This is a genomic window from Rhizobium sp. C4, assembly GCF_021026315.1.
Classification (GTDB): Bacteria; Pseudomonadota; Alphaproteobacteria; order Rhizobiales; family Rhizobiaceae; genus Ensifer_A.
In genome coordinates this window covers 108,944-165,526 of sequence record NZ_JAJNCX010000006.1, presented here as the reverse complement: position 1 = coordinate 165,526, position 56,583 = coordinate 108,944, and the positions used below count along the sequence as shown (strand labels likewise).

Annotated in this window: 53 protein-coding genes (1 of these 53 running past the window's edge); 32 read left to right on the top strand and 21 right to left on the bottom strand. The window is 62.3% G+C overall.

The genetic code is table 11. The features are described 5' to 3' along the window. Positions 1–113 precede the first annotated feature (113 nt). The 5 genes from LQK84_RS12800 to LQK84_RS12780 all read left to right on the top strand — a co-directional run bounded on the left by LQK84_RS12800 (position 114) and on the right by LQK84_RS12780 (position 6,055). Positions 114–365: an acyl carrier protein gene (locus LQK84_RS12800; RefSeq protein ID WP_230829116.1), complete on the top strand. Its 252-nt coding sequence runs from the start codon at positions 114–116 to the stop codon at positions 363–365. Beyond that, the gene (locus tag LQK84_RS12795) at positions 365–1,546 is read left to right on the top strand and encodes an acyl-CoA dehydrogenase family protein (RefSeq protein ID WP_230829115.1); all 1,182 of its coding nucleotides are present in this window, start codon (positions 365–367) and stop codon (positions 1,544–1,546) included. The genes LQK84_RS12800 and LQK84_RS12795 overlap by 1 nt, the downstream gene beginning before the upstream one ends. A 4-nt stretch (positions 1,547–1,550) precedes the next feature. Continuing rightward, complete coding sequence (locus LQK84_RS12790; protein ID WP_230829114.1) at positions 1,551–2,459, top strand: amino acid--[acyl-carrier-protein] ligase; 909 nt, start codon at positions 1,551–1,553, stop codon at positions 2,457–2,459. A gap of 4 nt (positions 2,460–2,463) precedes the next feature. Further along, complete coding sequence (locus tag LQK84_RS12785) at positions 2,464–3,423, top strand: DUF1839 family protein (protein ID WP_230829113.1); 960 nt, start codon at positions 2,464–2,466, stop codon at positions 3,421–3,423. Between the two features lie 199 nt (positions 3,424–3,622). After that, positions 3,623–6,055, top strand: a complete 2,433-nt coding sequence (locus LQK84_RS12780) for a beta-mannosidase (RefSeq protein ID WP_230829112.1) — start codon at positions 3,623–3,625, stop codon at positions 6,053–6,055. A 52-nt stretch (positions 6,056–6,107) separates the two neighbouring features. On the opposite strand, the gene LQK84_RS12775 is transcribed toward LQK84_RS12780, so the two are convergent. Genes LQK84_RS12775 through LQK84_RS12765 form a run of 3 tightly spaced genes read right to left on the bottom strand, consistent with a single transcriptional unit; the run spans position 6,108 to position 8,919 of the window. Then, positions 6,108–6,920 (bottom strand): cephalosporin hydroxylase family protein, encoded by an 813-nt coding sequence (locus tag LQK84_RS12775; RefSeq protein WP_230829111.1) that lies wholly within the window; start codon positions 6,918–6,920, stop codon positions 6,108–6,110. Then, a complete protein-coding gene (locus LQK84_RS12770; protein ID WP_230829110.1) occupies positions 6,917–7,669 on the bottom strand; it encodes an FkbM family methyltransferase in 753 nt (250 codons plus the stop codon). The genes LQK84_RS12775 and LQK84_RS12770 overlap by 4 nt, the downstream gene beginning before the upstream one ends. Continuing rightward, complete coding sequence (locus LQK84_RS12765; protein ID WP_230829109.1) at positions 7,666–8,919, bottom strand: FkbM family methyltransferase; 1,254 nt, start codon at positions 8,917–8,919, stop codon at positions 7,666–7,668. The genes LQK84_RS12770 and LQK84_RS12765 overlap by 4 nt, the downstream gene beginning before the upstream one ends. Positions 8,920–9,114: 195 nt before the next feature. Between LQK84_RS12765 and LQK84_RS12760 the strand changes: the two genes are divergently transcribed. Next, positions 9,115–10,194 (top strand): radical SAM protein, encoded by a 1,080-nt coding sequence (locus tag LQK84_RS12760; RefSeq protein WP_230829108.1) that lies wholly within the window; start codon positions 9,115–9,117, stop codon positions 10,192–10,194. An 18-nt stretch (positions 10,195–10,212) separates the two neighbouring features. Here LQK84_RS12760 and LQK84_RS12755 read toward each other — a convergent pair whose 3' ends face one another. The 3 genes from LQK84_RS12755 to LQK84_RS12745 form a co-directional block, all read right to left on the bottom strand. Then, positions 10,213–11,961 carry an alpha/beta fold hydrolase gene (locus LQK84_RS12755; RefSeq protein WP_230829107.1) on the bottom strand — a complete coding sequence of 583 codons (1,749 nt, stop codon included), beginning with the start codon at positions 11,959–11,961 and terminating at the stop codon, positions 10,213–10,215. A 47-nt stretch (positions 11,962–12,008) separates the two neighbouring features. Beyond that, positions 12,009–13,541, bottom strand: a complete 1,533-nt coding sequence (locus tag LQK84_RS12750; protein WP_230829106.1) for a lipopolysaccharide biosynthesis protein — start codon at positions 13,539–13,541, stop codon at positions 12,009–12,011. Positions 13,542–13,655: 114 nt separating this feature from the next. Further along, the gene (locus LQK84_RS12745; protein ID WP_230829105.1) at positions 13,656–14,522 is read right to left on the bottom strand and encodes a glycosyltransferase family 2 protein; all 867 of its coding nucleotides are present in this window, start codon (positions 14,520–14,522) and stop codon (positions 13,656–13,658) included. 222 nt (positions 14,523–14,744) lie between these two features. Here LQK84_RS12745 and LQK84_RS12740 point away from each other — a divergent pair, with 222 nt between their 5' ends. Together LQK84_RS12740 and LQK84_RS12735 are read left to right on the top strand one after the other, a co-directional pair. Next, positions 14,745–16,769, top strand: a complete 2,025-nt coding sequence (locus LQK84_RS12740; protein ID WP_230829104.1) for a GumC family protein — start codon at positions 14,745–14,747, stop codon at positions 16,767–16,769. 2 nt (positions 16,770–16,771) lie between these two features. Beyond that, the gene (locus LQK84_RS12735; protein ID WP_230829103.1) at positions 16,772–18,079 is read left to right on the top strand and encodes a UDP-phosphate alpha N-acetylglucosaminyltransferase; all 1,308 of its coding nucleotides are present in this window, start codon (positions 16,772–16,774) and stop codon (positions 18,077–18,079) included. On the opposite strand, the gene LQK84_RS12730 is transcribed toward LQK84_RS12735, so the two are convergent. Next, positions 18,022–19,029: a glycoside hydrolase family 5 protein gene (locus LQK84_RS12730; RefSeq protein ID WP_230829102.1), complete on the bottom strand. Its 1,008-nt coding sequence runs from the start codon at positions 19,027–19,029 to the stop codon at positions 18,022–18,024. The genes LQK84_RS12735 and LQK84_RS12730 overlap by 58 nt on opposite strands. 13 nt (positions 19,030–19,042) lie before the next feature. Then, on the bottom strand, positions 19,043–20,167 hold the full coding sequence (locus tag LQK84_RS12725; protein ID WP_230829101.1) for a glycosyltransferase family 4 protein: 1,125 nt from the start codon (positions 20,165–20,167) through the stop codon (positions 19,043–19,045). Positions 20,168–20,351: 184 nt separating this feature from the next. On the opposite strand from LQK84_RS12725, the gene LQK84_RS12720 reads away from it, so the two are divergent. Next, positions 20,352–21,125 (top strand): sulfite exporter TauE/SafE family protein, encoded by a 774-nt coding sequence (locus tag LQK84_RS12720; protein WP_230829100.1) that lies wholly within the window; start codon positions 20,352–20,354, stop codon positions 21,123–21,125. A gap of 10 nt (positions 21,126–21,135) precedes the next feature. On the opposite strand, the gene LQK84_RS12715 is transcribed toward LQK84_RS12720, so the two are convergent. The 3 genes from LQK84_RS12715 to LQK84_RS12705 form a co-directional block, all read right to left on the bottom strand. Continuing rightward, positions 21,136–22,170 carry a DUF2793 domain-containing protein gene (locus LQK84_RS12715; RefSeq protein WP_230829099.1) on the bottom strand — a complete coding sequence of 345 codons (1,035 nt, stop codon included), beginning with the start codon at positions 22,168–22,170 and terminating at the stop codon, positions 21,136–21,138. Positions 22,171–22,309: 139 nt separating this feature from the next. After that, entirely contained in the window at positions 22,310–22,915 is a 606-nt protein-coding gene (locus tag LQK84_RS12710; RefSeq protein WP_230829098.1) for a PIN domain-containing protein, read from the bottom strand. A gap of 3 nt (positions 22,916–22,918) precedes the next feature. Further along, a complete protein-coding gene (locus LQK84_RS12705) occupies positions 22,919–23,407 on the bottom strand; it encodes a hypothetical protein (RefSeq protein WP_230829097.1) in 489 nt (162 codons plus the stop codon). Between the two features lie 100 nt (positions 23,408–23,507). On the opposite strand from LQK84_RS12705, the gene LQK84_RS12700 reads away from it, so the two are divergent. The 4 genes from LQK84_RS12700 (at position 23,508) to LQK84_RS12685 (ending at position 28,674) form a co-directional block, all read left to right on the top strand. Then, positions 23,508–26,903: a hybrid sensor histidine kinase/response regulator gene (locus LQK84_RS12700; RefSeq protein ID WP_230829096.1), complete on the top strand. Its 3,396-nt coding sequence runs from the start codon at positions 23,508–23,510 to the stop codon at positions 26,901–26,903. Then, on the top strand, positions 26,896–27,810 hold the full coding sequence (locus LQK84_RS12695; protein ID WP_230829095.1) for a response regulator transcription factor: 915 nt from the start codon (positions 26,896–26,898) through the stop codon (positions 27,808–27,810). The genes LQK84_RS12700 and LQK84_RS12695 overlap by 8 nt, the downstream gene beginning before the upstream one ends. Positions 27,811–28,034: 224 nt before the next feature. Continuing rightward, the gene (locus tag LQK84_RS12690) at positions 28,035–28,286 is read left to right on the top strand and encodes a type II toxin-antitoxin system prevent-host-death family antitoxin (RefSeq protein ID WP_230829094.1); all 252 of its coding nucleotides are present in this window, start codon (positions 28,035–28,037) and stop codon (positions 28,284–28,286) included. Next, positions 28,261–28,674 carry a hypothetical protein gene (locus LQK84_RS12685; RefSeq protein WP_230829093.1) on the top strand — a complete coding sequence of 138 codons (414 nt, stop codon included), beginning with the start codon at positions 28,261–28,263 and terminating at the stop codon, positions 28,672–28,674. Before LQK84_RS12690 ends, LQK84_RS12685 begins: the two co-directional genes overlap by 26 nt. 18 nt (positions 28,675–28,692) lie before the next feature. Here LQK84_RS12685 and LQK84_RS12680 read toward each other — a convergent pair whose 3' ends face one another. The 7 genes from LQK84_RS12680 to LQK84_RS12650 form a co-directional block, all read right to left on the bottom strand. Further along, positions 28,693–30,330 (bottom strand): acyl-CoA synthetase, encoded by a 1,638-nt coding sequence (locus LQK84_RS12680; RefSeq protein ID WP_230829092.1) that lies wholly within the window; start codon positions 30,328–30,330, stop codon positions 28,693–28,695. A 213-nt stretch (positions 30,331–30,543) separates the two neighbouring features. Beyond that, positions 30,544–31,665: a branched-chain amino acid ABC transporter substrate-binding protein gene (locus LQK84_RS12675; protein WP_230829091.1), complete on the bottom strand. Its 1,122-nt coding sequence runs from the start codon at positions 31,663–31,665 to the stop codon at positions 30,544–30,546. Between the two features lie 116 nt (positions 31,666–31,781). Further along, entirely contained in the window at positions 31,782–32,144 is a 363-nt protein-coding gene (locus LQK84_RS12670; protein ID WP_230829090.1) for a DUF6867 family protein, read from the bottom strand. A gap of 22 nt (positions 32,145–32,166) precedes the next feature. Continuing rightward, positions 32,167–32,895 carry an ABC transporter ATP-binding protein gene (locus LQK84_RS12665; protein ID WP_230829089.1) on the bottom strand — a complete coding sequence of 243 codons (729 nt, stop codon included), beginning with the start codon at positions 32,893–32,895 and terminating at the stop codon, positions 32,167–32,169. Next, a complete protein-coding gene (locus LQK84_RS12660; protein ID WP_230829088.1) occupies positions 32,895–33,761 on the bottom strand; it encodes an ABC transporter ATP-binding protein in 867 nt (288 codons plus the stop codon). Before LQK84_RS12660 ends, LQK84_RS12665 begins: the two co-directional genes overlap by 1 nt. Then, positions 33,761–35,146, bottom strand: a complete 1,386-nt coding sequence (gene livM, locus LQK84_RS12655) for a high-affinity branched-chain amino acid ABC transporter permease LivM (RefSeq protein ID WP_230829087.1) — start codon at positions 35,144–35,146, stop codon at positions 33,761–33,763. The genes LQK84_RS12660 and livM overlap by 1 nt, the downstream gene beginning before the upstream one ends. A gap of 4 nt (positions 35,147–35,150) precedes the next feature. Next, the gene (locus tag LQK84_RS12650) at positions 35,151–36,053 is read right to left on the bottom strand and encodes a branched-chain amino acid ABC transporter permease (RefSeq protein ID WP_230829086.1); all 903 of its coding nucleotides are present in this window, start codon (positions 36,051–36,053) and stop codon (positions 35,151–35,153) included. A gap of 469 nt (positions 36,054–36,522) precedes the next feature. On the opposite strand from LQK84_RS12650, the gene urtA reads away from it, so the two are divergent. From urtA to ureG, 19 genes are all read left to right on the top strand, one after another. Then, positions 36,523–37,809 carry an urea ABC transporter substrate-binding protein gene (gene urtA, locus LQK84_RS12645; protein ID WP_230829085.1) on the top strand — a complete coding sequence of 429 codons (1,287 nt, stop codon included), beginning with the start codon at positions 36,523–36,525 and terminating at the stop codon, positions 37,807–37,809. A 140-nt stretch (positions 37,810–37,949) separates the two neighbouring features. Next, on the top strand, positions 37,950–39,521 hold the full coding sequence (gene urtB, locus LQK84_RS12640; protein WP_442966958.1) for an urea ABC transporter permease subunit UrtB: 1,572 nt from the start codon (positions 37,950–37,952) through the stop codon (positions 39,519–39,521). Continuing rightward, a complete protein-coding gene (gene urtC / locus LQK84_RS12635) occupies positions 39,518–40,678 on the top strand; it encodes an urea ABC transporter permease subunit UrtC (protein ID WP_230829083.1) in 1,161 nt (386 codons plus the stop codon). Before urtB ends, urtC begins: the two co-directional genes overlap by 4 nt. 5 nt (positions 40,679–40,683) lie before the next feature. After that, entirely contained in the window at positions 40,684–41,436 is a 753-nt protein-coding gene (gene urtD / locus LQK84_RS12630; protein WP_230829233.1) for an urea ABC transporter ATP-binding protein UrtD, read from the top strand. Positions 41,437–41,637: 201 nt separating this feature from the next. Next, a complete protein-coding gene (gene urtE / locus LQK84_RS12625) occupies positions 41,638–42,333 on the top strand; it encodes an urea ABC transporter ATP-binding subunit UrtE (RefSeq protein ID WP_230829082.1) in 696 nt (231 codons plus the stop codon). Positions 42,334–42,458: 125 nt separating this feature from the next. Then, a complete protein-coding gene (locus LQK84_RS12620; RefSeq protein ID WP_230829081.1) occupies positions 42,459–43,283 on the top strand; it encodes an urease accessory protein UreD in 825 nt (274 codons plus the stop codon). Between the two features lie 25 nt (positions 43,284–43,308). Continuing rightward, positions 43,309–43,611, top strand: a complete 303-nt coding sequence (locus LQK84_RS12615; RefSeq protein WP_230829080.1) for an urease subunit gamma — start codon at positions 43,309–43,311, stop codon at positions 43,609–43,611. Between the two features lie 76 nt (positions 43,612–43,687). After that, the gene (locus tag LQK84_RS12610) at positions 43,688–43,993 is read left to right on the top strand and encodes an urease subunit beta (protein WP_230829079.1); all 306 of its coding nucleotides are present in this window, start codon (positions 43,688–43,690) and stop codon (positions 43,991–43,993) included. Next, positions 43,993–44,445, top strand: coding sequence for a lysozyme inhibitor LprI family protein (locus LQK84_RS12605; protein WP_230829078.1), 453 nt, complete (start codon positions 43,993–43,995; stop codon positions 44,443–44,445). The genes LQK84_RS12610 and LQK84_RS12605 overlap by 1 nt, the downstream gene beginning before the upstream one ends. A 2-nt stretch (positions 44,446–44,447) precedes the next feature. Then, on the top strand, positions 44,448–44,864 hold the full coding sequence (locus LQK84_RS12600; protein WP_230829077.1) for a lysozyme inhibitor LprI family protein: 417 nt from the start codon (positions 44,448–44,450) through the stop codon (positions 44,862–44,864). A gap of 16 nt (positions 44,865–44,880) precedes the next feature. Beyond that, positions 44,881–45,492 carry a Urease operon accessory protein gene (locus tag LQK84_RS12595; RefSeq protein WP_230829232.1) on the top strand — a complete coding sequence of 204 codons (612 nt, stop codon included), beginning with the start codon at positions 44,881–44,883 and terminating at the stop codon, positions 45,490–45,492. A 23-nt stretch (positions 45,493–45,515) separates the two neighbouring features. Next, complete coding sequence (ureC, locus tag LQK84_RS12590; protein WP_230829076.1) at positions 45,516–47,228, top strand: urease subunit alpha; 1,713 nt, start codon at positions 45,516–45,518, stop codon at positions 47,226–47,228. Between the two features lie 241 nt (positions 47,229–47,469). Then, positions 47,470–48,009, top strand: coding sequence for a peroxiredoxin (locus tag LQK84_RS12585; RefSeq protein WP_230829075.1), 540 nt, complete (start codon positions 47,470–47,472; stop codon positions 48,007–48,009). Positions 48,010–48,055: 46 nt separating this feature from the next. Further along, positions 48,056–48,730: a TIGR02117 family protein gene (locus LQK84_RS12580; RefSeq protein ID WP_230829074.1), complete on the top strand. Its 675-nt coding sequence runs from the start codon at positions 48,056–48,058 to the stop codon at positions 48,728–48,730. Between the two features lie 34 nt (positions 48,731–48,764). After that, on the top strand, positions 48,765–49,373 hold the full coding sequence (locus tag LQK84_RS12575; RefSeq protein ID WP_230829073.1) for a LysE family translocator: 609 nt from the start codon (positions 48,765–48,767) through the stop codon (positions 49,371–49,373). 45 nt (positions 49,374–49,418) lie between these two features. Beyond that, a complete protein-coding gene (locus tag LQK84_RS12570) occupies positions 49,419–49,715 on the top strand; it encodes a putative quinol monooxygenase (RefSeq protein ID WP_230829072.1) in 297 nt (98 codons plus the stop codon). 108 nt (positions 49,716–49,823) lie between these two features. Then, positions 49,824–50,291 (top strand): urease accessory protein UreE, encoded by a 468-nt coding sequence (gene ureE / locus LQK84_RS12565; RefSeq protein WP_230829071.1) that lies wholly within the window; start codon positions 49,824–49,826, stop codon positions 50,289–50,291. Further along, a complete protein-coding gene (locus LQK84_RS12560) occupies positions 50,260–50,964 on the top strand; it encodes an urease accessory protein UreF (RefSeq protein WP_442966954.1) in 705 nt (234 codons plus the stop codon). The genes ureE and LQK84_RS12560 overlap by 32 nt, the downstream gene beginning before the upstream one ends. Positions 50,965–50,992: 28 nt before the next feature. Further along, complete coding sequence (ureG, locus tag LQK84_RS12555) at positions 50,993–51,604, top strand: urease accessory protein UreG (protein ID WP_230829069.1); 612 nt, start codon at positions 50,993–50,995, stop codon at positions 51,602–51,604. A gap of 116 nt (positions 51,605–51,720) precedes the next feature. Here the strand turns inward: ureG and LQK84_RS12550 are convergent, their stop codons facing one another. From LQK84_RS12550 to LQK84_RS12540, 3 genes are all read right to left on the bottom strand, one after another. Next, on the bottom strand, positions 51,721–52,392 hold the full coding sequence (locus LQK84_RS12550; RefSeq protein ID WP_230829068.1) for a Crp/Fnr family transcriptional regulator: 672 nt from the start codon (positions 52,390–52,392) through the stop codon (positions 51,721–51,723). Between the two features lie 244 nt (positions 52,393–52,636). Continuing rightward, complete coding sequence (locus LQK84_RS12545) at positions 52,637–55,957, bottom strand: efflux RND transporter permease subunit (protein WP_230829067.1); 3,321 nt, start codon at positions 55,955–55,957, stop codon at positions 52,637–52,639. A 16-nt stretch (positions 55,958–55,973) separates the two neighbouring features. Then, positions 55,974–56,583, bottom strand: partial view of an efflux RND transporter periplasmic adaptor subunit gene (locus tag LQK84_RS12540; RefSeq protein ID WP_230829066.1) — the 3' portion only. Its footprint extends 575 nt past the window's final position; the window shows 610 of its 1,185 coding nt (coding positions 576–1,185); its start codon lies off the right edge, out of view; its stop codon occupies positions 55,974–55,976.

The following is a 56,583-nucleotide window of genomic DNA, read 5'->3' as shown; positions in this document are numbered from 1 at the left end:
TGAGGTTAAGGATTTTTTGTCTATATTCTTTAGGTCGATCTTATCCCGCCTGTGGTTTTCTTCTCCCCATCATTAGGGATGCTTTCGCACTTTGTTCTGACAAGGAGAAGAAGATGAAGGACAAGATCAGGGAACTTTTGGGCAAGCTCGGCGGCCTGCCTGTCGCGGTTGATACGCTGGCTGACAGCGCGGATCTCTACGCGGCCGGTCTTTCGTCCTTCGCGTCGGTGCAGCTGATGCTCGGCATCGAGGATGCCTTCGACATCGAATTTCCGGATCACCTGCTGAACCGCAAGTCGTTCGCCTCGATCGACGCGATTGCCGAAACCGTCTCCGCCATCGTTGAAGGCCGGGAGGCTGCGTGATGAACATGATGTCTGAAATTCGCGGCGCCGGGCTCGTCGAGCGCGCCCGCGAAGTGGCAGCCGTTGCCGCCAAACATGCCGATGCCGTCGACAAGGAAGGCCGCTTCCCGCATGAAGCCGTTGCCGCCATGAAGTCGGCGCGCCTGTTCGGCATCCAGATCCCGATCCTTCTGGGCGGCGAGGGCGCCACCATTGCCGAGATCGCGGAAGTCTGCTCGATCATCGCGCAGGAATGCGCCTCCTCGGCCATGATCTTCGCCATGCACCACATCAAGCTGTCGAGCTGCGTCTCGCACGGCATGGGCGACGAATGGCATGAAGCCTTCATGCACCGCATCGTGCGCGAACAGCTGCTTCTCGGCTCGGCCACGACCGAAGCCGGCATCGGCGGCAACCTGCGCAATTCGATCTGCGCCATCGAGGTCGACGGCGACGTCTGCCGCCTGACCAAGGAAGCGACCGTCATTTCCTATGGCAAGCAGGCCGATGCGATCCTGATCACGTCCCGCGCCCACAAGGACGCCGCCTCGACCGATCAGGTCATGACCGTCTTCCTCAAGGACCAGTACACGCTCGAACAGACCCATGTCTGGGACACGCTCGGCATGCGCGGCACCTGCTCGGACGGCTTCCTGTTCAAGGCGGAAGCGCCGAGCGTGCAGATCCTGCCGAAGCCGTTCGCGGAAATCGCCGCTGAATCCATGCTCGCCACCTGCCACCTTCTGTGGTCGGGCGTCTGGTACGGCATCGCGCTCAACGCCGTCACCCGCGCACAGGCCTTTGTCCGTGCCGCAGCGCGTGCCAACCCCGGCACGACGCCCCCCGGCGCGCTGCGTCTGGCCGAAGCCACGGCCGAACTGCACCTGATCAAGTCCAACGTCATTGCCGGCATGGAACGTTTCGAGGCTGCCAAGGAAGATCCGGCGCAGCTCTCCTCGATGGGCTTTGCGGTGGCGATGAACAACGTCAAGATCGCGACCTCGCAGAAGATCCTCTCGGTCATCAACCAGGCCATGATGATCTGCGGCATTGCCGGCTACAAGAACGGCACGCCCTACAGCCTTGGCCGCCACCTGCGCGATGCGCATTCGGCCCAGCTGATGATTTCCAACGACCGTATTCTGTCGAACACGGCGACGATGCTCACCGTCCACAAACTCGACACCAGCCTTTTGGGATAACGCTATGGATATGCAAGTGACTTTCCTCGACCGCCTGTTCGATAGCGGTCTCCTGATCGACACCGGCGTCGAAGGGCTCTATGCGCGCTCCGGCACGTTCGAAGATGTGATCACCGGCTTCGAACGCCTGATCGACAAGTTTTCCGGCGAAACGGGTGCCGAAGTCATCCGCTTCCCCCCCGGCATGAACCGCAGCTATTTCGAAGGCTCGGGCTACATGAAGAACTTCCCGCAGCTGGCGGGCACGGTTCACTGCTTCTGCGGCGACGATCTGGCGCATGCCGATCTCATCCAGTGCATGGCAGCAGGCGAAGACTGGACGGGCGGCCAGAAGGCTTCCGACATCGTCCTGACGCCGGCGGCCTGCTATCCGCTCTATCCGATCGTCGCCAAGCGCGGCAATCTCCAGGCGGGCGGCGGCCTGTTCAACATCCAGTCCTATTGCTTCCGCCACGAGCCCTCGATGGACCCGGCCCGCATGCAGCTCTTCCGCATGCGCGAGTTCGTCCGCATGGGCAAGCCGGCTGACGTCATGGCCTTCCGCCAGGAATGGATGGAAAAGGGCAAGGAACTGATGGCGCAGGTGGCGCTGCCGGTCGATATCGACGTTGCCAACGACCCCTTCTTCGGCCGCGCCGGCCGCCTGATGAAGAACAACCAGCGCGACCAGAACCTGAAGTTCGAACTGCTCATCCCGATTACCTCGGTTTCCAAGCCGACGGCCTGCATGAGCTTCAACTATCATCAGGACCATTTCGGCAAGACCTGGGATCTGAAGACCGTTGACGGCGAAACCGCCCACACGGCCTGCGTCGGCTTCGGCCTGGAGCGCATTGCGCTCGCGCTCTTCCACCACCACGGGCTCGATCCCAAGCTGTGGCCGCGTGAGGTCCGCGACGCCCTCTTCGGTTGATCCGATGTCGGGCATCCTGAACGTCACACCGTTTGGCTATCAGCCACATGCGCTCCATTCCCCGGAGCGCATGTGGCCTGAAACCAATTGCTATACCGATCTCTGGATCGAGCTTCTGGCCGCGCAAGGCCTGCCACCGCAATCCATGCTCGGCTTCACGCTGACCCAGGATTTCGAGGGCGACCAGATGACCTTCTTCAAGGTTCCGCTGGAAGACCTTGAAACCCTGTACGGAATTGTCGTCACCGAACTTGCGATCTACGACAAGGTCGAGGCCCATGTCGCCGAGCAGGCGGCGCGCGGTCGCATCTGCCTGATCGAGATGGACTCATTCTACATGCCCGACACGCAGGGCGTGGCCTATCGTCAGGAACACGGCAAGACGACGGTTGCGATCAACCGCATGGATCTCGAGACGAGAGAGCTCGACTATTTCCACAACGCCGGTTTCTTTCATCTGTCAGGTGAGGATTTCGACGGGCTGTTCCAGCTGAATGCGCCGGAAGGTGCGCTTCCTTTCCTGCCCTATACCGAATTCGCCAAGCTGCCGGATTTCTATCCGGAGGAGCGCGAGTTGCGCGAGGAGGCATTCTCGCTCGGCCAGTATCACTATGATCGCCGGCCGGCGGAAAATCCGATTGCGGCCTTTTCCTCGATCTTCCCTGAGGCCGCAGCGAAGGTTGCCGAACGTCCCTTCGGCTTCTTCCACAAATATGCCTTCAACACGCTGCGGCAGGCGGGCGCCAATTTCGAACTCTGCGGCAGCTATTTCGAATGGCTGGGGCCGGAATTTGCCGAGCCCGCGGCCCATGCGATGCGGATTTCGGAAGTGATGAAATCGGCCCAGTTCCAGCTGGCCCGCGCCGTGACCCGCAAGAAGTTCGAGCCGCTGACTGGCGCGCTCGAACCGGCGGCGGAGGCCTGGGAGAAGTTGATGGAGAGCGCGGGCAGGGCGCTGGGGTGATCTTGTTCTCCCCCTTGTGGGGGAGAAAGCAAAATCATGATCTTAGCCAAAGGCTAAGTCATAGATTTTGCAAGTGAGGGGTCCGTGCGGGAGCCCACCCCTCACCTGAAAAATCTAGCACTTAGCTTGCAGCTAAGATGCTGATTTTTCTTCCTCTCCCACAAGGGGAGAGGAGGTATCCAGATGCTACGGGAACACCATGACCGACCACGCCACGCCCTCCGCCCAACCCACCATCCGCCGCCTCGACGACGGCTGGGTGATGGAGCTGACGCCGGCGGGGGCATGTGCGCGCCCCGATGAGATCGTCGGCATTGAGGACTTCATTGCGGCCCCTGTGCCGGGCACGGTGGCGCAGGCGCTGGAGGCAGCGGGGCGGTTTGATCGGGCCAATCCGAAGCCGCTGGATACGCGCGATGCGTGGTATGTGCTGCGGCTGGATGAAGAGCCCGGCGATGTGACTTTGCGCTTCGAAGGTCTGGCGACGGTGGCCGAGGTCTTCCTCAACGGCGATCGGATTCTTTCGAGTCAAAGCATGTATTTAAGCCATGACGTTACCGTCCACCTTCAGGGTGGCGACACGTTGGCAATCTGCTTTCGCGCGCTCGGGCCGCTGCTTGGCAAGAAGGGGCCGCGGGCGCGATGGCGGCCGCAGATGATCACGCCGGCCGGTATGCGGCTCTTCCGTACGACTACGCTGGGCAGAATGCCGGGCTGGTGCCCGGAAGTGCATGCTGTCGGCCCCTGGCGGCCGATTTCGGTGATCCGGCATCACAGGAATGAACCCGGCGAAGCGCGCATTTCGGCGCGGCTGGATGCGCAGGGCTGCGGGCATCTGACCGTGCGGGTTGAAAATGCCGAGGGCGCGACGGTGGCTTGCGCGGGGGCCAAGGCCAAGGTCGTGGATGGTTCGGCTGTGCTGGTTCTGCCGGGTGTCGAGGCCTGGTGGCCGCGCTCTCATGGCAAGCCGGTTCTGCATGATGTGACGCTGGACTGGAACGGTGAGATGGTGACGCTGGGGCGCACCGGCTTCCGCCATGTCGAGATCGACCGCGATGCGGACGGGCAGGGCTTCGGGCTGAAGGTCAATGGCGTGCCGGTTTTCTGCCGGGGTGCTGTGTGGACAAGCGCCGATATCGTCAGCCTGCCGGGCGGGCGGGCGGATTATCGACCGTGGCTGGAAAAGGCCGCGCAGGCACATATGAACATGATCCGCATCGGCGGCACCATGGCCTATGAGAGTGCCGAATTCTTCCAGCTTTGCGACGAACTTGGCCTCATGGTCTGGCAGGAACTGATGCTGGCCAATTTCGACTATCCGGCGTCTGACGAGGCCTGGCTTGCCGATCTCAAGCAGGAGGTCGCGCAACTGCTCGACAGGACCTCTGCCTCCCCGTCGCTTGCGGTCGTCTGCGGCGGGTCGGAAGTCTATCAGCAGGCGGCCATGCTCGGCCTGCCGGAAAGCACCTACCGGTCGGAGCTGACGGAATCGATCCTGCCGGAACTCGTGCGTGCCCATCGTCCGGATTGCGTCTGGGTTGCCAATTCGCCTTCGGGCGGGGCGATGCCCTTTTCGCCCAATGCCGGCGTCACGCATTACTATGGCGTCGGGGCCTATATGCGGCCGCTCGACGATGCGCGGCGCGCGCATGTCCGCTTTGCCGCCGAAAGCCTCGCCTTCGCCCATGTGCCCGAGCAGGTGACGCTCGACAAGTATCTGCCCGTTGCCGCCGTCCACGATCCGCGCTGGAAGGCCCGCGTGCCGCGCGACCGGGGCGCCAGCTGGGATTTCGAGGATGTGCGGGAATTCTATCTGAAGCTTCTCTATGAGGTCGAGCCGGAGCGGCTGCGTCGGGAAAATCCGGGCCTCTATCTCGATCTGTCACGTGTCGTGACGGGCGAGGTGATCGAGGCGACCTATGCCGAATGGCGGCGGGCGGGCTCGTCCTGCCGAGGCGCGCTGATCTGGACATTTCAGGATCTTTTGCCCGGTCCCAGCTGGGGGCTCATTGATGCGACGGGGCTGGCCAAGCCCGTCTGGCACGCCGTGCGCCGCGCCTTCCGGCCTTTGCAGGTCGGGCTGACGGACGAAGGGACGAACGGGATCGATCTCCATGTCGTCAACGATCTCGGCGAGGCGAGGGACGTGAGTGTCGAACTTGTCTGCCTGCGCGATGGCGCGGTGCCGGTCGTGTCGGGCCGGCGCGATCTGACGCTCGATCCGCATTCGGCGATGACGATTGCCGCGACCGATCTCTTCGGTACCTTCTTCGACACGGCCTATGCCTTCCGCTTCGGCCCGCCGTCGCATGATGTGACCGTGGCCCGGCTCATCGACCGGGCGAGCGGCGAGGAGATCGCCAGCGCCCATCACTTCCCGCTCGGCCGAACGGCGGCGCGGCGCGATGTGCAGTTCACGCTGGAACTTCTTGAGTCGGATCAGGGCCTTGCGCTGGAGATTTCGACCGATCGTTTGGCGCAGAATGTGCAGATCGATGTTGCCGGTTTCGAGGTTTCGGACAACTGGTTCCACCTCGCGCCCGGCCGCCCGCGCCGTATTCTGCTGAAGGGCGAAGGCAAGCCCTCGGGTGAGGTCCGCCTTGCCGGCGGACGTTGCGTCTCAAGGTTTTGAGGGATTGAATCCGGCTTGCGGGGCAAGCCGTTCATTTCAATAGGAAAACGGCTCAGATCCGCTTGAGGAAACCATCCGGCGAGGCGGTGATGGCGAGCTTGTGTTCGATCACCTTGTCGATCTCGAACTTGAGCGGCGCGCCGTCGCTGGCCTTGCGGCCTTCCTCGTCCAGCGCCTTCATATAGGCCCAGACGGCTGTCTTCGGATTGTCGCCCTTGCCCCATGGGCGGTCGCCGCACATGGCGGCCGGCAGGTCTTCGACGCCCGTGTCCCAGACGACGCAATAGCAGCCCTTGGTCGTCAGCGGCGCGTAGAGTTCCAGTTCGGCCAGAACATGCGCATGCGTGTGGTTGGAATCGAGGAAGATCATGATGCGCTCATGGCCTTCGGTGTGTTTCAGCACCTGCGCGAACACGTCTTCCGCAACCGATGAGCCCTGAATGAGTTCGATCTTGTGGCGCATCGGATGGGCGTCGAGGGCGGCACGGTTATGGGCGCGGATGTCGATATCGACGCCGACGACCTTGCGGCGGCTGGACTTCGGGTCGAGCACCTGACCCGTCTGCACGGCGTCGCAATAGTCGAGCATGGCGAGCATCGAAGCGCTCATGACCAGCGAGCCGCCATGGGCAATACCGGTCTCGATGACCAGATCGGGGCGGCAGGACCAGATGAGTTCCTGGATCGCATAGGTATCCTGCGGCACCTGGATGATCGGGCGGCCGAGCCAGGTGAAGTTCTGGGCATAGCGGTGATGGATCGATTCCCGCACCCAGATATTGCTGAGGCCCAGGAAATCGCGATCGTTGCCTGCGCTCTCTATGTTTGCGCGGACATAGGCGGCAAATTTTTGCTCTTCAGTCATTTCTGGGTCTCTCTTGAAGTCATGGTGCGGCTGGCGTGGATATCCCACCAGTGGGTACGTGGCGCGAGTCGCTGACCGTTCCTTGTGCGGACGGTGCGGCTGTAAAGATCGATCATGGCGTCGTAGTCCAGCCAGTCGCCGGCGATCTCCTCGCCAAGCGGGCCCGAAGAGCCCGGCGGGAAGGCATGGCCGACCGTGTCGTCGCTGAGCCCGGCAACCGTCGACTGGTCGAGCAACTTGAAGCCGGTGTAGCCGCTTGCCGCGAGGCTCGCGAGATAGTCATAACCGAAACGGCAATCTTCGACACTGACATAGTCCGGGCGCGCGGTGGCGGAGAGCAGCTGATCGAGCACGATCGTATCGACGCCTTCGACATCGATCTTCAGATAGTGAGGCACGCCATAGGTCTTGAACAGCTCTGGAAGGGTGCAGCATCGCACCATGATTTCCTTGCAGCGGCTGTCGTCGCGGCCCGCCCAGCCGATGTCGATGCTGCTCCAGTGGTCGTTATCGAGATTGACGAAAAATCGTGTTTCACCGGTTTGCGACCAGATCGCGGCATGCACAACGACGAGGCGTTGATCATGGATCGCTTCTGCAAAGCGCATCTCGGCATGCCGGCATAGCGCCGGATTGGCCTCCAGCGCGACGACACGAAGTCCACGCTTGAGGTAGTAGTCTGTATCGTCGCCGTTGTTCATTCCGAGATCGAAGACGAGCTGCGGATCGGTGGTCTCCAGCACGGTCACGGTTGTATCTCTCTTTCCGCGGGAATGGCGTAGATGACCGCCCCGGTGCCGCACCAGCTGTGGAGGCGGAAGAGGAAGCGGTAGTTGTCGAGTGTCTGCATCATCCATCGCGCCGTGGCGTAAAGCCCGTCCGCATTGTGATAGACAGTCGCAGTGACGATCGGGCGGCAGGAAGCGAGTGTTGTCGCAGCGCCCTTGAGCGCCGGGAGTTCATGGCCTTCCAGATGCAGCTTGAGAATGGTCGGGTTCAGGGCAAGCGCGTCTATCGTCGTTGTCTTCCGGGTTGCCTTGCCGGTGGAAGCGATCTGGGAAGCATAGCCGAGCCCGGCATGGAAGGCGCGTCGTTGCGGTGAGAAGTCCAGTACGGCATCAAGCGCCGCAACCTTTGCGGCCCATTGAGCAGGCAGGGCGGCGATGGTCTGGCGCAGCACTCCAAGGCTTTGGGCATCTGGCTCGATGGCGGTGACGGCAGTAAATTGCCCTTCGCGCTCCTCAATGAAGCGGCGGGCGACATGGCCGAAATGGGCGCCGGCATCGACATAGTGCTCGTCGTTACGCAGTACGGACAGAATTTCGGGAATGAAGAAGCGGTCGCCAAGCATCACCGGCGCATCGCCGAAGGTCCATTCCTGCCGCAGTCGACGCCAGGCGAGGAATTGCAGGTGGTGGGCACGGGAAAGATGGTCGGCCCAGCCGTCGAGAACGTCGCCGAGTGCCGAAACATCGGCAGAGGAGAAGGGGTCGGCGATCCAGCCGTTCGAGAGCGGATGCCGATCGCGGAAGCTCTCGGCAATGTCGTAATAGGGAACGACATCGTTCCAGCTGGCGGCACGCAGGGAGGCCTGCAATGGCGCGAAGGGGCTCGTGGCAATACTGACGGCGAGCATGGCCTCGCGCTTGAACGTTGGATCGACCTTGTCCGGATGCATAATCGGAATGCCGGTCCAGCCAGGATCAGAGGCGATTGCCGCCGCATTGCGGTCGATGACGGCGGCAATGGGGATTTCGAGATACCGCAGATGATCTCGGGCAAGCCGGCCAAGATCGCCTGCGCCGTAAAGGGCAAGCGGCTGCGTGGGGTGAAGTGGGCGGGCTGTGCCGTCGCTGGCTGCGATCTCGTCGAGAAGGGCGCGTGCATCTACGGGCGAGGGCGCGGCCTCGAACGCGCGTGCGAATACATCCGCAGACCTGGCGGCGTCTTCCGTCTTTTCGTGTGCTGCGGTCACAGCGTCCCCGAGGCCGTTCAACATGGATTTCTCTTAGCAGTGAAAGCCTTTCCCGTGGCTTGTCATCGGCTGGCGGATGCCGAGATTAGCAGAGTTAGCGATGGCTTCCGGTCCCTGATAGGCTCCACCGGCAAGTTTGGCGCAATCGCGATCTGCTTTGGTCGGGCAATATCTGGCGCGACAGGCCTTGACCCTGTTCCATGCCATCTGGAGAAAGACATGAAAGCCCAGTTGAAGCCGCGCATCAACCTCGAGGGGCGCACCGCGCTTGAGACGGTGATTCCGATCGAGACGCCCTTCATCGTCTTCATGGATCCGGCAAGCTCCTGCAATTTCAAATGCACCTTCTGCCCGACCGGCCATCGCCAGCTGATCGCCGAGACGGGCCGCTTCCAGGGCGCGATGAAATACGACGTCTTCATCAAGGCAATCGACGATCTGGCCGGCTTCGGCAAGCCGATCAAGGTTCTGCGCATGTACAAGGATGGCGAGCCCTTCCTGAACCGCAGGCTCGCCGACATGATCGCCTATGCCAAGAAGAGCGGCTATGTCGACTATATCGACACGACGACCAACGGCACGTTTCTGACGCCGGAGCGGCTGGGCCCGGTCATCGAGGCGGGGCTCGACAAGATCAACATTTCCGTCGACGGGATGACGCGCGAGACCTATCGCGAGTTCACCGGCTTCGACTTCGATTTCGACAAGTTCGTCGCGGGCGTGAAGTGGCTCTACGAGAACAAGGGCGAGATGGAAATCTCCATCAAGATCCCCGGTGAGCTCATCACCGAGCCGCAGCGGCAGGAGTTCTTCGACACGTTCGGCGATCATTGCGACCGCATCTTCATCGAGAATTTTGCGCCCTGCTGGCCGGAGTTCAATGTCGAGGAGCGTTCCGGCATCAAGATCGGCGATGTCGGCATCTATCAGCAGCAACTGCGTCCGACCGATACGTGCCCCTATATCTTCTACGCCATGAGCGTGAATGCCGACGGGCTCGTCTCCTCCTGCTTCCTCGACTGGGGGCGCAAGCTGATTATCGGCGACGTGCGCAAGGAAACGCTGGTCCAGATCTGGAACTCGGACAAGATGAACGCGCTGCGTCTCCAGCATCTCGAAGGCCGGCGCTGCGAGAACCAGGTCTGCGGCAATTGCGGCCAGCTGACCCATTGTCTGCCCGACAATATCGACGATCACCGCCCCATGCTTTTGGAACGGTTCCGCGAGAAGGTGAAGATCGCCGATGGCGTCGTGGCGCCTGGCGGCGTGCGCAAGATCGTGCCTGTTGCGGCTGAATAGATCGGTTGCTGGTGCCGGTCAGCCCTTGGCGCCGGCCTCCACCGCCACCCGCGCGATCTCCTCGATCACGATCCGTTGCGCTTCCGGCACCGTCACATTGTGGTCGCTGTCGCCCAGCGAGACGAATCGGGTGTTGGGGTAGCGCTTGAGGCCGGTGAGGTCGCCGCCGAAGACCATGCGGGCCTGTTCAATGCCGGGGTCGTGGCGGCCATAGGCGAGGACGACGGGGGCGCCGCGATCGGCCAGGGCCTTGAAGGCGGCGTGGATCTCCGATTTCAGGCGATTGCCTGCAGAGAGATTGCCGAGCGCGGGTTCGATCCTGTTGTAGGTCTTGGCGACGACGAGGCGGAGGATCGCGAGGCCTGCAGCCTTCAGGTTGACCTCGCCGCGCAGCAGCCGGCGGAAGGTTTCCGGGTTCATGGCGCGCTTGGAATAGTCGCCGAGCGGACGTGACACCTTCTTCAGGGCCTCTTCGACGCTCTGGCTTTCGTCCCAGACAAAGGCATAGGAATTGATGACGACGACGCCGGCAGCCCTGGGGTTGGCGACGCTGGCATGGAACGCATGGTAGCCGCCGCTGCAGCGGCCGGCCAGAACGGCGGACTTGCCCGTCATGGCCTTCAGTTCATCGAGGGCGAGAGCGACATCGCGGTCCAGGCTCTTCGAATAGAGCATCTGTGCGGGGTCGCCGGGTTTGGCGGGGCTGTCGGCAATGCCGGCGGCGTCGAAGCGCAGGCTTGCAATGCCGCGCCGCGCCAGATCGCGGGCCGTTGCGGCACCGGAATTGGCCCAGGCGGAGGCGCGGTCATAGCTTGTGCTGACGAGAAGCACGGGGGCGCCGCGGGTATCGCCTTCCGGCTGGCAGAATGTGCCGATGAGACGGCCGCCTTCGCCGAAGCGATGGCCGCTCTCGCGATAGCCTTCCCCGGCCAGCGGCAGGGTCGATGCCGCTTCGGGCGCTGCAGTGGGGGCTTCCGCCGGAGCCACGCTTCGCGCCCATTCGGCGATCCGGTCGACCAGCTGCGCGGGCGTTTTCGAGATGAGCGGATTGACGACAAGCCCGTCGAAGCCGTCATAGGGGAGGCGCGTCACGGTCGCGCCGTCGGTTGCCAGCGCATCGGCGAGCGCGCCGTCGCTGTCGCGGCCCTGCCGGCAGACGGCAAGGACGGCAAGCGGCCGCGAGAGCTTGAGGTCGGCGTCGCGCAGCTTGCGGATGCTCGCAGCTATTGTCTCCGGCATGGTCATGCCGGCAATCGTCAGTGTGCCGTTTTCGGTGTAGTCCGGGCCGAGACCGAGGTCGGCGGCGATCATCTTCCACCAGAGCCCGGTTTCGCGCGCATAGATGCGACCCGAGGTGACGGGCGCGAGGAGGGCAATGCCGGTCAGGTTCGCAACGCGGGTTTCTGCGAGAAGCGCCAGCGTTGCGCCGAGACCGTGGCCGAGGAGGAGGATCTTCGATGCGCCGGAAAGCCTGCCGGCTTCGCGGGCTGCATCGGCGATGGCGCTCAGCCAGCCGTCGAGCGCGATATCGGTTGCCACTTCGGCGGAATCGCCGGTGCCGGGCAGATCGAAGCGAAGGCTCGCGATGCCGCGCGCGGCCAGCGCCTCGGCGATCTCGCGATAGAACCTGCGCACCGGCATGTCCTCGAAGCCCCAGGGGCTCACCAGGAGCACTGCCGTGTCGGATGGCGCCGTATGCGGGACGGCGGGCGTGAAGATCCCGGCCATCCGGTCAAAGCGAACGGGGTCGCCTGCGATAGCGGACATGGGCTGCGACAGGGATTGCGATAGGGAGTGGGGCATCGTGTGTGCGTTCATGGCAACTCAACCTCGCCCTTCTGGGGCGCTGCAATATCGATAAGGCGACTATAAAGGGGGCGCAGGCGCTGCGGCACGCGGACCGCAAGGCCGGACAAGGTCGTGCGGTCCACCGGATCGACGGCGCGCATGATGCGAAGGGCAGGGACATAGGCGAGCATGCCGGCTCCGATGCCGACGACGACGCCGAGAATGCCCGGCAGGAAACGTGTCGCGGCATAGGCAATCGCTGCCGTGACCAGCGATGCGGCGGCGATGCGCAGGATGCGCAGAACGATGCCGCCACTCTGACTGGATTTCGGGATGTAGCGCATGATGAAGGCGCCCATGACGACCAGCGTCAGATTGCGCATGACGGCGGCACCTTCGCCGCCGAAGAAGGGGACGGTGGCGAACAGCCCGACGGCCATGACGATCGCGCCGACGATGGTCGTGCGAAGACGCAAGTCCTGCCGGTCCATCGAGAAGACGTATTGCGTGCACAATTGCAGGAAGACGGCGGCGGGAACGCCGGCGGCGATGATGCTGACGATGATGCCCGCCTCGCGATAGGCAGGACCGTAGATGCCGGTCACCAGCGGTTCGGCGACGGCGGAAAGGCCGAAGCTCATCGGCAGCGTCAGATAGGCGAAATTGCGGATGACGGTGATCAGCAGGTCGGACGAGAGGCTGCCGTTCTTTTCCGAATGTGCTGCGTAGTAGGGCACGAGGCTGCCGGTCAGCTGGATCGGCAGCTGCAGCGCCAGATTGGCAAGCGAGGTGGCGACCGCATAATAGCCCACGGCCTCGGAGGAGCGGAATTCCTGCAGGAAGACGATTTCCGGACGCGTCAGGAAGACGGCGGTGATGATGAATTCGATGACGATGAGAAACGAGGTGCTGGCGATCTGCTTCGGCTGCATGCCGCAGCTGTCGGGGCGGGTGCGCAGAACGTTGAGCGTCGTCAGAAGCAGCGGGATCTGGCCGAGCGCATAGCCCACAAGCGCGCCCTCGACGCCCCAGTACCATGCGCCGATGGCGACACCGGCGACCTGAAGGACGGCACTGAGGGTGGAAACCCGGAAGAAGAAGCCGAGCTGCTGCTCGCCGATCAGGTAGTTCTTGGCAAAGGAGCCGAGCGACTGGGCGATGAAGAGACCGCCGGTCAGGAGCGCGATGTTCGGGTTCGAGGCAAGGCCGTGGTTCGGGCCCTGATAGTAGAGCCAGACCGTGGCGGCGATGGCGAGCCACAGCGTGGCGGCGGTGACGGGCCAGGCGAGAAACGCGCCGAAGCCGCGCCGTGCCTTGCCGTCATAGCCGCGGGCGGCGAGCTGCGGCAGGATGCGGAGCATGGAAATCCCGGTGCCGAGTTCGGCAATCAGCGAGCCGGTGACGACCATCCACAGCGAAAAGGCGATCATGCCGTTCGCCTCGGGGCCGAGAAGGCGCGCGACCACGACAGACGAGACGAATCCGGTCAGCAGCAGCGCCAGTCCGGCTGCCGCATTGAGAACCGAGTTCTTCACGATGCCGCTATCTGCAGGTTTCATGTCATGTCCATTGCCGGCACCAGGACTGTGCCATATCGGGATCGGAGCCTAGCTGCGAAAGCTTAAGACATCCGGATAGCTGCGCGCGTGGGGGCTGCGACTTCAGACCATGGTTTATCGCGGTTTAAAATTGCGCCAGCCATAGAGGCGGCCCTTGAGGATGGCGCGGGAGCGGCGAGCCAGTGTCGGCTTGCCGGTCAGGGTGTAGACGACGAAGCCAGCGGCGGGGCGCAGCAGTTCCGGCAGGAACTCGATGAAGGAATAGCCGTGGCGGCGCATCACGAAGCCCTTGCCGCGGCTGTAGCCATGCATCTTGGCGATATGGGCTTCCGGATTGGCATTCGGCTGCTCCTCCGGGTGGAAGCCGTAGAGCGCGCGGCGGAAGAGACCCTTGGCGCCCTGCGACAGGCAGCGCAGCACGAGGTCCTGGCCTTCGCCGGAATTCCACGGCGTGCCGGAGCCCGCGCCCAGATCCTCGTCGAAGCCGCCAGCCTTGCGATAGGTCTCCGCGCGGAAGACGATCACCCATTCGATCAGCACATGCCAGATGTTGGCGCGCGAAATCGCGGCATCCTCGCCCAGGAAAGAGACCATGATCTCCTTGCCGTCCTTGTTGAGCGAGCGGCCGGAATAGATGTCGGCCGGTTCGGTCGCGATCAGGCGGCGCAGCGTCTTCAGGAAGTCCGCGGGATACCAGCTGTCGTCATCGGGGAAGAGCAGCCAGTCGCCAGTCGCGTGGCGGGCGCCCAGATTGCGGCCGCGGTCGAGTCCCTTCTCGGACGACTTGATATGCTGGATCGGGAAACGCCCCCGGTATTCGGACAGGATCGGCACGAGCCGGTCGTCGGGGTTCTGGTCCACCACGATGAGTTCGAAATTTCCGTCGTCCTGTGCGCTCAGCGTGTCGAGCAGAAGCCGCATCTCGACATCGCGGCCGAGCGTCGAGGCAATCATCGAGATGAGGGCAGGGGCGGAATTCAAGGCAGGCTCTTGCGGCATTGTGCAATCCGGTTCGACGTCATGCGCGCGAGCATAGAGGCGGGCCGTTAAAGATTGGCTGCAGCCCACCGGCCATTGGTCTGCAACCGGAAAACATGGTGAATCGCGTCTCACACCGATTGACCGATTGTTAATCATACTCTGGCAGTTTCGATGTCCGAAGCCTTGTATTTCGTTGGTCAGTTTTTCGGGATCGTATTGCGTATGGATATCGACATTTTTCAACTGCCGGGCATCTTGCGTCGCCGTTGGGTCTATCCGGCCGCATCGACGGCGCTTTGCGGTGTTCTGGCTCTGGGCGTCGCATTTGTTCAGACGCCGACCTATCGTGCAACCACCGCGCTGATCCTCGATCCGGCTGCCCTGCAGACGCCAACCGGCGATCCGACGGCGGCGGGCGCTGCCGGACTGGCCGCACAGGCGACCACAGACAGCCAGCTCTATGTCATGCAGTCGGCCGAGATTCTCGGCGCCGTCGTCGACAAGCTGAACCTGCAGAACGACACCTGGCTTGCGCCGCCGCGCTCCGGCGGGCTGCTTTCCCATATCTTCGGTGGCAAGGTGCTGTCCGAGGCCGAGCGACGTCGCGAGGCCATGGATGCGCTGGGCGACGACCTTCTCGTGCAGCGCGCCGACCAGTCGCTGGTCTTCGCTATCTCCGCCAAGCATCCCAACGCCAAGGCAGCCGCCGATATCGCCAATGCGACGGCGGACGCCTATCTGACACAGATCGACAAGAGCCGCACCGGCAGCTCGCAGCGCATCGGCACCTCGCTCAAGGAGCAGGCGGAGGGGCTTGCGGCCAAGCTGCAGAAGGCGCAGGCCGAGGTCGAGGCATACAAGGCCGCTCATGGTCTCTACTCCACGCCGACCGGCGGCCTCGTGGCCGACCAGCAGCTTGAGGCGCTGAACCAGCAGCTGGCGACGGCGAAGACCCGCGTCGAGCAGCAGAAGACGATCTACGACCAGGCGCAGAAGATCACCATGGCCGACATTCAGGCCGGCGCGATCCCGGAGGCGCTGCAGTCGAATGCGCTGGTCAGCCTGCGCACCCGCTATGCGCAGCTTCTCGATTCCGAGGCCCAGCTTGCCGCCAATCTGGGCGAGCAGCACCCGCAGCTGAAGGCCGCCCGCGCGCAGGCCGCGAGCATGCGCGCTTCGATCACGGCAGAACTCGATCGCATCCGTGCTTCGCTCAAGAACAATTACCAGCGCGCCGTCGGCGACCGCGATGCGCTGCAGGCGCGCTATGCCGATCTGCAGAAATCCATGGCGCAGACGAGCGATGCCCGCACGACGCTTGCCCAGCTGCAGAACGAGGCGCAGGCGCTGAAGGAAATGTACCAGACCACGCTGGCGCGCGCGGAAGTGCTCGGCAGCAAGGCCTCGCAGGACCCGACGACGGCGCGTGTCATCTCGGCTGCCGTTCCGCCGACCAAGCCGTCCGGCGCGCCGAAGCTCCTCATCCTGATTGCCGGTCTGCTGTTTGGTGCGGCGGCCGGTTCGGCGCTCGCCGTTCTGCGGGAACTGCTGAGCCAGGCGGGAACGCCGGGCGGCCCCGGCCGTCGGCGTACGCAGACGGAAGAGGTCGCCAACACGTCCGAGCCGCCGGCGACGCCCTCCGAGATCGTCTCCTTCAGCCCGGTGACGAAGGCGCGCGCCAATGGCCCCGTCATTCGCACAGCGCCCGCCGCACAGACCAACCAGGCCGCCCAGAGCGAAGTCGATCGCGCCGCGGAGATGATCCGCGCCAGCTTTGGCCAGAGCGGTGCCGCTCAGGCGGAAATCCTCTTCTATCCGGCAAGCGGCGTCGACAATGTCGACGAGGTCATTCGCGATGTTGCTGCGACGCTGATCGGCATGGGCTCGGTCGTTCTTCTGTCGGACGGGATGGAGGCGGTTGCACAGGCCCGGTCGCGTCTGGTTCGCAACGGTCCGCGGGTTGCGCTTGCCGCACCGTCCGATCCGACCGACGGTTCGCTGCGCTACCGCGCCGCGCCCGGTACCTCGCTCATCCGCCAGCAGGACGGTGGGCCGATCCTGCATCTCGCCAACGGAGCGGGTGATGCCGCCATTGCCATGCTGCCCGGCATCATCGACCGGGCCGAGGCCACGTTCATGGTGATCAGCGCGGACACGCCGGTCGAGGAAATCGAGAGCCTGCTGGAAAGCCTCTCCCAGTGGGACGGCAAGTTCCTCGGCGCCATTGTCACGGAAGGTCGAGGCTGAGGATGGCGAGCCTGACGGGAACTGTTCCGCCGCTGCCGGTTGGCGGACGCGCGCCCGTCACGGCCGAAGAGCGCGGAACAAGCCTTGCCCGCTCGCTCTACCTTCTGGCAATCATTGCCGTCTTCGGCAGCATGCTGAACAACACGTTCCTCTGCTACGTCAACACGCGCCTGTTTGCGGTGCGTGACAGCCACGTCATGCTCGGCGAACTGATCTGCATCGGCTGTGCGCTCATCGTGGCACTTGACCGCAAGATCGGGCTTTATCTCAGCTTCTTCGTCTTCCTGGGCTACATGCTCGTGCTGTTCGCGTTCCGTCAGGTCTTCGACCCGAAGCCGGTGCGCGACATTCTCGTGCCGTTCGCCTTCTATTTCGCCGGGCTTCGCATCGCGAGCCCGCGTCTCGCCGACTTCCTCGTCGCGGCCTCGGCCATTTTCGTCGTGGCCTTCGGGCTGTTCGAATATCTCGCGGTCGACACCTATCTCAACTATTTCAACGTGCTGGGCTATTATCTGGCGCGCGGCTCGCTGACCCTGACCGACACGTTCGGGCACACGAAGGGCCTCTTCATCAGCGGTGTGCGTGCCGAGCCAAGAACGATCTTTCCGTTCCTCGGTTTGCACCGCGTGTCGTCGATCTTCCTGGAGCCGGTCTCGACCGGCAATTTCGGCGTCATCGTCTATGCCTGGGCGCTCTTCCGCAAAGAGATGCGGCTGCGCTGGATTACATTCGCCTGCGCACTGACGATGATCTGTCTGGCCGATGCTCGCTTCGGGCTCTATTCCTGCATCGTGATGACGCTGCTCAGGCCGTTCTTCCAGATCATCCCGCGGACCGTCTGGTTCATCCTGCCGTTCCTGATCCTGACACTCCTGACCATCTACGGCCTTATCAGCGGTACGCATGGCGGTCCGAACGATATCAGCGGGCGCCTGAATGTGACCGCGCATCTCATCACGCAGCTGGGCCTGCCCGTCGTTCTCGGCGTCGAAATGACTGACAAGTTTACCGCGGACTCAGGCCTTGCCTATTCGCTGACGCAGTTCGGCATTCTCGGCTTCCTCGGTCTCTGGGCGCTCTTCGTCTTTGCGCGCGGCCGGACGGTCAGGGCCTGGAACTTCCATTCCATGGCGATCATCTACTTCCTGCTTCTGATGATCATCTCGAATTCCGGCTATTCGCTGAAAACCGGGGGGCTGCTGTGGTTCATCCTGGGCGTCGCCAATGGCGTCCGGTCATGGAACGAGGCCGATCAGAAGCCGGCGCAGGACTTGTCGTCGAGCCCCGGCCCCAGAAGGCTCGCCAGCTGAGGCCGGTCGCCGTCCTTTGTGGGGGTGATGTTGTTGATTTCCGTCGCCGGCCACCAATCTCCCGCCACCCAGTAGGTCCAGCCGAGCCAGACATCCTTGGCGGCGTTCATCTTGCCGACCATGTCGGCGATGCCCTTGAGGCATTCGGGCTGGCCGCTGCCGCCGAATTCACCCAGGAAGCCACGGCGCTTGTTGGTGCGCATCCATTCGGTCACGTCGCCGATGGCCTTCAGCGCATCGGCGGCGCGGTCGCAGGCGGCATGCGTGCCTGAGAAGTCGCTGTCGAGATACTGGTGGAACTCGTAGGCGAAATTGTCGCCCGGATCGGTCACCTTGATCATCTCGGCCGCGCTGAATTTTGCCCATTCGCGCGCCGAGGTCCATTCGACGCCGGGAACCAGGATGAGGTTCTTCGCACCCGTCTCGCGGATGGCATCAATGGCCGCCTGTGCGCCCGGCAGCCATTGCGTGGCCGGCATGTGGAAGGGTTCGTTCATCAGCCCGAAATAGATGCCGTCGCGATTGCCGAATTCGGCTGCGACGCGCCGCCAGAAGTCTGCAAAGTCGGCGTATGAGACCACCCGCGTGCCGATCTGGATGTCGTTATAGGTGGCGAAATTGTGCGGATCGATGATGACGCCGAGGCCGGCCTTGCGCATCTGATCGACGGAGGTTTTCAGGCGGCCGAGTTCGTCCGGATCGAACGGCTGGTTCAGCACCGGCTGCAGGCGTTCCCAGAGGATCGGGAGGCGCACGGTGTTCAGCTTCTTCGACGCAAAATAGTCGATGATCTTCTGCGACGGGTAGGTGTAGTCGACATTGATCCTGGCGCCGCGCCCGTTGAATTCCGCGCCGGAGAGGTTGATGCCGCGAAAACAGGTGGCGCTGGCCGGCGCAGCCATCGAGGCGGAGACCAGAAGGGCAAGCAGGCCCCGCGACAGGCTTCTCATGATCGGTCTCCAGCTATCGTTTGAGGATGTCGTCGTAGAGATCTGCATAACGGCGGGCCACCGCCGGCCAGGCATAGTCGGCCGCGGCGGCCATGGCGGTGTTGCGCTGAGCCGGGTCGGTAATCAACGCATTGAGGCTTGCCTGGATCGCGCCCGCGGCGACCTGGGGATCGGCGAAATCGGCAAACCTGATCGTTTCATGCCGGGCGGCGAGCGCCCTGTAGGCATCGTTCGGCTGCAGGACCGGGATGAGGCCCGCGCTCATCGCCTCGATGGCGACAAGGCCGAAGCCTTCGTAATCGGAGGCCGAGACGAAGAGGCTCACCTGTCCCATCAGCCGGGCGATGTCTTCATTGGAGGCACCGACGACGAGGTTGACGGCGTGGTCGAGACGATGGGCTGAAATGGCCTGCCGGAGATCGGCCTCGCTGAGATCCGACGGAACGCCGGCAATGGTCAGCCGCCAGTCCGGATCGCTGTCGACGAGGGCGCGCATGGTGGCGATCAGGCGCGGCAACTGCTTGTTGCTGGAGAAACGGCCAATGGTGATCATGCCCTTTGTGGCCATGCTGCTTGCGCGGTCGGCGAATTTGCCGGTATCCGCGCCGTTTTCGATCAGCTTTGCCCGTTTGCCGGCAATCGGCCGGAAGGTTTCGAGATCCGACAGGCTGCAGCAGACGAGATCGCGATAGGCAGAGACCGAGGCGCGGGTCAGCGTGTTGAACCAGACCTTCTTGATGGCTGCGAATTTCTGCGTGTGAAAGAACCCGCCATGGGTCGTCGCGATCATCGGCTTGCGGTGGAGCATCCTGCCCCAGGCGAGCGCGTCGAAGAAGAAATCCACCGCGTGGACATGGACGATGTCGGCGTCGGCCAGATGGTTGAAGACCTGCGGAGCGAGGGGATAGCGGCTAGAGCCCTTCCAGGGAATACGCACGACATCGATGCCGGCAATGGTCTCACGGGCGGGGAGCAGCTTGTCGGGTTCCACGAAGAGCCGGTCGAGCGTGACGACCTTTGTGCGGTAGCCGAGAGAAGGCAATTGGCCGCAGAGATTGGCCACAACATCTTCCAGCCCGCCGCGATTGGGCAGGAATTGCCTGACGACATGGGTGACGAGCGGCTGGGGTTTCGACATGCGGGGCAGGGTCTCCGGACTTTGCGCGGGATCATGCCCGGGCAAGTGTATGAATTCCTTTAAGTCCGGAAAATCAGTGCGCACAAACGTACCGGAATGGTGAATATCGGCTTTACCCGCCGTCTCAATCGATTAAAAGCTCAATAGTAAGGCTGCCTTGGGAGGAAGCCGGGGGAGAATTCGGGTGGAACTGCTGCACAATCCGGCCTTTGTGGTCGCTGCCATCTTTGCCGTGGGCATTGCCGGCCTGTCCAAGGGCGGGTTTGCGGGGGCGGGGATCATTGCCACGCCGATCCTCGCGCTGGTCATGCCGCCCGTCGAGGCCGCCGCAGTCATGCTGCCGATCCTGCTCGTGCAGGATGCCTACAGCCTCTGGACGTATCGCGGCACGATCGACCGGCGAAACATCGCGATCCTGCTGCCGGCGGCCGTGGTCGGCATTGCGGCCGGGTATTTTCTCGCCGCCTATCTCTCGGAATTCATCATCAGCGCCGTCATCGGCGTGAGCTCCACGATCTTTGCCATCCGCAGCCTGTTCTTTTCCAAGGCCGAGCTCGCGCCGGCCAAGAAGGCGGATGTGCCGGCGGGGCTGTTCTGGGGTGCGATTGCCGGGTTTACCAGCATGATCCTGCATGCGGGCGGTCCGCCGTTCCAGATCTACGTGCAGCCGCAGAAGCTGGAGCGCGATCTCTTCATCGGAACGAGCACGCTGTTCTTCGCCGCCGTCAACTGGATCAAGGTGCCGCCCTATCTGATGCTCGGCGAGCTGAACCTCGATATCCTGAAAGTGTCGCTGGTTCTGACGCCGCTGGCGCTCATCACCACCTATTTCGGCGTGAAGCTCGTCCGCCGGTTCTCGACGGAGAGCTTCTACAAGATCATCAACGTGCTGCTTCTGCTCGTCGGTCTCAAGATGATGTGGTCGGCAGGCGCCGATATCGTCCGCTTCTACGCCTGAACCGCCTGGATCAGAGAAGGCGCAGGCTGAGTTCGTAGGCGGCCGGTCCGGTCTGCAGCGAAAGCGGCCCGCCGGCGATCAGCGCGACGGCATCGCCAGCCGACAGCGACAGAATGCCGGTCGCCCCGGCCGTCATCACAGGCGAAGTTGCGGCACTCGCGTTCCAGCGAAGATTGGAGGCGACGCCATTGACGGCAACGGCAAGCGATGCGGCGCCCGTCGCCTGCAGGTTGGCGCGCAGCGCGATCAAGTAGAGCCCGGCTGCAGGCGCGATCAGCGGCTTGCCGCGTCCGCCCGCCAGCGTCGACCCCAGCGCAAACCCGCCCTGCAGCAGGCTCATCGTATCGAAGCCGACGAGATTGCCGGAAGCGAGCGTGTAGGTCGCGCTGCCGAGCGTTGCCGAAACGATCGGCCGCGCCGGCATGCGGGCAATCCCGTCGCCGCCGATTTCCAGCCCGACGGTCCACGCACTGCCATCCGCGCTTGCCTTGAACTGCAGCGTATCGGTGCCGAGAAGGCCGATTTCGGCGCGGCCGGACCAGTTGGACTGGAAGAGCAGCGAGGCCGTATCGGCGGTCGCCTGCTTGTTGAGTTTCAGGCGGTGATTATGGCCGGCATGGTTGAAGAGGCTGGCTTCCGAGGAGATCGCGAGGCGGTTCGTGGCATCCGGCGTGGCAGAGACACCGAGACGGTCGACGACGGGCATTGCGAGCGGATCGACCCAGGCCGAACCGTCAAAGACACGCGTGCGTCCTTCGGCGGCAAACCAGGCCCGCCAGCCGGCGCGGGGGATGAGGAAAATCCAGGCGCCGTCGATGAAGAAGGCCAGCCGCCCGTCCTTGCCGCTCCACGCCGCCGTTGCGGACGCACCCACCAGATAGAGCGCGCCCTCTGCCGGCGTCGCGGGCGGGGCAGTGAGCGTCGCGACGATCGTCGCATTGCTGGCCGCATCGAGGATCTGCAGGGCTTCGTTATGGGTGATATGCTTCAAGGCCTGCGAGGGCAGGATATAGGGAAGCTTCAGGTTCGGCGTCGTGTCGGTCATGGCAATCCTCGTCAGCGGATGGTGCTGACAAGGGTAGGGCTCACGGGCGGGGAGGGGATGATTGCGCGCGGAGGCGATGAAAACGTTGGGGTTTCGCGCATCTTGATACCCGCCATCAGACACGGTCTGCGCTGATGGTTCAGCGAGTAGAATCCTTGAGTATTTGCCAGAGGGCGTCCGGCTTGAAATCATAACCAAGACGAAGCCACTGCATCACATCGAAGGGATGTGCGACGACGAGATCCCCGCCGCCGACTTGGTAGCGCAGAGCCTGCAGTATGCGCGGGCCTGACGCTTTTGTGTTCAGACGCTGCGTATTGATGACGACGGAATCCTTCGTTGTGAAATCGCTGAGATTGTCCGTCACGAGCAGGTCGGCATCTGCGGCGAATGCTGTGGCAAGGACGCCAGCGTCTTCTATGTCAGGCATGGCAAAACGTTCTTCGCCACCCAGGATCAAATAGGGGTCGAGCTGTTCCGGACCGGAGCGCATGATGTCAATGATCGAGCCTGAATAGGCCTTTATGCGGTCTTCGGAAAAATGCATCCTCCGCAATACAGCTTCTAGCGTGTCAATCATCTCGAACGAGATGATGAGCTGAGATTTGCGCGTCATCCCCCAAGTCTGTGCGCTGACCATGGACACCAAGCTCTGCGTAGCCGTTCCCGTATGGCCGCGGTCATAGGCCATGATGTTGGCGACGAAGATGTTGACGTCAAGCAGAACGCGTACGGACCGGTCCATGCATCAGGTCCGCAGCCGAACCCTGCGGCCGGGCGCCTGCTCTTTTTTTCTGTCGCGCACCGCCCAGGTGAGAGCGGTTGCTTCCTCCAGCATGTCGATTTCGCTCGACGCTGGATCGTCCTTCCCAAAGCGATGTTCCGCCGCGAGATCGGCGGTCGCCGTTTCAAGGCGGACCCGCGCGGCTGCAGCCATCATCTCTCTGCCAAGTTTGACGATCGTCTCCTGATCATCTTGTGCATTGAGTTCGAGCAGGAAATCGCGCAGCCCCTTCGGAAGCCCGACAAAGACGGTGATGGCACTCGAAACAGCGTTCGAGACGGACCTGTTTTCGAGGGACGCAATGGTCTTCAACTGGCTGGCAGTCTTGTCATCGACATTCGCTGAAATCGTGGATGACATGGCCTTCTCCTGTAGAAATGCACCATTTCTATATAGCAAGAAACCGCCTGTCTGCCAACGGGTGCGCTGTGCAGGCTCGATGGTTGGCGACAATGATGGCTTACGTCGTTTAACGTAACCCCAACCGGCTGCCTGTTCTTGAATGCATCGGCGCGCCGTGCTCTTGATAGATCATGGAAGTGAAGCGACCGACATGACGGCCAGACAGCGCATCATACCCGTTCGGCGGGACTATAACCGCTGGGTGGCCAACCAGACGCTGGAAGATTATGCGCTGCGCTTCACCGCGAAAAGCGCGCGGCAATATTCGCCGGCACGGATTTCGCAGACGGCCATCGGGGCGATTTCATTCCTGGCGCTGGAGGCGGTCGGCGGCGCCATCACGCTCTCCTATGGCACGACGAATGCGATCTTTGCCACCGTTGCCGCCTGCCTGCTGCTGCTTCTCATCGGCATTCCGATCAGCCGCTATGCCATCCGCCACGGGGTGGATATCGATCTGCTGACGCGCGGTGCAGGCTTCGGCTATATCGGCTCGACGCTGACCTCGCTGATCTATGCGAGCTTCACCTTCATGCTTTTCGCCATCGAGGCGTCGATCATGACCGGGGCGCTGGAGCTTGCCTTCGGCATTCCGCCCTGGCTCGGCTATGTGGTTTCGGCGCTCGTGGTCATTCCGCTGGTGACGCATGGCGTGCGGCTGATTTCGCGCTTCCAGCTACTGACGCAGCCGGTCTGGATCGTTCTCAACATCCTGCCCTTCATCTTCATCGCCTTTGCCGACTGGCAGAAGGTGATCCTCTGGCTTGGCTTTTCCGGGGTGGGGCATGAGCCGGCGGCTGCCGGCCATCTCGCGCCCTTCCATCTTGCCGAATTCGGTGCGGCCTCCGCAGTCATTCTGGGGCTGATGTCGCAGATCGGCGAGCAGGTCGACTTCCTGCGCTTCCTGCCGGCGGGCCACAAGCCGGCGACGATCTGGCAGCGTTTCATGCGGTTTCTCGCTGGCGCCGGCTGGGTGGTGGTTGGCGCGCCGAAGCTGCTTGCCGGTTCGTTCCTGGCCGTGCTGGCGCTCTCGTCCGGCGTACCGGCAAGTTCGGCGGCCGACCCGGCGCATATGTATGTGACCGCCTTCGGCTACATGGTGCCGAACCATACGCTGGCGCTCGGGCTGACGGCGGCCTTTGTCGTTGTCACGCAGCTGAAGATCAACGTCATGAACGCCTATGCCGGGTCGCTCGCCTGGTCGAACTTCTTCTCACGGCTGACGCATAGCCATCCGGGCCGTGTCGTCTGGCTGTTCTTCAATGTGGCGATTGCGCTGCTTCTGATGGAGCTGGGTATCTATCGGCTGCTCGAAGAGACGCTTGGCGTCTTCTCGATCATTGCGGCGGCGTGGCTCTGCACGATTTCGGCCGATCTCTTCATCAACAAGCCGCTGGGGCTGGCACCGCCCGGCATCGAGTTCAAGCGGGCGCATCTCTACGATATCAACCCGGTCGGCACCGGCTCCATGCTGATCACGGCGGCGATTGCGCTGGCCGCGCATTTCGGCGCTTTCGGTGATCTGGCGGCGTCGCTGGCGATCTATATCGCGCCTGTCGTCGCGTTCATCGCGGCCCCTGCCATCGCCTGGGCGACGAAGGGCAAATATTATCTCGCCCGCAAGCCACGCGCCCAATGGAAGAACCTTTCCACCATCACCTGCTCGATCTGCGAACATCCGTTCGAGCCGGAAGACATGGCCTGGTGCCCGGCCTATTCCGCGCCGATCTGCTCGCTCTGCTGTTCGCTCGACAGCCGCTGTCATGATCTGTGCAAGCCGAAGGCGCGGCTGAAATATCAGGTCGCGCAGGCAGCATCGGTCGTGTTGCCGGATCCGGTCGTGGCGAAACTCTCGACGCGGCTCGGGCGCTATCTGATGACGGCGACGGCTGCGATTGCCGCGATTGGCGGCATACTCTGGATCATCGCCGCCCGCGCCAGCCGGGGCGCCCCCGATACGGCGCATGTCGTCGACAATATCGCTCTTGCCGTCTTCTTCGTCTTCTCGATCCTCGCCGGCATTGCCGCCTGGTTCTTCGTGCTGGCGCATGACAGCCGGGTGGTCGCTGAGGAGGAGTCCACGCGGCAGAATTCGCTGCTGCTTCGCGAAATCTCCGCCCACCGGAAGACAGATGCGGCACTGCAGGACGCCAAGGAGGCGGCGGAAGCCGCCAACCGGGCGAAGAGCCGCTATGTCGTGGGCCTCAGCCACGAATTGCGCACGCCGCTCAATGCCGTGCTCGGCTATGCGCAGATCCTGGAGCGTGACGCGACGATCCCGCAGCCGCGCCAGTCGGCGATCAAGGTGATCAAGCGGTCTGCCGAACATCTGTCCGGCCTGATCGACGGGCTGCTCGATATTTCCAAGATCGAGGCGGGGCGATTGCAGGTCTATCAGGGGGAGGTCAACATGCATGACTTCCTCGACCAGATCGTCGACATGTTCCGTCCGCAGGCGCAGGCCAAGGGGCTGGAATTCCTGTTCGAGCGCGTGCCGGCATTGCCGCGCAATGTGCGCACCGACGAGAAGCGGCTCAGGCAGATCCTCGTCAACGTCATTTCCAACGCGATCAAGTTCACCGACAGCGGTCGCGTCATGGTGCGGGCGGATTATCGCAGCCAGGTCGCGACCTTCACGATTTCAGATACGGGGCGGGGGATTTCCGAAGCAAACCTGCCGCATATCTTCGAGCCGTTCCAGCGCGGCGATGCCGACAGTATCCGGCCCTTGCCGGGTCTCGGGCTCGGGCTGACGATTACGCGTTTGCTGACCCATATGCTCGGCGGTGAAATTTCCGTTGCCAGCAAGCCGGAGGAGGGGACGACCTTCTCCATCCGCCTCGGCCTGCCGCCGGTCAACCGCGCGGGTGTTGCCGAAAGCGCGGAGCGGTCGATCAAGGGCTATTCGGGGCCGCGGCGGACAATTGTCTTGGTCGATGACAATGCCGATCACCGCGACCTGATGCTGGAAATCCTGCAGCCGCTGGGCTTCACCGTGCTGACGGCGGAAGGCGGCGGGGAGTGCCTGGCGCTGGTGTCGGCCTGCACGCCCGATCTCTTCTTCGTCGACATCTCCATGCCCGGCATGAACGGCTGGGAACTGGTGAGGCGGCTGCGCGAAGGCGGTACGCGCGCGCCGATCCTGATGCTTTCGGCCAATATTGGCGATGGGGCGAGTGCGGCGGGTGAGACGGGGCATGACGACACGATCGCCAAGCCTTTCGACGTCAAGCAGCTTTACGCCAAGATGCAGATGCATCTGAAGCTCACCTGGCTCTACGATGACGAGGTCGAGGAGCTGACGGCAGTGGAGGCGGTGGCGGACAGGCCGCCCATGCGGGCGCCCTCGGCCTCGCAATTGCGCGAACTCGTGCAGCTCGGCGAAATCGGCTACATTCGCGGCATCGAGACCAAGCTCGCCGAGATGGCGCAAGATCCGGCCTATCGGCCCTTTGCCGAGGCGCTGGGGCAATATGTGAAGGCATTCGACATGACAGGCTATGCGCGCTTCCTTGAAGGCATGAAGACGGAGGCCGTCGATGGCTGAGCCGCGCGATATCGTCCTGATCGTCGATGACAGTCCCGAGGCTCTGGGCTTCCTGACCGATGCGCTGGAGCAGACGGGCTTTTCCGTGCTGATTGCCACATCGGGGCAGGCGAGCCTCAACATTGCCGAGAAGATCACGCCGGACATCATTCTCATGGATGCCGTCATGCCGGCCATGGACGGGTTCGAGACCTGCCGGCGGCTGAAGGCGAATGCGGCGATCACGCCCGTGCCGGTCATCTTCATGACGGGGCTGACCGAGACGGAGCATGTGGTGCACGCGCTGGAATCCGGCGGCGTCGATTACCTCACCAAGCCGATCAATATCGATGAGCTGCGCGCACGCATCCGGGTGCATCTCGCCAATGCCCGCTCCGCCCAGCACGCCCGCGTGGCGCTTGATGCGGCAGGCCGGCACCTGATGGCGGCGACGGCTGACGGCGAGCTGAAATGGTCAACGCCGCAGGCCACCCGGCTTCTCAACATGGCGGCCGGCGACGAGGCGGGGCAGGCGGCGATTGCCCGCGAAATTGCCCGTTGGCTCGGCGCGCGCGGCTCGGCCGGCTTTTCCACCGAGGCACCGCTGGCGATCGGTCTCGGCGACCGCGCGAGCCTGCATCTCAACTATCTCGGCGAAGTCGGCGCCAACGAAATCCTCTTTCGCATCACCTCTGCCACCAAGGATGCGGACGACGAAATCCTCAAGCGCCAATTCGGACTGACCGCACGCGAGGCGGAGGTGCTGCTGTGGATCTCCAAGGGCAAGGCCAACCGCGATATCGGCGAGATTCTGGGGCTCTCCTCGCGCACGGTGAACAAGCATCTGGAGCAGATCTATGTGAAGCTCGGCGTCGAGAACCGGGCGTCCGCCGCGGTGAAGGCGGCGGCGGTTTTGCATGAGGGGTGAGGGGCAAACCCCGGCTCTTGCTCCAGCCTCATCCTGAGGCGCCGCCCGCAGGGCGGCCTCGAAGGATCGTACTTGTGGTGGGGGACCCTTCGAGGCCTGCGCTGGCGCGCAGGCACCTCAGGGTGAGGGGATTGCCTCGCCGCGTCCATTCTTGCTCGCAATCCGATTGCCTATTTCGCATAGAATACGTATTCTATGCGAAATACGTATTTCTGGGGTGGTCTATGAAGAAATTTACTTTTTCTGACATGAACCGGGCATCCGGTGAAATCCTGGAAGCCGCGCTGATCGAGCCCGTTGCGCTGACGAAGCGCGGCAAGGAGAAACTCGTGATCCTGAGTGCGGCGGCCTATGAGCGGCTTGCAGGGCAGACACATACCAAGGCCTATCGGCTCGAGGATGCACCGGATGCGGTGCACGACGAGTTGATGGCGGGGCTCGACGCTATCCTTGACGACACGGCTCCCGATGCTTGAGCGGGGCCAGATCGTTCGCTTCTTCTATCTCTGGAAGCGGCAAGCGGATGCGGGCGAGGAGGCAGGCAGGAAAGCGAGACCCGCCTGTATTGTCGTCAGGACGCCGGAGAAGCCGGGTGCCGTTTTCCTGTTCCCGATCACCTCGCAGCAACCGGCGCCCGAGCGTCTCTCCTTGCCCTTTGCGGAGATCGAATGCCGAAGGGCCGGTTTGGCCTATCCATGCTGGATCATACTGGACGAATATAACCGGGTCGAACTGGACAAGGCGTTCGACTTTGAATCCACAAAGCCAATCGGCAGTGTGAGCCCTGCATTTCTTGCCCGGATTGCTGCCACAGTGAAGGAAGCGGCGCGACTGCGCCGCCTCTCAGGCGTTGCCCGCTCTTGATGCGTCTTTTGACGCCCCTCACAACCCCTTCGCCTGTTCCCGCAAAATAAACTTCTGGATCTTCCCCGTCGAGGTCTTGGGCAAGGAGCCGAAGACGATGGTTTTGGGGGCCTTGAAGTGGGCCATGTTGGCGCGGCAGAAGGCGATGAGGTCGGCTGCGGTGACGGTGGCGCCGTCCTTGAGGCCGACGAAGGCGCAAGGGGTTTCTCCCCATTTGTCGTCCGGCTTGGCGACCACGGCGGCTTCCATCACGGCCGGGTGGCGGTAGAGCACGCCTTCGACCTCGATCGAGGAGATGTTCTCGCCGCCGGAGATGATGATGTCCTTGGAGCGGTCCTTGATCTGGATATAGCCGTCCGGGTGAATCACGGCCAGGTCGCCGGAATGGAACCAGCCGCCATCGAAGGCCTTGTCGGAGGAGGAGGGGTTCTTGAGATAGCCGCGCATGACATTGTTTCCGCGGAAGAAGATCTCGCCCATCGTCTCGCCGTCTGACGGCACGGGTTCCAGCGTTTCGGGGTCGGCGACCATGAGGCCGTCGAGCACGGTGTAGCGCACGCCCTGGCGGGCCTTCAGCCGCGCCTTTTCGGAGATGTCGAGATCGTTCCATTCGTCATGCCAGGCGCAGACCACGGCGGGGCCGTAGGTTTCGGTGAGGCCATAGGCGTGGGTGACGTCGAAGCCGAGATTTTCCATTGCCTCGATGACGGCGGCGGGCGGGGCCGCACCGGCGGTCATGATCGAGACCTTGTGGTCGATGCCCTGTTTCAGCGCGTCGGGCGCGTGGGCCAGAAGGTTGAGGACGATCGGCGCGCCGCAGAAATGCGTGACCTTTTCCTGCTTGATGAGATCGTAGATCGGCTCGACGCGGACGGCGCGCAGGCACACCGATGTTCCGGCAGCGGCAGCGATCGTCCAGGGGAAGCACCAGCCGTTGCAATGGAACATCGGCAGGGTCCAGAGATAGACCGGATGCTTGCCCATGCCCCAGTCGAGGATGTTGCCGAGCGCGTTGATATAGGCGCCGCGGTGGTGATAGACGACGCCCTTCGGATCGCCTGTCGTGCCGGATGTGTAATTCAGGCTGATGGCGTTCCATTCATCTGATGGCCAGACCCAGCTGTCGTTCTCGTCGCCTTCGGAGACGAGCTTATCATAGGTGTCGCTGCCGATCATGTGGCGCTCGGGCCAGGTCGCGTCCTCGATATTGATGACCGGGATGTCGCGGCCGGCGATGTGGATTGCCTGTTCGGCGATGCCTGCGAATTCCGGGTCCACCATCACCATCTTGGCTTCGGCATGGTTGAGGATGAAGGCGATGGCCGATGCATCGAGGCGGGTATTGATCGTGTTCAGCACTCCGCCGGTCATGGGTACGGCGAAATGGGCTTCGAACATCTCGGGGATATTGCCGGCGATCACCGAGACGGTATCGCCAAGGCCGATGCCGCGGCGCTTCAGCGCGCTGGCCACCTTGCGCACGCGGGTCCAGGTCTCGGACCATGAGCGGCGGATGTCGCCGTAAACGACGGCGGTGCGGTTCGGATAGATCGCGGCGGTGCGCTGGATGAAGCCGAGCGGTGTCATGGCGCTATAATTGGCGTCGTTCTTGTCGAGGTCGTGCTCGTAGATGCTGTGGGCAGCGTGAAGTGTCATGTCGTCCTCCCAATGTCGTCCCGGCGCATCATGCCCGCGCCAAAACGTTTCCGTTTTCGCGCCGGTGCGCCACCGTCCCACCCGCTCTTCTATCCTCCGGCGGCTGGGCCGTAACTACAACTTTGGGATGGATTTTGACAAAAGAAAAGGCCCGATGCGCGGGGGCATCGGGCCTCAACTCACTCAGCCGTATCTCAGGCTAGCAGAAATCGATCAGAGACCGGTTTCCTTGTAGGTGTACTTGCCGTCGGCGCCCTTGCCCCAGGTGTACATCGTGTAGTCCGGACGGGTGATGTCGCCCTTGGCGTCGAAGCCGATGTCGCCGATCACGGTCTTGAACGGACCCTTGGCCTTGGCGGCTTCAGCAACAGCCGTGCCGTCGTTCTTGCCGGCAGCCTTGGCGGCCTGGGCGAAGATCTGGACAGCAGCATACGAGTAGAGCGTGTAGGCTTCCGGCTCGAAGCCAGCCTTGCGGAACTTCTCGACGGCGTCCTTTGCGTTCGGGTTGTTACGCGGATCCGGCGGGAAGGTCATCAGCGTGCCGTTGACGGCGTCGCCGGCGATCGAGGCCAGTTCGTTCGAGGTGATACCGTCGCCCGACATCATCGTTGCCTTGACGCCCTGGTCAGCCATCTGACGCAGGATGAGGCCGGCTTCGGTGTGCAGACCGCCGAAGTAAACCATGGTGACGCCTGCGCCCTTCATCTTGGCGATGAGTGCGGAGTAGTCCTTTTCACCCGGCTGGATGCCTTCGTACATCACTTCCGTGATGCCGGCGCCATTCAGGGCCTTCTTGGTTTCATCAGCGAGGCCCTGGCCGTAAGGCGTCTTGTCGTGAACGACAGCAACCTTGGCGTCCTTGGCATGCTTGGCGATGTAAGCGCCGGCAACTGCGCCCTGCTGGTCGTCACGGCCGCAGGTACGGAACGTGTTCCACAGGCCGCGCTCGGTGAACTTCGGGTTGGTCGAAGCAGGCGTGATCTGCATGATGCCGTTTTCGGCATAAACTTCAGACGCCGGGATCGAAACGCCGGAGTTGAAGTGACCGACGACGAACTTGACGCCGTCAGCAACGAACTTGTTGGCAACCGAGATGCCCTGCTTCGGGTCGGAAACGTCGTCGCCGAGTTCGATGACGACCTTCTCGCCGTTGATGCCACCGGCAGCGTTGATGTCTGCGACAGCCTGTTCGGCACCCTTCTGAAGCTGTGCGCCGAATGCAGCGTTCGGGCCTGTCAGGGGGCCAGCAACGCCGATGAGCAGGTCAGCCCGTGCAGCGCCGCTGTAGGCAACCATTGCGATCAGCGCAACGGCGGACAGAAGTGACTTTTTCATTCTGTAACTCCCAAATTCAAGCGGGTCAGTTTGTTGATTAGCCGATGCAATACCCACCAAAGATCGCACCGGCAATTTAAGAGGCGAGGCGTCACGCCCTGCCTCCGTCCCTCTGGTCAGGCCTTGTCCTTCCACGAGAAAGGCGAGGCCTTTTCATAAAGCCAGTAGTAGGCGTTCACCATCTGATTGGTCCGCGTGTAGCGGTAGCCAGCGGTAGAGAACACCAAAAGCACAACGAAGTCCATGACATAAAACAAGGGCGCGTTGCCGTAGAACATCGGGCCGTTGAACAGTGCATGATGAATGAAACGCACAGCAACGGTGACCAGAGCCGTGTAGATCACGACCGCCGGATAATTCTTCCAGCTTTGCGAGGCCCCCTTGCCGGTCATCCATGCCGTCCAGAAGCAGAGCAGCATGACGATGACGCGAATGACCATGTGAACGGTATCGTCGGTTTCGAAAAACAACCCTTGCATGATTACTCTCCCTTTCCCGACATCAATGCGCCCCGCCTTCCAGATAGGCCGCGCGGACCTCCGGATTGGCGAGGAGTTCGGCGCCTGAGCCGCTCATCGTGATCGAGCCGTTCACGAGGACATAGGCGCGGTGCGACAGCTTGAGCGCCGCAAAGGCGTTCTGCTCGACGAGGAAGACGGTCAGGCCCTGCTCGACGTTGAGCAGCTTGATCGCGGCGAAGATCTGCTTGGAGACCAGCGGCGCGAGACCGAGCGAGGGCTCATCCAGCATCAGCAGCTTCGGACGCGCCATCAGCGCGCGGGCGATCGCCAGCATCTGCTGTTCGCCGCCCGAAAGCGTGCCGCCGCGCTGGAACTGGCGTTCCTTGAGGCGCGGGAAGAGGGTGAACATCTTCTCCACGTCTTCCTGGAAGAACTTCTGGTTATCCAGGCTCGCACCCATCTGCAGGTTTTCATAAACCGTCATGCGCGGGAAGATGCGGCGACCTTCCGGCGACTGGGCGATCCTCAGACGCGCGATCTCGTGGGTCGGCATGCGGGTGATGTCCTGACCGTCGAAGATCACCGAACCGTGGCGGGCCTGCGGGCTGCCGCAGATGGTCATCATCAGGGTGGACTTGCCGGCGCCGTTGGCGCCGATGAGGCTGACGATCTCGCCCTTCTTCACCTCGACATCGACGCCGGCCAGAGCGCGGATGTTTCCGTAGAAGGTCTCAACGCCTTCAACCTTAAGCAACGTGTCAGCGGCCATCAGTGCGCGCCCTCTTCAACTTCTGTCAGGACCGTCTCGACTTCCTCATCGTCCACGCCGAGATAGGCGGCGATGACGCGCGGGTCGTTCTTCACATGGGCGGGGTCGCCATCGGAAATCTTCTGGCCGTATTCGAGAACGACGACGTGATCGGAGATTTCCATAACCACGGACATGTCGTGCTCGATGAGCAGAAGCGACGTTCCATTGTCGGCGCGGATCGAGCGCAGCAGCTTGTTGAGTTCCTGCGATTCGCGCGGGTTGAGGCCGGCGGCGGGTTCGTCGAGGCAGAGAAGTTCCGGACCGGTGCACATGGCGCGGGCGATTTCCAGACGGCGCTGCGCGCCATAGGGGAGGTCGCCCGCCGGATCGTCCGCACGGTCGATCAGGCTTGCCTTTTCCAGCCAGTAGCGGGCCTTCTCGGTCGCTTCCTTGCTGGCGTCCTTGTAGGACTTGAAGCCGAGGAGGCCGAGCACGGTGTAGCCGGATGCCTTCATCAGCGCGTTGTGCTGGGCAACGAGCAGGTTTTCCAGAAGGGTCAGACCCGAGAAGAGCCGGATGTTCTGGAAGGTACGTGCCACCTTGGCGTCACGCGTCACCTCGAAATCGGCCATGCGCTCGAGATAGAAGGACTTGCCGCCCTTCTGCTGCATGCAAATCATGCCCATCGTCGGCTTGTAGAAGCCGGTGATGCAGTTGAACACGGTCGTCTTGCCGGCGCCGTTCGGGCCGATGAGGGCCGTGATTTCGCCGCGGCGGACTTCGAAGGACAGGTCGTTGATGGCCATGAGGCCACCAAAGCGCATCGACAGATGCTCGACCTTGAGGATTGCGTCATTGTTCATGGTAGATGCCACTGCGCTCATCAGCCGTGTCCTTCCTTGGTGAAGGAGCCGGAGACGTTCTTGCGCTCGAAGAGGAAGGCTGTGGGTTCACGGCTGCCGACGAAACCGCGCGGTCTGACCAGCATCATGGTGATCATGGCGAGGCCGAAGATCAGCATGCGGTAGAGTTCCGGCGTGAAGTCGGGGCCGAACACGGCCTTCAGGAAGTCCATCTCGCGCAGCAGCTCGGTGCCGCCGACCATGGCGATCGCGGCGATGGCGATACCGGTCAGCGAGCCCATGCCACCGAGAACCACGATCGACAGAATGACTGCCGATTCGAGGAAGACGAAGGATTCCGGCGAGACGAAGCCCTGGCGTGCGGCGAAGAAGGAGCCGGCGAAACCGCCGAACATCGCGCCGATGGCAAAGGCCGTCAGCTTCGTCGTCACCGTGTTGATGCCAAGCGAGCGGCAGGCGATCTCGTCTTCACGCAGCGCTTCCCAGGCACGGCCGATCGGCAGGCGACGCAGACGAATGGTCACGAAGGCCGTCAGCAGGCAGAGCAGAAGGATGAGATAGAAGAGGAAGACCTTGTAATAGGCCGAGGAGGGGGCGAGATGGAAAATCTTCGCAAACCCGTTCGGCGAGGCATCGAAGGGAATGCCGAAGAGGGTGATCTTCGGAATACCCGAGATACCAAACGTGCCCTTGGTGACATCCTGCCAGTTGATGAGAACAAGGCGGATGATTTCCCCGAAGGCCAGCGTCACGATGGCGAGGTAGTCGCCCTTGAGACGCAGAACGGGGAAGCCGAGGATGATGCCCCAGAAGGCGGAGAGAATGCCGGCGAGCGGCAGCAGGATCCAGAACGAGAAGCCGAAGTTGATCGACAGCAGCGCGTAGGAATAGGCGCCCACCGCATAGAAGGCGACATAGCCGAGGTCGAGCAGGCCGGCGAGGCCGACGACGATGTTCAGACCCCAGGCGAGCATCACGTAGATGAGGATCTGGATGCCGAAGTTGTCGATATATTTCAGCGAGCCCTGCGCGCCGAAAAGCGCCAGGATGATCGGCGGGTAGAGGACGAGCGCCAGGATGGCGAGCTTCGAGAAGTTGCGCTTCACGAAGCCGGCTTCCTCATCCACCGTCGGGGCTTCGGCTTTCGCAGCCTTGCTGGCGGCGCGCCAGGGCTGGAGCCAGGCCACCATGGCGAAGCGACCGACGAAGGCGAGCACGACGAGGATGGCGAGCATGCCCCAGCGCGGCACGAGGATCAGCTCGTTGCGCATGTTCTGGTCGGTCTTCAGGCCGATGAACAGTGCGAACATGAGGAAGGTCATGACGGCGGTGAAGGTTGCTTCGCGCAGAGCCTTGCCCGTCGGCGAGCCAGTCGAAACGGTCGAGGGATTGGTCACAGATGCCATCGGATCAAACCTTTTCGACTTCAGGACGGCCGAGCAGACCGGACGGCTTGAAGATCAGCACGAAAGCGAGGATCGCGAATGTCGCGACGTCCTTGTAGGCGATCGTGAAATAGGCCGACCAGAGCGATTCGATGAGGCCAATCAGCAGACCGCCGATGACAGCGCCCGGCAGCGAGCCGATGCCGCCGAGAACGGCTGCGGTGAAGGCCTTGACGCCCGGAACGAAGCCGTCGGTGAAGACGATCACGCCGTAATACATCAGGAACATCGTGCCGGCGACGGCGGCAAGCGCCGCGCCCATGACGAAGGTGATGGAGATCGTGCGGTCGACGTCGATGCCCAGCAGGGCGGCCATCTTGCGGTCCTGCTCGGTGGCGCGCTGGGCGCGGCCAAGCGGCGTCTTTTCAACGATGTACCAGAAGGAAGCGAGCAGCGCGACCGTGATGACCACAATGATGATCTGCTTCAGCGAGATGGAAATGCCTTCGATCGTGTAGACCGAATTGACCATCTGCGGGATCGGCTTGTTGCGCGGACCCTGGGCAACCTGGATGAAGTTGGACAGCGCGATCGACACGCCGATGGCGGTGATCAGCGGTGCGAGGCGGAAGGAGCCGCGCAACGGACGATAGGCCGTCCGCTCGATGGACCAGTTCCACAGGCTGGTGACGAGCATGGACACAACCAGCATGCAAAGCAGCGCCACCGCGATCGGAGCACCGCCAAAAACTGTCATGAGAAGGAGATAGACGATGAGGCCGGCAAAGCCGCCCAGCATGAAGATGTCGCCATGGGCGAAATTGATCATGCCGATGATGCCATAAACCATCGTATAGCCGATTGCGATCAGGCCATAGATGGAGCCAAGAGTCAGCCCGTTGATGAGCTGCTGGATAAAATACTCCATATTTTTCCCCTAGATGCCTGTTGTTCCATGCATCTTTTTCTTGCGTGCCTTATTTTTGGGCTTTGGCACATACCCCATTCCATACCGCTTTCGATCCAAAAGGAAAGCGAAAACTTCCAGTTTTTTGCCTTCCCGACGATACCCTTCGGTACGGTTCGACTTTTTGCCTTGCAACATGGAATGCAGGGCTCGAATCGAGGCGCTACGTGGGCTTCTTTCGTTTCGTCAAGGCCGGCGAAAAGCCCTTTGGACTTCTCTTGCAGCAATTTCATAGCTGTGAACTTGGTTCCGATGCTGTGGGCGACAAAAACTGTCTGAAATGCGACGGTCCCCAAGCATGTTCGAATTTCCTGAATTGCCCCTTGTCCTACGTCAATTGACGTATGTCGCACCGCACAAAGCCGTCCGATAGTGCACGGGCCTTGCGGCAGACCGCCGCCAACACAAATTCTAGAGGGGTTTTCGGAACATGAATTTCAAGACCAAACTCATGGGCATGGCGCTTGCCGCCGCCATGTCTTCCACCGCGATGTCCGGCGCATTCGCCGAGGACACGATCAAGGTCGGCGTTCTTCATTCGCTGTCGGGCACGATGGCGATTTCCGAGACGACGTTGAAGGACGTCATGCTCATGCTCATCGACGAGCAGAACAAGAAGGGCGGCGTTCTCGGCAAGAAGCTCGAGGCAGTCGTTGTTGACCCGGCGTCCAACTGGCCGCTGTTTGCCGAAAAGGCGCGCGAGCTGATCTCCAAGGACAAGGTTGCCGCCGTCTTCGGTTGCTGGACCTCGTCGTCGCGCAAGTCGGTTCTGCCGGTGTTCGAAGAGCTGAACTCGATCCTCTTCTACCCCGTCCAGTATGAAGGCGAAGAATCCTCGCGCAACATCTTCTACACGGGTGCCGCTCCGAACCAGCAGGCCATTCCGGCCGTCGACTACCTGATGGACAAGGAAGGCGTGAAGCGCTTCGTTCTCGAAGGCACCGACTATGTCTATCCGCAGACGACCAACAAGATCCTGAAGGCCTACCTGATGTCCAAGGGCGTCAAGGCCGAGGACATCAAGGTCAACTACACGCCGTTCGGCTTCTCTGACTGGCAGTCTGAAGTGGCCGCCATCAAGAAGTTCGGCTCGGAAGGCAAGAAGACGGCCGTTGTTTCGACCGTCAACGGCGACGCCAACGTTCCCTTCTACAAGGAACTCGGCAACCAGGGCATCAAGGCCGAAGACATCCCGGTCGTGGCCTTCTCGGTCGGCGAAGAAGAACTTTCCGGCATGGATACCAAGCCGCTCGTCGGCCATCTGGCCGCCTGGAACTACTTCGAATCGGTCGACACGCCGGCCAATGCCGAGTTCATCAAGGCCTGGCATGCCTATACCAAGAACGACAAGCGCACGACCAACGACCCGATGGAAGCCGCCTATATCGGCTTCAATGCCTGGGTGAAGGCCGTCGAAGCTGCAGGCACGACCGACACCGACAAGGTGCTCGACACGATCATCGGCGTCTCCGTTCCGAACCTGTCGGGCGGCTACGCAACCGTCATGCCGAACCACCACATCACCAAGCCGGTTCTCATTGGCGAAATCCAGGACAACGGTCAGTTCGACATCGTTCAGCAGACGCCTGAAGTCGTCGGCGACGAATGGTCCGATTACCTCCCGGACTCCAAGGATCTGATCTCGGATTGGCGCAAGCCGATGTCTTGCGGCAACTTCAACGTCAAGACCGGCAAGTGCGGCGGCAAGGGTTCCTGATCCGCAACGATTGTCACGGAGGCGGGCGCTTTCGCGCCCGCCTTTTTCCTCCTGATTATCCCCCAGAAAATCGATTGAGGCCCATGTTCAAAGCGATCCAGACACTCCTCTGCGCTCTCATCCTGGCCTTGTTCGTCGCCATGCCGGGCGGCAATCCGGCGGCCAGGGCCGCTGAGGCGACCAGCGCGATGCTGAACGCGCTTGCTTCCGACAATTTCAAGGCAATAGAAGATGCCGTCAATGCACTCGCCGCCACCGGCGATGCTGCGGTTGTTCCGGCGCTCGAGGCGCTTGCCGACGGCGAACTCTATTTCCGCAAGGCCGACAAACAGGTCTTCATCACCGAAAAATCCGGCTCCAAGTTCAAGCTTATCGATCCGCTCACGCAGAAGCCTGTGGGTGAAGAGGCGAAGACAGCCATCGACAAGATCAAGGTCAATAACAGCCTGCGTCGTTCCATTCGCGATGCGCTGGGCGGATTGACGTTGCAGTCAAAGGACCGCGCCGTGCGGCTGACCGCCGCGCAGACGATCCTGAAGTCGCCCAACGGCGAGGCCGTGCAGGCGCTTGACGCCGCACTTGCCAAGGAAACCGATGGCGAAGTCAAGAAGGTGCTGACGCAGGCGCGTGCCGCCTCGGTGCTTCTCTCGAACCTCGGCCCGGATGAAAAATCCAAGGCGATTGCCGAGATCCGCGCCGTCGGCGGGCAGGATTCGCTGTCGCTTCTCTCTTCGATTGCCGGCACGGTGGACGATAGCCTGAAGCCGCAGGTGGCCTCTGCCATCGCCTCCATCAACAGCTCTCTCGAACTGTGGAACGCCGCGCAATATGTCTGGTACGGCATTTCGCTGAGCTCGGTCCTGCTGCTCGCGGCCATCGGCCTTGCCATCACCTTCGGCGTCATGGGCATCATCAACATGGCGCATGGCGAAATGGTCATGCTGGGCGCCTATTCGACCTATGTCGTGCAGGAAGTGATCCGCCAGAATGCGCCGGGACTGTTCGACTGGTCGCTCGCCATTGCGCTGCCGATTGCCTTCATCGTTGCGGCACTCGTCGGGCTTGCCATCGAGCGCATCGTGATCCGCCATCTCTATGGCCGGCCGCTCGAAACGCTGCTCGCCACCTGGGGCATTTCGCTGATCCTGCAGCAGACCGTGCGGTCCATTTTCGGAGCGAACAACCGCGAAGTCGGCAATCCCTCCTGGATGTCGGGAGCCTTCGAACTCGGCGGGCTGACGATCACCTGGAACCGCATGTGGATCGTGATCTTCACGCTCGGCGTCTTCTTCGCGCTGCTGACGCTGCTCAAGCGCTCGCCGATCGGGTTGCAGATGCGCGCCGTGACGCAGAACCGGCGCATGGCCTCCTCGATGGGCATTCGCACGCCCTGGGTGGACGCCATGACGTTTGCCTTGGGGTCCGGCATTGCCGGCATTGCCGGTGTGGCGCTCTCCCAGATCGACAACGTCTCGCCCAACCTCGGCCAGGGCTACATCATCGACAGTTTCATGGTCGTGGTGTTCGGCGGCGTCGGCAATCTGTGGGGGACGCTGGTGGGCGCGCTGTCGCTCGGCATCGTCAACAAGTTCCTCGAACCTTACGCGGGCGCAGTGCTCGGAAAGATCATCGTTCTCGTGCTCATCATTCTCTTCATCCAGAAAAGACCGCGCGGCCTCTTCGCGCTCAAGGGAAGGGCGGTGGAAGCATGATCACCTCCTTCCTTCTCAAGTCGCTCGACCGCCGCATTTCGATTGCGATCCTTGTCCTGCTGGCGATTGCCGTCCTCGTGCCGGTGCTGAACCTCGCCTTCCCGAAGGCCAGTGCGCTGCATATGCCGACCTATGTCATGCAGCTCTTCGGCAAGTATCTGAACTATGCGCTTCTGGCGCTGGCGCTCGATCTCGTCTGGGGTTTCTGCGGCATTCTTTCGCTTGGCCATGGCGCGTTCTTCGCGCTCGGCGGCTATGCGATGGGCATGTATCTGATGCGCCAGATCGGCTCGCGCGGCTCCTATGGCGACCCGGTCCTGCCGGACTTCATGGTCTTCCTGAACTGGAAGACGCTGCCGTGGTTCTGGCATGGCTTCGACATGTTCTGGTTTGCCATGGTGATGGTCTTCGTGGCACCCGGCGTTCTCGCCTTCATCTTCGGCTGGTTCGCCTTCCGCTCCCGCGTCAATGGCGTCTATCTCTCGATCATCACGCAGGCCATGACCTATGCGCTGATGCTCGCCTTCTTCCGCAACGACATGGGCTTCGGCGGCAACAATGGCCTGACCGACTTCAAGGACATCATCGGCTTTGAAGTGCAGGCGGATTCGACCCGCGCCGTACTCTTCGCAGCTTCGGCGATTGCGCTGGCGCTCTCCCTGCTGATCGCTTCGGGCATCGTCCGCTCCAAGGCCGGCAAGGTGCTGGTGGGTATTCGCGATGCGGAAAGCCGGACGCGCTTCCTCGGGTATCGCGTCGAGAACTACAAGCTCTTCACCTTCGTCGTTTCGGCGATGATGGCAGGCGTTGCCGGTGCGCTTTATGTGCCGCAGGTCGGCATCATCAATCCGGGGGAATTCGCGCCAGGCAACTCGATCGAAGTCGTCATCTGGACGGCGGTCGGCGGGCGCGGCACGCTGATCGGGCCGATCCTCGGTGCCATCCTCGTCAATGGTGGCAAGACGATCTTCACGGGGATCTGGCCGGAATTCTGGCTCTTTGCGCTCGGCGCGCTCTTCGTCGCCGTGACGCTCTTCCTGCCCAAGGGGATCGTCGGAACGGTGGCGGAGTTCATGGCCAAGCGCAAGGCGAAGCCTGCAGCGGCACAAAAAACCGCTGAAGCGACGGGTGCGGAACAGGCGGAGGCGGCACAATGAGCGACATGAAGACCTACAAGCCGAACAGCCTTCTCTATCTCGACGGCGTCTCGGTCTCCTTCGACGGGTTCAAGGCGTTGAATTCGCTCTCCTTCGTGGTCGAGCCCGGCGAGTTGCGCGCCATTATCGGCCCCAACGGGGCCGGCAAGACGACGATGATGGACATCATCACCGGCAAGACCCGGCCGGACAGCGGCGAAGTCTTCTTCAACGGCACGGTGGACCTGACGACCAAGGACGAGGCGGATATCGCCCAGCTCGGCATCGGCCGGAAATTCCAGAAGCCGACGGTGTTTGAAAGCCATACCGTCTGGGACAATCTGGAACTGGCGCTCAACCGCAAGCGCGGTGTCTTCGGCACGCTGTTCTACAAGCTCTCCGGCGAGGACAAGGACCGTATCGAGGAAATCCTCGCCACCGTTCGCCTGACACATCGCAAGGACGATCTCGGCGCGAACCTGTCGCATGGGCAGAAGCAATGGCTGGAAATCGGCATGCTGCTGGCGCAGGAGCCGAAGCTGCTTCTGGTGGACGAGCCGGTGGCCGGCATGACCGATGCGGAGACCTCGGAAACGGCCATTCTGCTCCGCGAAATCGCCAAGACCCGCTCCGTCGTCGTGGTCGAACACGACATGGGCTTCATCCGCGACCTCGGCGTGAAGGTGACCTGCCTTGCCGAAGGCTCCGTGCTGGCCGAGGGCTCGATCGACTTCGTGTCGAACGATCCGAAGGTCATCGAAAACTATCTGGGGCGGTGACCTAGCTGGAAAGACCTCCTCTGGCTGCCGCCATCTCCCCCACAAGGGGGGAGACGGCAAGAGGCGCTGCCCTCGCAATCCGTTGACGGTTTTGCTTGGGGCAGATTGGCGTTGGGGGGCTCTCCCTCCCCCTTGTGGGGAGGGTTGGGGAGGGGTCTTTCAAACCGGGAGGACAGACAATGACTTGCAAGGAGCACATCAATGCTGACCGTTGAAAACGCGAACCTCCACTATGGTGCAGCACAGGCCTTGCGTGGCGTGTCGCTGAAGGCCGAGATGGGCAAGATCACCTGCGTTCTGGGGCGCAACGGGGTGGGCAAATCCTCGCTGCTGCGCGCCGTGACCGGTCAGCATCCCTTGTCGGGCGGTGAGATTGCCTTTCAGGGCAAGGTGTTGAACGGCTTGCCGCCCTATCAGCGGGCGAAGACCGGCATCGGCTACGTGCCGCAGGGGCGCGAGATCTTTCCACTGCTGACGGTGAAGGAAAACCTGGAGACGGGGTATGCGCCGCTGAAGCGGGCGGAGCGCTCCATTCCCGATGACATTTTCAGCCTGTTTCCGGTGCTGCAATCCATGCTGGCGCGGCGTGGCGGCGACCTGTCGGGCGGGCAGCAGCAGCAGCTCGCCATCGGCCGGGCGCTGGTGACGCGGCCGAAGATCATCGTGCTCGACGAGCCGACGGAGGGCATTCAGCCCTCCATCATCAAGGATATCGGCCGCGCATTGAAATATCTGCGCGATTCCACCGGCATGGCCATTCTGCTGGTGGAACAGTATCTCGATTTCTGCCGCGAGCTGGCGGACTATGTATATATCATGGATCGCGGAGAGATCGTTCACGAGGGGCTGGCCGAAACGCTCGACACGCAGGAGGCGCGCCGGCACCTGACGGTGTGAAGACTCGCGAAATATAGCGAGTGGAGTATGCCTCGCTGCTGTCTGGTCCGGTTCTTGCTTTTTGGTGGGCATGCCCTGGGAATATCCTGAGGGCGATCGGAAATGAGCAGTAGGAAGTGTCGGGAATGAGCGTGCAGGAAGCGGTGATAGGCCGGCCGCAAAGAGCCAAAGGAAGCGGAAAGCTTTCCGTCAAGCGCTCGGGCGGCAAGAGCCGGATCGAGACGCTGTTTCAGGAAGGCTGCGCAAAAATCAGGCTTCCCGATACGTTCGATGACACGCTGGAAGCCGTGCTGATCAACACATCCGGTGGTTTGACCGGCGGCGACCGCATATCCTGGGCCGTTGAAGCCGAAGCCAATACCGATGTGACCGTGACGACGCAGGCCTGCGAGAAGGTCTACAAGGCAAGCGAAGGCGCGGCAGAAGTCGAGGCGGTGCTGAGGGCAGGCGAGGGCGCGCGGCTCTCCTGGCTGCCGCAGGAAACGATCCTCTTCGACTACGGCCATCTCAACCGCCGGCTCGATGTGGACCTTGCCGGCGATGCCGAATTCTTGGGCGTCGAGGCTGTCATTCTCGGTCGTACGGCCATGGGCGAGGTGGTCAATACCGGGCTCTTCCGCGACCGCTGGCGCATTCGCCGTGCCGGCCGGCTGATCCATGCCGAGGACGCGCGGCTTGATGGCGCGGTGAACGATATTGCCAGCCTTTCCCCGGTGCTGGCCGGCAATCGCGCCTTTGCCACGCTGCTTTATTGCGGGACCGCCGGCGAGGCGCTTCTGCCTAAAATTAGGGCAGTGCTGGGCGATGCGGATGGGGGCGCGAGCCAGTGGGATGGCAAGCTCATCGTGAGGGTTGCCGCCGTCGATGGGCAACATCTCAGAAAAATTCTGACGCCCGTCATTTCGCTCTTGCGCAACGGCGCGCCCTTGCCGAAAGTCTGGAACACGTGACGTTTTTCAATACAGCGGATTCCCCATGAACCTGACTCCACGAGAAAAAGACAAGCTCCTGATTTCCATGGCCGCCATGGTCGCGCGCCGCCGGCTGGAGCGGGGCGTGAAGCTCAACCATCCGGAAGCCATCGCGCTCATCACCGACTTCGTCGTCGAAGGTGCGCGTGACGGTCGTTCCGTGGCTGAACTGATGGAAGCCGGCGCGCATGTCATCAGCCGCGCGCAGGTGATGGAAGGCGTGGCCGAGATGATCCACGACGTGCAGGTCGAGGCGACGTTCCCGGACGGGACGAAGCTTGTCACCGTGCATGAACCGATCCGTTAACAGGTCTTTTGTTTTACGCAATTCCGGACGCAACACCGCGATGCACTTTTGCTGGAATTGCTTTGGAGAATGAATCATGATTCCGGGCGAAATCATTGCCGCCAAAGGCGAAATCGAACTCAATGCCGGTCTTCCGGTGATCACGATCGATGTATCGAACGCCGGTGACCGGCCCGTGCAGGTGGGCTCGCACTATCATTTCTACGAGTCCAATCCGGGCCTGAAATTCGACCGTGAGAAGGCCCGTGGCCAGCGTCTCGACATTCCGGCAGGGACTGCCGTGCGCTTCGAGCCGGGGCAGACCCGCAGCGTCAATCTGATACCGATGGAAGGCAGCCGCGAGATCTATGGTTTCCGTCAGGACGTGATGGGCAAGCTGTAATGACTGTCGTGAAAAAGCTGCTTCCGGTTCTGGCGCCTCTGCTGCTGCTGTGGGCGACGTCGGCCTTTGCGGACGACGATGTCGCATGCAATCCCGATGGAACGCAGATGGAGATGAATGCCTGCTCCTTCGATGATCTGCAGAAGGCCGATGATGAATTGAATGCCGTCTACCGCGAAGCCATGGCCTTTGCGAAGTCGGAGGATGCCAAGACCGATCCGCAGTCCGACGACGAAAGCGCCGTTGCGATCCTGAAGAAGGCCCAGAGGGATTGGATCAAGACTCGCGACAGGAAATGCGGTGAGCCGAGTTCGGGCGGCGGGTCGATGCAGTCGATGGAGATTGCCAGCTGCCGGACTGAACTGACCCAGGCGCGCACGGAAGAGCTGCGGTCAATGCTCGAAGAAGGGCGCGCCGCCAACGAGGACGCGGAATCGGAAGGATCGAATTGATCATGAAGACGCCTGCGCTTTTCGTTGCTCCTTTCGCTCTTCTTCTGGCGTCCTCGGCCTTTGCGGATGACGAGATGAAGTGCAATCCGGAAGGCTCGCAGGCGGAAATGAACATCTGTGCCTGGGATGATTTCGCCAAGGCGGACAGAGAGCTGAACGAAATTTACAAGAAGGCGGTCGCCTATACCAAGAAGCAGGACGACAGCTATGCCGATCAGCCGAACCTGAAGGGCGCGGCTGCCGCCTTGAAGAAGGCGCAGCGCGCCTGGATCGACTATCGCGACGGCCATTGTGAGGGTATCGGGTTCAGCGCGCGAGGCGGATCGATGGAACCGATGATGGTGGCCGGCTGCCAGGAAGAGCTGACGAAGAAGCGGATCGCGGATCTGAAGGCGCTGATGGAAGAGGGCGATCAATAGGATGGGGCGTCTCTTCATGGTGGTTGGCAATGGCGATATCGGGCCGAATGCGCGGGAAGCAATCGCCGATGCGCATGCCGTCGTGCGCTTCAACGATTGCCGCTCCGCCGGTGCAGATGCGGCGCGCACCGACATCGTGGTTGTCTGCAACACGGGCCGGCCGGGCAAGAAGATGCTGGGGGAGCCGGGCTGGCGGGCGCACCCCTCTGTCAATGCTGCGGACGAAATCTGGTGCGTGCGCGATCCGGAAAAGTTTGCCGAGATGCGTGCGCCGCTGGCCGTCAGCCATCCCGAACTCGACGATTTCTGCGATGACTATACCGACGGCTTCCGCGCCTATGCGGGAAGCGCCGGCAAGGGCTTCCGGGTGGTTCCGCGTGCCGTGCACGAGCGGCTGGACGAGGCGCTTTCGGCCTTTTCGCCGGCGCCCTATGTCGTGCCCTCGACCGGCCTTGTGACCATTGCCGACCTGATCGAGAACCGCATGGAAGGCGATGACCACATCGCTCTCGCCGGCTTCTCGCATCAGGGCTGGGACGGCCATCCCTGGGATGCCGAAAGAGATTATCTCGAACCGCTGGAGGCAAAAGGCCTCGTCCGGCGGATCACTGAAACAAAACACGCATAATCCGGATCAGGAGATTACGGCTCATGTCTTACAAAATGTCCCGCGCGGCCTATGCCGGCATGTTCGGACCGACAACCGGCGACAAGGTGCGCCTTGCTGATACGGAACTCTTCATCGAGGTGGAGAAGGATTTCACCACCTATGGTTCGGAAGTGAAATTCGGCGGCGGCAAGGTCATTCGTGACGGCATGGGGCAATCCCAGGTGACGCGCGCGGCGGGTGCGGTCGATACCGTCATCACCAATGCGCTGATCGTCGACCATTCCGGCATCTACAAGGCCGATATCGGGCTCAAGGACGGGCGCATTGCCGCCATCGGCAAGGCCGGCAACCCGGACACGCAGCCGGGCGTCAACATCATTGTCGGTCCGGGTACGGAAGCCATTGCCGGCGAGGGCAAGATCATCACCGCCGGCGGCATGGACAGCCACATTCACTTCATCTGCCCGCAGCAGATCGAGGAAGCGCTGATGTCGGGCCTCACCTGCATGCTCGGCGGCGGCACGGGGCCGGCACATGGGACGCTCGCCACGACCTGCACGCCCGGCCCGTGGCATATCGCGCGCATGATCGAGGCGGCCGATGCCTTCCCGATGAACCTTGCCTTTGCCGGCAAGGGCAATGCCTCGCTTCCCGCAGCGCTTGAAGAAATGGTGCTGGCCGGCGCCTCGTCGCTGAAGCTGCATGAGGACTGGGGCACGACGCCGGGCGCGATCGATTGCTGCCTGTCGGTCGCCGACGAATATGACGTGCAGGTGATGATCCACACCGATACGCTCAATGAAAGCGGCTTCGTGGAAGACACGATTTCGGCGATCAAGGGCCGCACCATCCACGCCTTCCACACGGAAGGGGCGGGCGGTGGCCATGCGCCGGATATCATCAAGATCTGCGGCCAGCCGAATGTCATCCCGTCCTCGACCAATCCGACGCGGCCCTACACGGTCAACACGATTGCCGAGCATCTCGACATGCTGATGGTCTGCCATCACCTGTCGGCGTCGATCCCCGAAGACATCGCCTTTGCCGAAAGCCGCATCCGCAAGGAAACGATCGCGGCGGAAGACATCCTGCACGATATCGGCGCGTTCTCGATCATCTCCTCCGACAGCCAGGCCATGGGCCGCGTCGGCGAAGTGGCGATCCGCACCTGGCAGACGGCAGACAAGATGAAGCGCCAGCGGGGGCCGCTGCCGGAAGAGACCGGCGACAACGACAATTTCCGCGTCAAGCGCTACATCGCCAAATACACGATCAACCCGGCGCTGGCCCACGGTCTTTCCCATGAAATCGGCTCCATCGAGATCGGCAAGCGCGCCGACCTCGTGATCTGGAACCCGGCCTTCTTCGGCGTGAAGCCGGACATGGTGCTGATCGGCGGCACGATTGCCGCTGCCCCCATGGGCGACCCCAATGCATCCATCCCGACGCCGCAGCCGGTGCATTACCGCCCGATGTTCGGCGCTTACGGCAAGGCGCTGACGAATTCCTCCGTCACCTTCGTCAGCCAAGCCGCACTCGATGGCGGGCTGAAGAACAGGCTGGGGACTGCCAAGAACATGATCGCGGTCAAGAACACGCGCGGCGGGCTCACCAAGGCGTCGATGATCCACAACGCGGCCATGCCGCATATCGAGGTGGACCCAGAGACCTATGAAGTGCGGGCGGATGGCGTCTTGCTCACCTGCGAACCGGCGACGGTTCTGCCGATGGCGCAGCGGTATTTCCTGTTCTAAGATCGACGAGACCGTCGCAGACATTTGAGGCGCACGCGGGCGGGCGATCTGCCCGCGTGATGATGCATGCGCGATGCGGATATAGCGGTTCACAGTTATGCATCTGACGAATACCTCCCATGCAAGCCTGTTTAAATCAGCCTTCCATGCTGCACTGCACGCGGAGACATGGTTATATCTTGAAAGTATCGCTCAGCCGCCCCCCGTGGCTTGGGCGCATTCAATTTCAAGGAGATGATCCATGCTCATTGGCCGCAAGGTGCCCGATGTTACTTTCCGCACGCGTGTCCGCGATGAATCGATCGGTGGCCCGAATCCTTTCCGTTGGCAGGACGTGACGTCCGCCGACTATTTCGGTGGCAAGCGCGTCATCCTGTTCTCGCTGCCGGGTGCCTTCACCCCGACATGCTCAACCTATCAGCTGCCGGATTTCGAAAAGCTCTATCCGGACTTCCAGTCGGAGGGGATTGACGAGATCTACTGCGTCTCCGTCAACGATGCCTTCGTGATGAATGCCTGGGGCAAGTCGCAGGGCCTGGAACATGTGAAGCTCATCCCGGATGGTTCGGGCGAGTTTACCCGCAAGATGGGCATGCTGGTTCGCAAGGACAATCTCGGCTTCGGCCTGCGCTCCTGGCGTTACGCCGCCGTCATCAACAACGGCGTGGTGGAGCAGTGGTTCGAGGAAGAAGGCTTCTCGGACAATTGCGAGACCGATCCCTACGGCGTATCCTCGCCGCAGAATATTCTGGAAACGTTGCGCCGCAAGCAGGCCGCCTGAGTTTTGACGGGCGCGCGCCCCGCGCCGCAAGGCGAGGGCGTCACGCATGCGTTGGTTGAGACGGATACTGCTGGGGCTTTTGATTGTCGCAGCCGTCGTCGTTTCGGGAACGTTCGTCCCCCGTCCGCTCTTTTCCGCCGGATCGCAAGGACCTGCCGACGACATCAAGCGGCAGGTCCTTGTCATTTCCAATCCTATCCACACGGATCTGGCCTTTCCGCTGGATGAGGAAACGCTGGCCCGTTTTCCCTTTCTGGAGGCCGCCGGGCTGCCGGTCCGGCATCCGCTGGCCCGTTGGGTCATCTTCGGATGGGGCGGCCGTTCGTTCTATCTCGAAACGCCGACATGGGCTGAGCTGAAACCGATGCCGGTGCTTCGCTCCCTGACGCTTGACCAGTCAGTCATGCATGTCGAGGTGGTGGGGGATATCGATCCGAAGAACCCGGCTGTTTACAGCCTCTCCATCGGGAAAAGCGGTTTCGACACAATGGCCCGTGCGATCGACGAGTCGTTCCGGATGACCGAGGGGAAGCCGCAGGTGATCCTCGGAAAGTCCTATGGCCGTTCGGATCTCTTCTTCGAGGCGAACGGCTTTTTCAATGCCCTGTTGGGCTGCAATACATGGACGGCGCATATGCTGCGAGAGGCAGGTTTGCGCACCGGCCTCTGGAATCCCCTGCCGGTTTCCCTGACGCGCTCCCTATCGTTGTTCAATAAATGACGATATCGTCGCCCGCATCTGGAGGACTTCAATCATGATCGCATGGGCACTCTTCATTCCGGCCTGTTTCGCGCTCAACTGCGCGCCGGGGCCAAACAATATGATGGCTTTTTCCAATGCCGCGCGGCTGGGCTTCGGCACGGCCTGCCTGGGCGGGCTCGGGCGGGTGCCGGCCTTTGCGGCACTGATCGGGGTGACGGTGCTGGGGCTCGGGGCGGTGCTGGCGGCCTCTGCCGAGGCGTTTCTCGTCATCAAGATCGCCGGCGCCATCTATCTCATCTATACCGGCATCCAGATGCTCCTGAAGGCGAAGGCCTTTGCCGAGATGCAGTCCGGCGATGTGGCGCTGAAGGCGCTGATGCGGCGGGATTTCACCATGGCGATTGCCAATCCGAAGGCGATTGCGATCTTCACCGCCTTCTTCCCGCAATTCCTCGATCCGTCGATGCCGGCCTGGTCGCAGCTGTTGCAGATGGGCGGCGTGTTTCTCGTTCTCGAGGTTCTGGCGGTGGCGCTTTATGCGTTGGCGGGTGCGGTGCTGGGGCGTTTCATCAAATCTGCCCGCGTGTTCATCAACCTCAACCGCCTTGTCGGCGGCGCGCTGATTGCGGCTGGCGGTTCCATGGCGTTGACGCGCCACTGATCTCCTGCCACTGAGACTCCCGAGGAAAAACATCGAGGAGCTCAGATGATCTACGTGATTGCTACCGTCAACCTGAAGCCCGGCACCGTGGAGGATTTCGTCGCCGCGGCAGCACCCTGCCTAATCGGCACGCGCGCGGAGGAAGGCTGCATTTCCTATGACCTCCACCGTCGCGAAGGCGAGCCGAACACGCTTGTCTTTGTCGAGCGCTGGGAGAGCCGCGAGCATCTGAAGGCGCATTTTTCCGCGCCGCATATGCTGGTCTATCGGGAGGCGACGAAGGATATGGTGGCCAATCGCACGATCGAAATCATCGAACCGGCAAAGGTGGACAATTTGTAATCTGCCGATATGCGTGCAGTGCAACAATTTTGTCATGTTTGGCCTTGAGATGTCTTGCCTTTCGGCAAGGAATTCGATTTGATTTCACGCGTTTGCGGAAGGGTTTCCATGTTACGCGCGATCTCGGTCCTGGCTCCCGGAGAGCCCCATTCTGCGCCGGTCGATACGGTGGTGCTGCCGCATGACGGGCGGCACCTGCGGCGCAAGCTTCTGCATCCGGAAAGCGGCGGCATGGTCATGCTGGACCTGAAGGAAACCGTGATGCTGGCCGATGGCGATCTGCTGTCGCTGGATGACGGGACCTGCATCAAGGTCGTGGCGGCGCAAGAGGATCTGCTCGAAATCATCCCGCGCGACCGCCTGCACCTGATCGAGCTTGCCTGGCATCTCGGCAACCGGCATCTCGCCGCGCAGGTGGAGGAGGGGCGCATCCTGATCCTCCGCGATCACGTCATTGAGGACATGCTGAACGGGCTCGGCGCGTCTGTCCGGCATGTTCGTGAAGCTTTCCAGCCGGTTCGCGGCGCTTATCATTCGGGAGGGCATGGACATGCACATGGCCATCACGCCCACTGAACGCCGCCACACGACGGCGCTGATCCGCCTGATGACCTGGCTGTCGCCGGCCTTTCCGATCGGGGCGTTTGCCTATTCGGGCGGGCTGGAGCGGGCGATTGCCGATGGCCGCATCCGCGACCGCGACGGGCTTCACGCCTGGCTGGATGGTCTGATGGCCTATGGCGCGCTCAAGACCGATGCGATCTTCTTTTCGCTGAGCTACCGCGCCTGCGGCGAGGCGACGCTTTCTGAAACCAACGATCTGGCGCTGGCGCTGGCCGGTTCTGCCGAGCGACTGGCCGAGACGGTGTCGCTGGGGACTGCCTTTGTCGATGCGGCGCGCGACTGGCCGCATCCGGTGCTTTCGGAGGTGCGCACGCGAGCCGATGGGCGGGTTGCCTATCCGGTGGCGGCCGGCGCGATGGCCGGGGCGCATGAGACGGGGCTGGAGGCGGGGCTTGCCGCCTATCTGCATGCCAATCTCAGCCAGCTTGTTTCCGTTGCCATTCGCTGCGGCGTGATCGGACAGAAGCAGGGCGTTGGTTTGTTGGCTTCCCTTGAGGATCACGTGGCATCGCTGGCCGGCGAACTCACCGATTGCACGGAAGACGATCTTGGCTCGGCGACCTTCATTGCCGAGATTTCCTCGCTGAAACATGAGACACAGGTGACGCGGCTTTTCCGCTCCTGACTGCCTCTGACTTTGGAGAATGACCCCGATGAAATCGCAGAACGGTCCATTGAGAGTGGGCATTGGCGGCCCTGTGGGGTCCGGCAAGACGGCGCTGACGGCGGAGCTTTGCAAGGCGATGCGCGGCGACTATTCCGTCGCCGTCGTCACCAATGACATCTACACGCGCGAGGACGCGGATGCGCTGGTGCGCATGCAGGCACTGACCTCGGATCGCATCGTCGGCGTCGAGACGGGCGGCTGTCCGCATACGGCAATCCGCGAGGATGCCTCGATCAATCTGCAGGCGATTTCCGGGCTCAACCAGCGTTTCCCCGATCTCGATGTCGTCTTCATCGAGTCCGGCGGCGACAATCTGGCGGCGACCTTTTCGCCGGATCTGGCCGATATCACGATCTATGTGATCTCCGTCTGTCAGGGCGAGGAAATTCCGCGAAAGGGCGGGCCGGGGATTACGCGCTCCGATCTCTTGGTCATCAACAAGGCCGATCTGGCCCCGCATGTCGATGTCGATCTCGGCGTGATGGAGCGCGATGCCACGAAGCAGCGCGCCGGGCGTCCCTTCGTCTTCTCCAACATGAAGCGGGCCGAGGGCGTCGGTGCGATCGTCGATTTCCTGAAGGTTCAGGGCGGGCTTTGATTGCACGCGGCGAATGAGGCTTTGCTGGCCCGTTGCCCAAAAATAGTGGGGCGGCCTGCTCCTTCTTTCGAAAGAGACAAACCGCCCCGTCCACCCCCGTGGAAACGTGTAGAGGCTCAGAAGTTCTTCAGCGCGTTCACATCGCCGATCTCGATGATGCGGCCGTGGACGCTGACGCCAGCGGACTTGAGCGCCGAGAAGGCGCGCGACAGGGCTTCGGGCGCAAGGCCCAGCTTGCCGGCCAGCAGGCTCTTCTGGAACGGCAGCCGGAAGCGGGCGCTGTTCGCATTTTCCGGGCAGTTCTGCAGGATGAAGTTGGCGACGCGCTGCGGTGCCGTGTGCAGCCGGTCGTCGGCCACGCATTCCAGAGCCTGGTCGAGATTGCGCGACAGCGAGGCCATCAGTGCGATCCCGATTGCCGGGTCCTGCGAAGCAAACTGCTTCAGCTTGTCGACTTCATAGCGGGCGAGCGTCACGGCCTCGGCGGATTGCGCACAGAAGCGGTGCGTCCCGCCATTGAACATCACGCCCTCGGCGAAGGTCTCGCCCGGGCCGTAGATGCCGATATCCGCCTCGCGGCCGTCCTTGGAGAGCCGGAAGACGCGGACGAAGCCGGTCAGCACCGTATAGAAATAGTCCGCCTTCTCGCCCTGCTTGAAGATCGGATCACGCGCCTCGTGGCTTGCCACGGTCACATGGTCGACAATCTTGAGGGCCGTAGCGGACGTCAGTTCGCTCAGGAAATAGGATCGCAGAAGAATCTCTTTTTCGCGAACGTTCAATTTCAAGACCTTGATCACAGTTCAAATCCCCCGTGCCTTATGAGCGTCCCTCGTGGGGGTGGCCCATAGTGCAGCGCGCTGGACTGCTCTGTTATCAAGCCGATCAGCTCAACCGAACCAACCACCCAGCGCTGCATTAGCGATTTCATACCGCTTTCAGGCGCGGGGCTGTTTGATTTCGATCAACTCATAAATGGATAATGGCCGGATTTTCATCCGGCCATTCGTCAGTACAGAGAAGTCTTTCGGGTTATTCTGCTGCCAGGTTCGGCAGCGCCCTGATATTGCTGGCCGCCCGAGTGGAGGCCTCCTTGTCGGCCTTGCTTTCCAGCGCGGCGAGACGCTCGTCGAGCGACTGCACGGCGCGACCGGTTTCGGCGACCGCCGTGCCGAGTTCTTCGGCGCTCGGCGGCTCTGCCTCGTCTTCCTTCTTGCCGAGGATGCGGCCGAACATGCGGCCGAGCAGGCGGGACAGGTCATCCATGATGAGGAAGAAGGACGGCACAACGACCAGCGACAGCACGGTCGAGACGATGATGCCGCCAATCACCGCAATCGCCATCGGCGAGCGGAAGGAGCCGCCTTCGCCGACGCCGAGTGCCGAGGGCAGCATGCCGGCCGACATGGCAATCGAGGTCATCACGATGGGCCGCGCGCGCTTGCGCCCGGCTTCGATCATGGCCTCGATGCGGTTCACACCCTTGTGCATGGTCTCGATGGCGAAGTCGACGAGCAGGATCGCGTTCTTGGTCACGATGCCCATCAGCATGAGGATACCGATGAGAACGGGCATGGAGAGCGAGTTGCCGGTGACGATCAGGCCGGCTGCGACGCCGCCAATGGCGAGCGGCAGCGAGAACAGGATCGTAAACGGCTGTATCACGTCCTTGAAGAGCAGGATCAGTACCATCAGCACGAGGAGAAGGCCGAGCAGCATGGCATTGCCGAAGCTCTTGACCATTTCGCCCTGAACCTTGGCGTCGCCGCTTTCGAGGAACTGGACGCTCGCCGGCAGCTGCACTTCCTTGGCCGCCGCCTTGAAGCGGGCTGTTGCCGTGTCGAGTGCCACACCCTGCGGCAGGTCGGCGCCGATGGTGACGACGCGGTTGCGATCCTGGCGCTTGATCGAGCTCGGACCTTCCGAGAAGACCACGTCGGCAACGCTGGCCAGCGGCACGGTCGCACCTGCGGCGGTGCGGACGCGCAGCGCCTTGATCGCCGCGAGATCGTGGCGCATGTCCGTGTTGAACATGACGCGGATCGGGATCTGGCGATTGTCGAGCGCCATCTTCGGCAGCGCGGCATCGGCGTCGCCAATGGTGGCCACGCGGACAGCTTCGGCGATCTGCTGTACCGTGATGCCAAGACGCGCGATCTGGTCCGAATGCGGCATGATGCGCAATTCGGTGCGCGGAAGCGCGCCTTCCGAGCTGACATTGGCCAGAACCGGCTCCTGGCGCAGGCGCGCTTCGAGCAGGGCGACGGCCTTGGACAGGTCGGCCTCGTTGGCGGACAGAATGTTGAACGACAGGTCGCGGTCGCCGCGGTCGTTGAGGCGCAGCAGCCGGACGTCCGGAATGTCCTTGAGCTTGGCGAAGACTTCCTTTTCGATATCCCATTGCGGGCGCACGCGGCCCTTCGGCGTCACCTTCGGCAGATACTGCCCGATGATCGGGAGCTTGCCCGCCAGATCATTGACCAGAGCGGTCACCAGCGAGGCTTCCTTGTGCTTCAGGAGCAGCGTGACGGTGGCGCGCGTGATCGACAGGTCGCCCTTGGGTGAGGAGCCACCCAGAATGAACACGTCCTGCACGCCTTCGATATCCTTCACGCGCTCATAGATCGCTGCGGTGGATCTGTTCGTGTCGTTGAGCGAAGAGCTGGGCGGCAGCTCGACGGAAAGCGTCACGCGGCCGGAGTCTTCCGGCGGCAGAAACGAGCCGGGAACCTGAAGCAACATGTAGACCGAGCCGATCAGGAAGGCGATGGCCGCCAGCAGCGTCATATAACGCGACACCGGGCGGGTGGTCGTGCGGATGAGGCCGGTATAGGCCCGCATGATCGCGCCGTCGTGATCGCCGTGATCCGGCACGCTGTCACTGGACCGCATCAGATAGGCCGCCATCATCGGCGTGATGAGGCGGGCCACCATCAGCGAGAAGAAGACGGAGAAGGCGACGGTCAGGCCGAACTGGATAAAGTACTGGCCCGGAATGCCCGGCATGAAGGAGACGGGCGCGAAGACGGCGATGATCGTGAAGGTCGTCGCAATCACGGCGAGGCCGATTTCGTCCGCCGCTTCGATCGCGGCGCGATAGGGCGTCTTGCCCATGCGGATATGACGGGCAATGTTCTCGATTTCCACGATCGCATCGTCAACGAGGATACCCGTCGCCAGCGTCAGCGCGAGGAAGCTGACGAGGTTCAGCGAGAAGCCCATCATGTCCATGATCCAGAAGGTCGGGACCGCGGAAAGGGGCAGCGCCACGGCCGAAATCAGCGTGGCGCGCCAGTTGCGCAGGAACAGGAAGACCACGATGATGGCCAGCAGCGCGCCTTCGATCAGTGTGTCAATGGCGGCTTCGTAATTGCCGATGGTGAAGTAGACGCTGTCATTGACCAGCTCGATCTTCACATTGGGGTTCTTGGCCTTGACCTTGTCGAGCGCCTTCTGCACCTCGTCGGCAACCGTCACTTCGCTGGCGCCCTTGGCGCGGAACACGGCGAAGGTGACGACGGGATTGCCGTCGAAATTCGAGAAGGAGACGGGCTCCTTGTAGGTGTCTGTGATGGTGCCGATATCGGAAAGCTTGACGAAGCGGCCATTGGGCAGCGCAATCGTCTTCTGTTCGAGGGCTGCGACCGAGCGCGCATCGCCGAGCGTGCGGATCGTCTGTTCGCCGCCGGCGATCTGGCCGCGGCCGGCACCGAGATCGGTGTTGGTGAGACGCAGCTGCGTGTTGACGTCCGAGGCCGAAATGCCGAAGGACTTCATCTTGAGCGGGTCGAGCTGAATGCGGACTTCGCGGTCCGCGCCGCCGAAGCGGTCGATACGGCCGACGCCCTTGCCGCCCTGCAGCGCGCGCTTGACGGTATCGTCCACAAACCAGGACAGCTCTTCGAGCGTCATGTTGGGCGAGGAGACGGCATAGGTCTGGATCGCCTGACCTTCGACGTCGATCTTTGCCACCTTGGGATCATCGACCGAGGCGGGGAGGGTGCTGCGGACGCGGTCCACCGCATCCTTCACGTCCTGAAGCGCCTGGTTCGTCGGCACTTCGATGTTGAAGATCACAGCCGTCGTCGAAAGCCCGTCCGTGATGTTCGACTGCATGTAGTCGATGCCGGCAACGCCGGCGACCGCATCTTCGATGATCTTGGTGACCTGGCTTTCAAGCTCCGACGGGGCGGCGCCGCTCTGGCTCACCGACACGGAAATGACCGGCACGTCGATATTCGGGAAGCGCGTGACGGGCAGCTTGTTGAAGGCCTGAATGCCCATGAACATGAGCAGGAAAAACGCCAGAAGCGGCGCGACGGGATTGCGGATCGACCAGGCTGAAAAGTTCATCGTCTTCCCGTGCCCCTCAGTTCGTCGCCGGCAGCGAGTCGACCGGCTTTACGCGGTCGCCATCGCGCACATAGGCGCCGGCCTTGGCGACGACCTTGTCGCCATTGCTCAGGCCGCTGCGAATTTCGATATACTGGCCATCCTGAATGCCGGTTTCGACCTTCACGATATGGACGACATCATCCTTCACGAGGCGTGCGGTGGTGGCCTCGCTGTTGGTCGTCACGGCCGTGATGGGCAGCGCCGGAGCGGTGCGCTGGGCAACGGTGATGTCGGCCTGCGCATACATGCCCGAGCGAACGGTGTCGGGATTGTCGATCTTGACTTCGACGGAGCCGAGGCGGGTCGTGGCGTTGACCGTCGGGTCAACCTTCAGGACCGTGCCGGAAATCTTGGCGCCGGAGCCGGCGAGCGAGATCGTCACCTTCTGGTCCTTGGCGACCTTCAGCACGTCTTCTTCCGCAAGATCCGCCTTGAGTTCCAGTGCGTTGTCGCGGATCAGCGTGAAGAGCGGCTGGCCTGCGCCGCTGGCGATCGCGCCGACCTTCGCGGTGCGGGCGGAGATCACGCCGTCGACCGGGGCCTTGACCTCGGTGCGGGAAAGCTTGAGGTTGATATCGGCGATC

Excerpts from the sequence above, each read along its gene's own strand:
- LQK84_RS12800 (WP_230829116.1), top strand. The coding sequence starts at position 114 with ATGAAGGACAAGATCAGGGAACTTTTGGGCAAGCTCGGCGGCCTGCCT.
- LQK84_RS12795 (WP_230829115.1), top strand. The coding sequence starts at position 365 with ATGAACATGATGTCTGAAATTCGCGGCGCCGGGCTCGTCGAGCGCGCC.
- LQK84_RS12790 (WP_230829114.1), top strand. The coding sequence starts at position 1,551 with ATGGATATGCAAGTGACTTTCCTCGACCGCCTGTTCGATAGCGGTCTC.
- LQK84_RS12785 (WP_230829113.1), top strand. The coding sequence starts at position 2,464 with ATGTCGGGCATCCTGAACGTCACACCGTTTGGCTATCAGCCACATGCG.
- LQK84_RS12780 (WP_230829112.1), top strand. The coding sequence starts at position 3,623 with ATGACCGACCACGCCACGCCCTCCGCCCAACCCACCATCCGCCGCCTC.
- LQK84_RS12775 (WP_230829111.1), bottom strand. The coding sequence starts at position 6,920 with ATGACTGAAGAGCAAAAATTTGCCGCCTATGTCCGCGCAAACATAGAG.
- LQK84_RS12765 (WP_230829109.1), bottom strand. The coding sequence starts at position 8,919 with ATGTTGAACGGCCTCGGGGACGCTGTGACCGCAGCACACGAAAAGACG.
- LQK84_RS12760 (WP_230829108.1), top strand. The coding sequence starts at position 9,115 with ATGAAAGCCCAGTTGAAGCCGCGCATCAACCTCGAGGGGCGCACCGCG.
- LQK84_RS12755 (WP_230829107.1), bottom strand. The coding sequence starts at position 11,961 with ATGTCCGCTATCGCAGGCGACCCCGTTCGCTTTGACCGGATGGCCGGG.
- LQK84_RS12750 (WP_230829106.1), bottom strand. The coding sequence starts at position 13,541 with ATGAAACCTGCAGATAGCGGCATCGTGAAGAACTCGGTTCTCAATGCG.
- LQK84_RS12740 (WP_230829104.1), top strand. The coding sequence starts at position 14,745 with ATGGATATCGACATTTTTCAACTGCCGGGCATCTTGCGTCGCCGTTGG.
- LQK84_RS12735 (WP_230829103.1), top strand. The coding sequence starts at position 16,772 with ATGGCGAGCCTGACGGGAACTGTTCCGCCGCTGCCGGTTGGCGGACGC.
- LQK84_RS12730 (WP_230829102.1), bottom strand. The coding sequence starts at position 19,029 with ATGAGAAGCCTGTCGCGGGGCCTGCTTGCCCTTCTGGTCTCCGCCTCG.
- LQK84_RS12725 (WP_230829101.1), bottom strand. The coding sequence starts at position 20,167 with ATGTCGAAACCCCAGCCGCTCGTCACCCATGTCGTCAGGCAATTCCTG.
- LQK84_RS12715 (WP_230829099.1), bottom strand. The coding sequence starts at position 22,170 with ATGACCGACACGACGCCGAACCTGAAGCTTCCCTATATCCTGCCCTCG.
- LQK84_RS12710 (WP_230829098.1), bottom strand. The coding sequence starts at position 22,915 with ATGGACCGGTCCGTACGCGTTCTGCTTGACGTCAACATCTTCGTCGCC.
- LQK84_RS12700 (WP_230829096.1), top strand. The coding sequence starts at position 23,508 with ATGACGGCCAGACAGCGCATCATACCCGTTCGGCGGGACTATAACCGC.
- LQK84_RS12695 (WP_230829095.1), top strand. The coding sequence starts at position 26,896 with ATGGCTGAGCCGCGCGATATCGTCCTGATCGTCGATGACAGTCCCGAG.
- LQK84_RS12690 (WP_230829094.1), top strand. The coding sequence starts at position 28,035 with ATGAAGAAATTTACTTTTTCTGACATGAACCGGGCATCCGGTGAAATC.
- LQK84_RS12680 (WP_230829092.1), bottom strand. The coding sequence starts at position 30,330 with ATGACACTTCACGCTGCCCACAGCATCTACGAGCACGACCTCGACAAG.
- LQK84_RS12675 (WP_230829091.1), bottom strand. The coding sequence starts at position 31,665 with ATGAAAAAGTCACTTCTGTCCGCCGTTGCGCTGATCGCAATGGTTGCC.
- LQK84_RS12670 (WP_230829090.1), bottom strand. The coding sequence starts at position 32,144 with ATGCAAGGGTTGTTTTTCGAAACCGACGATACCGTTCACATGGTCATT.
- LQK84_RS12665 (WP_230829089.1), bottom strand. The coding sequence starts at position 32,895 with ATGGCCGCTGACACGTTGCTTAAGGTTGAAGGCGTTGAGACCTTCTAC.
- LQK84_RS12660 (WP_230829088.1), bottom strand. The coding sequence starts at position 33,761 with ATGAGCGCAGTGGCATCTACCATGAACAATGACGCAATCCTCAAGGTC.
- livM (WP_230829087.1), bottom strand. The coding sequence starts at position 35,146 with ATGGCATCTGTGACCAATCCCTCGACCGTTTCGACTGGCTCGCCGACG.
- LQK84_RS12650 (WP_230829086.1), bottom strand. The coding sequence starts at position 36,053 with ATGGAGTATTTTATCCAGCAGCTCATCAACGGGCTGACTCTTGGCTCC.
- urtA (WP_230829085.1), top strand. The coding sequence starts at position 36,523 with ATGAATTTCAAGACCAAACTCATGGGCATGGCGCTTGCCGCCGCCATG.
- urtB (WP_442966958.1), top strand. The coding sequence starts at position 37,950 with ATGCCGGGCGGCAATCCGGCGGCCAGGGCCGCTGAGGCGACCAGCGCG.
- urtC (WP_230829083.1), top strand. The coding sequence starts at position 39,518 with ATGATCACCTCCTTCCTTCTCAAGTCGCTCGACCGCCGCATTTCGATT.
- urtD (WP_230829233.1), top strand. The coding sequence starts at position 40,684 with ATGAAGACCTACAAGCCGAACAGCCTTCTCTATCTCGACGGCGTCTCG.
- urtE (WP_230829082.1), top strand. The coding sequence starts at position 41,638 with ATGCTGACCGTTGAAAACGCGAACCTCCACTATGGTGCAGCACAGGCC.
- LQK84_RS12620 (WP_230829081.1), top strand. The coding sequence starts at position 42,459 with ATGAGCGTGCAGGAAGCGGTGATAGGCCGGCCGCAAAGAGCCAAAGGA.
- LQK84_RS12615 (WP_230829080.1), top strand. The coding sequence starts at position 43,309 with ATGAACCTGACTCCACGAGAAAAAGACAAGCTCCTGATTTCCATGGCC.
- LQK84_RS12610 (WP_230829079.1), top strand. The coding sequence starts at position 43,688 with ATGATTCCGGGCGAAATCATTGCCGCCAAAGGCGAAATCGAACTCAAT.
- LQK84_RS12605 (WP_230829078.1), top strand. The coding sequence starts at position 43,993 with ATGACTGTCGTGAAAAAGCTGCTTCCGGTTCTGGCGCCTCTGCTGCTG.
- LQK84_RS12600 (WP_230829077.1), top strand. The coding sequence starts at position 44,448 with ATGAAGACGCCTGCGCTTTTCGTTGCTCCTTTCGCTCTTCTTCTGGCG.
- LQK84_RS12595 (WP_230829232.1), top strand. The coding sequence starts at position 44,881 with ATGGTGGTTGGCAATGGCGATATCGGGCCGAATGCGCGGGAAGCAATC.
- ureC (WP_230829076.1), top strand. The coding sequence starts at position 45,516 with ATGTCTTACAAAATGTCCCGCGCGGCCTATGCCGGCATGTTCGGACCG.
- LQK84_RS12585 (WP_230829075.1), top strand. The coding sequence starts at position 47,470 with ATGCTCATTGGCCGCAAGGTGCCCGATGTTACTTTCCGCACGCGTGTC.
- LQK84_RS12580 (WP_230829074.1), top strand. The coding sequence starts at position 48,056 with ATGCGTTGGTTGAGACGGATACTGCTGGGGCTTTTGATTGTCGCAGCC.
- LQK84_RS12575 (WP_230829073.1), top strand. The coding sequence starts at position 48,765 with ATGATCGCATGGGCACTCTTCATTCCGGCCTGTTTCGCGCTCAACTGC.
- LQK84_RS12570 (WP_230829072.1), top strand. The coding sequence starts at position 49,419 with ATGATCTACGTGATTGCTACCGTCAACCTGAAGCCCGGCACCGTGGAG.
- ureE (WP_230829071.1), top strand. The coding sequence starts at position 49,824 with ATGTTACGCGCGATCTCGGTCCTGGCTCCCGGAGAGCCCCATTCTGCG.
- LQK84_RS12560 (WP_442966954.1), top strand. The coding sequence starts at position 50,260 with ATGGACATGCACATGGCCATCACGCCCACTGAACGCCGCCACACGACG.
- ureG (WP_230829069.1), top strand. The coding sequence starts at position 50,993 with ATGAAATCGCAGAACGGTCCATTGAGAGTGGGCATTGGCGGCCCTGTG.
- LQK84_RS12545 (WP_230829067.1), bottom strand. The coding sequence starts at position 55,957 with ATGAACTTTTCAGCCTGGTCGATCCGCAATCCCGTCGCGCCGCTTCTG.